This window comes from Acinetobacter sp. UBA991 (assembly GCF_002292065.1).
Taxonomy (GTDB): domain Bacteria; phylum Pseudomonadota; class Gammaproteobacteria; order Pseudomonadales; family Moraxellaceae; genus Acinetobacter; species Acinetobacter higginsii.
Genome location: NZ_DBBF01000013.1, coordinates 57,672 through 115,342, shown reverse-complemented (window position 1 = coordinate 115,342; position 57,671 = coordinate 57,672). Strand labels below are relative to the sequence as shown.

19 protein-coding genes and 1 pseudogene (2 of these 20 cut by a window edge) are annotated in these 57,671 nt (G+C 37.8%); 10 read left to right on the top strand and 10 right to left on the bottom strand.

Annotated elements, in window-relative coordinates; all coding sequences use genetic code 11:
- A protein-coding gene (locus B2727_RS05245) for an LLM class flavin-dependent oxidoreductase (protein ID WP_033133517.1) crosses the window boundary here: on the bottom strand, positions 1–131 show its start. The gene continues 958 nt to the left of window position 1, outside the view; 131 of the gene's 1,089 nt are visible here — the first part of the coding sequence; it begins with the start codon at positions 129–131; the stop codon falls past the left edge of the window.
- 312 nt (positions 132–443) lie between these two features.
- On the opposite strand from B2727_RS05245, the gene B2727_RS05240 reads away from it, so the two are divergent.
- Entirely contained in the window at positions 444–1,520 is a 1,077-nt protein-coding gene (locus tag B2727_RS05240) for a sigma-54 interaction domain-containing protein (protein ID WP_004655042.1), read from the top strand.
- A 36-nt stretch (positions 1,521–1,556) separates the two neighbouring features.
- Here B2727_RS05240 and tatC read toward each other — a convergent pair whose 3' ends face one another.
- From tatC to B2727_RS05205, 7 genes are all read right to left on the bottom strand, one after another.
- On the bottom strand, positions 1,557–2,306 hold the full coding sequence (gene tatC / locus B2727_RS05235) for a twin-arginine translocase subunit TatC (protein ID WP_033133518.1): 750 nt from the start codon (positions 2,304–2,306) through the stop codon (positions 1,557–1,559).
- Positions 2,303–2,719 (bottom strand): Sec-independent protein translocase protein TatB, encoded by a 417-nt coding sequence (gene tatB / locus B2727_RS05230; protein ID WP_033133519.1) that lies wholly within the window; start codon positions 2,717–2,719, stop codon positions 2,303–2,305. The genes tatC and tatB overlap by 4 nt, the downstream gene beginning before the upstream one ends.
- Positions 2,720–2,732: 13 nt before the next feature.
- On the bottom strand, positions 2,733–2,948 hold the full coding sequence (locus B2727_RS05225; RefSeq protein WP_033133520.1) for a Sec-independent protein translocase subunit TatA: 216 nt from the start codon (positions 2,946–2,948) through the stop codon (positions 2,733–2,735).
- Positions 2,949–3,043: 95 nt separating this feature from the next.
- A complete protein-coding gene (locus B2727_RS05220; protein WP_033133521.1) occupies positions 3,044–3,799 on the bottom strand; it encodes an ABC transporter ATP-binding protein in 756 nt (251 codons plus the stop codon).
- Positions 3,800–3,835: 36 nt separating this feature from the next.
- Positions 3,836–4,624, bottom strand: a complete 789-nt coding sequence (locus B2727_RS05215; protein WP_033133522.1) for an ABC transporter permease — start codon at positions 4,622–4,624, stop codon at positions 3,836–3,838.
- Positions 4,624–5,463: an ABC transporter permease gene (locus B2727_RS05210; RefSeq protein WP_033133523.1), complete on the bottom strand. Its 840-nt coding sequence runs from the start codon at positions 5,461–5,463 to the stop codon at positions 4,624–4,626. Before B2727_RS05210 ends, B2727_RS05215 begins: the two co-directional genes overlap by 1 nt.
- A 3-nt stretch (positions 5,464–5,466) precedes the next feature.
- Positions 5,467–6,540: an ABC transporter substrate-binding protein gene (locus tag B2727_RS05205; RefSeq protein ID WP_033133524.1), complete on the bottom strand. Its 1,074-nt coding sequence runs from the start codon at positions 6,538–6,540 to the stop codon at positions 5,467–5,469.
- 313 nt (positions 6,541–6,853) lie between these two features.
- Between B2727_RS05205 and B2727_RS05200 the strand changes: the two genes are divergently transcribed.
- The 4 genes from B2727_RS05200 to B2727_RS05185 all read left to right on the top strand — a co-directional run bounded on the left by B2727_RS05200 (position 6,854) and on the right by B2727_RS05185 (position 10,166).
- Positions 6,854–7,987: an LLM class flavin-dependent oxidoreductase gene (locus tag B2727_RS05200; protein ID WP_033133525.1), complete on the top strand. Its 1,134-nt coding sequence runs from the start codon at positions 6,854–6,856 to the stop codon at positions 7,985–7,987.
- A 190-nt stretch (positions 7,988–8,177) separates the two neighbouring features.
- Entirely contained in the window at positions 8,178–8,993 is an 816-nt protein-coding gene (locus B2727_RS05195) for an energy transducer TonB (RefSeq protein WP_005205334.1), read from the top strand.
- A 31-nt stretch (positions 8,994–9,024) separates the two neighbouring features.
- Positions 9,025–9,762, top strand: coding sequence for a MotA/TolQ/ExbB proton channel family protein (locus B2727_RS05190; RefSeq protein ID WP_004660922.1), 738 nt, complete (start codon positions 9,025–9,027; stop codon positions 9,760–9,762).
- A complete protein-coding gene (locus B2727_RS05185; protein ID WP_004655022.1) occupies positions 9,762–10,166 on the top strand; it encodes an ExbD/TolR family protein in 405 nt (134 codons plus the stop codon). The genes B2727_RS05190 and B2727_RS05185 overlap by 1 nt, the downstream gene beginning before the upstream one ends.
- Positions 10,167–10,272: 106 nt before the next feature.
- Here B2727_RS05185 and B2727_RS05180 read toward each other — a convergent pair whose 3' ends face one another.
- Positions 10,273–11,856 (bottom strand): ABC transporter substrate-binding protein, encoded by a 1,584-nt coding sequence (locus B2727_RS05180; RefSeq protein WP_033133526.1) that lies wholly within the window; start codon positions 11,854–11,856, stop codon positions 10,273–10,275.
- A gap of 275 nt (positions 11,857–12,131) precedes the next feature.
- Here B2727_RS05180 and B2727_RS05175 point away from each other — a divergent pair, with 275 nt between their 5' ends.
- The 4 genes from B2727_RS05175 (at position 12,132) to msuE (ending at position 19,344) form a co-directional block, all read left to right on the top strand.
- The gene (locus B2727_RS05175; protein ID WP_033133527.1) at positions 12,132–14,744 is read left to right on the top strand and encodes a TonB-dependent receptor; all 2,613 of its coding nucleotides are present in this window, start codon (positions 12,132–12,134) and stop codon (positions 14,742–14,744) included.
- Between the two features lie 237 nt (positions 14,745–14,981).
- Positions 14,982–17,315 (top strand): TonB-dependent receptor, encoded by a 2,334-nt coding sequence (locus B2727_RS05170; protein WP_033133528.1) that lies wholly within the window; start codon positions 14,982–14,984, stop codon positions 17,313–17,315.
- Positions 17,316–17,334: 19 nt separating this feature from the next.
- The gene (locus tag B2727_RS05165; protein WP_033133529.1) at positions 17,335–18,528 is read left to right on the top strand and encodes an LLM class flavin-dependent oxidoreductase; all 1,194 of its coding nucleotides are present in this window, start codon (positions 17,335–17,337) and stop codon (positions 18,526–18,528) included.
- Between the two features lie 93 nt (positions 18,529–18,621).
- The gene (gene msuE / locus B2727_RS05160; protein ID WP_033133530.1) at positions 18,622–19,344 is read left to right on the top strand and encodes an FMN reductase; all 723 of its coding nucleotides are present in this window, start codon (positions 18,622–18,624) and stop codon (positions 19,342–19,344) included.
- A 283-nt stretch (positions 19,345–19,627) separates the two neighbouring features.
- Here the strand turns inward: msuE and B2727_RS05155 are convergent.
- A pseudogene (locus B2727_RS05155) lies at positions 19,628–19,884 on the bottom strand (site-specific integrase); the annotation flags it as partial.
- Positions 19,885–20,433: 549 nt separating this feature from the next.
- Here B2727_RS05155 and B2727_RS05150 point away from each other — a divergent pair.
- Positions 20,434–57,671 carry the 5' portion of a tandem-95 repeat protein gene (locus B2727_RS05150; RefSeq protein ID WP_241345364.1) on the top strand. The gene runs 910 nt beyond the window's last position, so the window shows 37,238 of its 38,148 coding nt (coding positions 1–37,238); it begins with the start codon at positions 20,434–20,436; its stop codon lies off the right edge, out of view.

Below are 57,671 nucleotides of genomic sequence, written 5' to 3'. Positions count from 1 at the left end.
TCGAAACCAGCATATTCATGTGCCCGTGCATGATAACGTAGATAGTCGAGGTCTATTTTATGACCAATACGTGTACCTTTGGTTTCTGACCATTGATTAGGAAAAACCATACCAACGAATTCGATGCTCATTATTAAACCTATTTTATGGATTTTTAACCAATGAGCAAAATAAATGCCAAGTTTAAACTGATATAAAATAAGCGATTAGGGAATGGTATTTTAATCAGGTGTCTAAATTTGATCAGAAGCATTCGTATTCTGCTTAAAAAACAACATTTCATAAATTGAGAATTATATTCTTAATAAAGTTATAAGGTTGATTTTTAGAGTGATGAATATTTAAATCATGGATTGAATATCTGTAATTATTATTTATCAGTTTTGTAATTGAATTGTACTATTCTATTTTAATATCATCCTAATCTATTTAAAGGATTAATTATGAAATCCTATTTGGATAATGATTATAAAGTAATTACTTTGCCAGATAACGGGGTACCTGTAAAACCAATTCGAGCAAAAGCAATTATTTTCTCAGATCAAAACTCTCGTAAATTGTTAAATCAAGTTGAAACTATTGCACCAAGCTCTGCTAGCGTTATCATTCAAGGTGAGTCAGGTACAGGTAAAGAGTTGATTGCACGTGAAATTCATTTGAAAAGTGATCGTAAAAACAAACCTTTTCTTGCTGTGAACTGTGGTGCTCTGGTTGAAACATTAGCTGAGTCTGAGTTATTCGGCTATGAGGCAGGTGCCTTTACCGGAGCAAATAAGACACGTGCTGGTATTTTCGAAACAGCAGATGGTGGTACTTTGTTTTTGGACGAAGTGGGTGAGTTGCCACTATCTCTACAAGTCAAGCTATTACGGGTATTGCAAGAAAAAGAAGTGATGCGCGTAGGTGGCCGTAAACCAATTCCAATCGACGTACGTATTCTGTCTGGTACGCATGTAGATTTGCGTAAGGCTGTGGCAGAAAACAAGTTTAGGCTCGATTTATACTACCGTTTGAATGTCGTGGTACTGAATATTTTGCCATTACGGGAACGTAAAGGCGATATTTTACCTTTAGTCGATTTTTTCTTAAATTCGTATTCTCAGAAGCTGATTACCACCAAGCCAAATATTAGTGATCGGGCAAGAAATGCGCTCCTCAATTATAGTTGGCCAGGGAACATTCGTGAGTTGGAAAACAATATTCATTATGCTTTACTGATGAGCAGTGGTAAAACGATTGATATTGAACATCTGCGTTTTTCAGAAGAAGGTGGATCAGCAGCATTACCTGATAGTGATTTAATTCAGGAGTTTGAAGATATCCTGAAGCGTTTATTTCAGGAATATGATGGGGAAGCTTGGCATATTATTGAAGATAAGATTGTGAATACAGCATTTTCAAGTTGCTGGAATAATCAGGTCAAGACTGCAAAAATGTTAGGCCTTTCGCGCAATGTTTTGCGTAACCTTTTGTCTCGTTATAATTTATTACCCAATAAGAATGAAAATGAAATTGCATAGAAAAAATATTCTATTCTAAGAACATCCATCTTTGACCTATGGATGTTCTTTTTTTATTGTTGTTAATTTAGTGATCCATAAACCTAATTCAAATAACAGCCACATAGGGACAGCAAGAGCAAGCATACTGAACACATCTGGAGGGGTAATGAACATTGCAATAAAAAAGAAGAACACAATGATGTGTTTGCGATGTTGTTCTAATTGTTGAATAGATAGAATTCCAATAAAAATAAGAATATAAGTTAATACTGGGATTTGAAATGCCAGACCAAAAGCAAGAAAAAGCTTTAAACAGAAATCCAGATAGCTATTGATATCCGTCATCGGTAATACATTTTCAGGAGAAGCCAATATAAAGAACTTTAAGGCCAAGGGTAAGATCAGGCCATAAGCAAACAAGAGGCCGAGATAAAATAAAAAAATACTGGAAAGTGCTAGAGCGACACCAAATCTTTTCTCGTTTTGGTAGAGTGCAGGTGCAACAAATTGCCAAAACTGATACAGGATAAAGGGAATACTCACTAGAATTGCCAGATAAATGTTGAGTTTGAACGGAGCTAAAAATGTACCCATGACATCCGTTGCAATCATGGTTGAGTTAACAGGTAACAATGAGATTAAAGGTCGAGCAAGAACATGGTAGTTTTGTTGGGCAAGCGGGAGAAGCACTAAAAAAATGGTAACAACCGCACCAATGCTATAGATCAAACGCTTTCTTAACTCTTTCAGGTGTTCGCTATATTTCATTTCAGTGAGGTTTTCACTGACGAGATGTTCAGTCATGCGGCTTGATCCTCATTGAATTTATTTACTGTTTTAAAATGAGTTAAAAATGGCGTCCTTAACTTGTCATGTGATTGGATATAGACATAATCCGTGGTGTATGTTGCTTTGGTTCTTTGTTCCAAAGAAACAGTGGATTGTACATTTTCAATTTCTTGTTGCATGAGCGTGAGTTGTTGTTTGAGCTGTTCTTCATTTTGTTTTATTTTTTGCAGCTCTTCTTGCATGATTCTTTTTAGTTCAATCAATTCCAGTTCATTTTCTAGATCATTCTGGATTTTATTGAGGTGGTTTTTAATTGCTCTATATTTGAATAGTACCATTCTTAATGTTTGAGGAAGCTTTTCAGGCCCTAAAATGATGAGGGCAATAATGCCAAAAGCAAATAGTTCCCCAAAACTGATATTAAACATGGCAATATATCACTTATAACTTGGTCTGCTTCTCGCTATTTGATTCTAACGAATTAATATCTTTGTATTGTTGATTCTGTATTAATTTTGGATCATCAGGATTAACAGAGTCTTTAAAGTCTTTAATTGCACCACCCAAATATTTTCCTAGGTTTTTTAGCTTTGAAGTGCCAAATAATAAAATAACGATAACGGCAAATAATAGAATATGCCAAATTGATAAACCCATGCTAAAACTCCTGAATAATATATAATAAAGACTATTAATATCACGACATCGTCTGTTTTCTAAATCATATTAATATCGATCAATATTCGATTTAATTATGCGGTATGGTCCAGTAGATGAAGTGCTTGATTACGAAAATTGAATAAGCTTTCACTATCTTTATGTCTTGGATGGGCTAAAGGAATAGGTATAATTTCCTTGATTTTCCCTGGTCGAGCTGACATCACAATCACACGATCTCCAAGATATACGGCTTCTTCAATATCGTGCGTCACAAGAATCATGGTGATTTTTTCATGTTGCCAGATACGTTGCAGTTCAGCCTGTAAATGACTCCGGGTCATGGCATCCAATGCACCAAACGGTTCATCTAAAAGTAAAATATCAGGTTTATTGACTAACCCACGTGCAATGGCAACCCGCTGTGCCATACCACCAGACAATTCGTGAGGGTATGCATTCTCGAATCCAGTAAGTCCAACAATTTCGATATGCTCTTTCACACGTGCATTTTTTTCTGAACGGCTTAACCCTGTTTCTTCCAGCGCCAAATGGATGTTTTCGGAAACGGTGAGCCAAGGCAGTAAGCGATGCTCCTGAAAAATTAAGCCTCGTTTTAAATCTGTCCCTTGGATAGGAATTTTATTGAGTAAAATTTCACCTTGATAGTCTGAGTCTAGTCCTGCAATTAGACGGAGTAGCGTCGATTTTCCACAACCACTGCTGCCGACAATGGAGATAAATTCGCCTTGCTCAATGTCGAGATGAATACCGTCTAAAACAGTTAAGTTGTTCTGATCACGTTGGAATGATTTATTGAGTTTTTTAATCGAGAGTAAAGGAAAAGACATTTTGAAATCCTGATTGTATTTTTAAATTAGAGGCTACTAAGCTCGCCATTGCAGCAGACGTTTTGAAATGAAGTGGATACATGTGGTCATAAAAATACCGCTCATGGTGACGGTCATTGCGCACACCAATAGGATGTCCATTTCAGCATTAATTTCAGCTTTCATCATGAGATTGCCCAAGCCTGCGCCTGCATTGAATAGCAATTCACTTGCTGTGGTGGTGATCCAGGTAAAAGGGACCGCTAAATTTAACCCCGTTAAAATATGTGGCAAGGCTTGTGGCAAGCGGATTCTTTTAAATTCACGCCAAAATGAAAACTGATACATTCGTGCGACTTCACTGTATTTTTCATCATAGTGGCTAAGTCCTTGAAAGGTATTAATGACCAAGGGGAAAAAAGAAGCCAGTGCGATAATAAAGATCTTGGCTTCTTCACCATTGCCAAACCATAAAGCAATTAATGGCGTTAAACCGAGGAGTGGAACTTGTCGGATACTGTTAAACAGTGGCGAAACGAGCGCATTAAAAACTTTTGAATAGGCGAGTAAGGCGCCTAAAATTAGTCCAGCTGTTGAACCAAATAAAAAGCCTAATCCCGCTTTCTTCAGACTACCCCATGTATTCACCCATAATTCACCTGTTTCTAGTAGTTGAAGAGAAGCAGAATAAATATTCTGTAAAGGGACAAAGGCATAGGCATGACTAGAGCCTAGTCCTGAGTTGTATTGCCATAACGCTAGTAATATTGCTGGAAGTACGAGACCTTGTAAAAGGACCACAGGCTGTTGTAATGCACCTTTTAAAGTAAGTGATAGTGACGACATTATTTCCCCCTTGAACTGAGAGCAGGTGATATAAAGCGTTGTTCGACCAAACGTAAAAGTTTATCGAGGCTAAAACCGATCATGCCTGTGATAAATACCCCGACCATCACCACATCTAGACGAAGCATTTGCCGTCCAAGCTCCATCATCTGACCAATACCAGTACCCGCTGCAAGTAATTCAACGGCAACTAAAATCAACCATGCTCGGCCTAATGCAATTCGCAGTCCACTGATCAAGGGGGGTAATGTAGAGGGGATGACGATGTACCTAAGCCACGCTCGCGTTTTAAGTTTGTAGATTTGACCGAGTTCAATATATTGTTTAGGAATATTTTTCACTGCATCTGCTGTTGCCAAAGCAATTGGGAAAAAACAGGCTTTGATAATGAGTAAAATTTTAAACAGTTCACCAATCCCAAAAACGAGAATAAAAATAGGAATAAGAACAAAGATCGGAATCTGGTAAAGCAGATTAAATAAGATATAAGTGTAATTACGGAATGTGGTGATTGAACCATAGGCAATTCCAAAAGCAATGGCACTGAGTGCTGCAATAGAAAATCCAAAAAATAATCGAGCAAGACTATCCTTTAAGTGCAGTTGTAGTTCACCACTTTGCAATAAACTAATAAATGTATTCCAGACCGTTGCGGGTGGCACCAGAATTTGAGTTGGAAAAATTTGTAAAGAGCAAATAAATTGCCAAGTAAGTAAAGCCAATATAGGGGAAATCAGCGAGAGCAGCCCATACAACTGCTCAGCAGAAATTCTCCTCCATAGCGGAGGTCTAACCACAACGATATTCTTTTCAAGGGGAGGATTCACGAGCGTTTTCATCGCTTAGTCTCCCTGTTTCTTCTGCTGATCGTTTGCATGTAAATTTTGAATTGCTTGCTCGGCAAATTTTGGATTTAACAGCTCATCTGCTTTTAAAGGCGTTTGAATCAACTGGTTTTTCACAGCATGATCAATGACTTTGGCATAGTGTTGTTTAAGGAAATCAACTTTGTATTCAGGTGACCAATCCTGTTGCCATGTACTTGCACTATTTTGGCTTTCACGTTGAATCACAGACAAAGGTTGTCCAAACTTGGTTTGACTCTGCTGAAATTCATTTTGGTGTTGGGATATCCAGTTCATTGCCCTAACTGTTGCATCAGCAAGTAATTGAGTGGTCTCTGGATATTGTTCAATATAGTTTTTACGTCCCCATAATTCCGCACGCATTTTCCAGTCAGCAGGCAAGGATTGAGATGACCATATAATTTTACCGAGATGGCGGTCTTGTAAAGTTAGCGCATCACTTAAAGTAAAAAATGCATCCACACTTTTGGCAGATAAAGCTGCTGCACCTGCTTGAGGGTTTAGGTTAATAATTTGAAAGTCTTTGAGGTTTAAACCTTTGCTTTGTATCAGTTGGCCAAAATTGATTTCCCAAGGACGGCCACGATGTAAAGCAATTTTTTTACCTTTTAAGTCCTCAATACTTTTTACCTGTGAATCAGGTGGCACAATCAGATAGACATTATTACCAATCCCCCCAGGCACAACAATTTGTGTTTTTACCCCAGTTGCATTTAGTACGACAGCTGGTAGGTTGCCATAAAAAGCAAAATCAATTTTATTGTTCAGGAAACTTTCATTGACTAAAGTCGCTACAGCAGCAGTTGTTACTGGCTCCCATTTCAACTCAATATGTTGTTGCTTTAAGGCCTTGAGAAAAATAGGGTCTTGAGAGATGAGTTGTGGTACGCCAATAAAGTCCAGACTACCTGATGTTCCATTTGCTACGACAGCAATACGCAACTGTTGCTGAGATGGTTTACTCTCAGATGCTTGTTCGTTTTGTTTTGCATCGCAAGCGACGAGTCCTAAAAGACTAAAACTTAAAAATAAGCTAGGAAGAATACGCATATCATCATAAGAATTAAAAAATATAGAGAAATAGAGCAAGAACTAAGCCAAAATAATTAATATATAAAAATCAATTATTTATTATTTTTTATACTGACTATTGTTTTTGAGTCAGTCATGTATGCTGTGAAACAGACATTTAAATGTATAGAAGTGTTGAAATTTCAACACTATGTTTTGGTATGTTTTTATAAAGTTTAAATAAAACAATAGTATATGTTAAAAAAATATCGAATGAAAAGCGGCATGATTTCTGCTCATGACATAGCTAACGAACACGATGTCGTGAAATTTTTAATTATTGAGAACTATTATGTCAGTTGAGTTTTTATGGAGAATTCCTGTTCATGGGGATGGTCGTCGAGCACATCAGTTACATACCCGTGGTGAATGGAATCAGTTAAATCCAGCAATTAATTCTCCACAACGCGTGGCACCGCAGCATGAAGATCAGTTGTTTGCCTACTATGATTATGTACAACAAGTGGCAAAAGCGGCTGATATTGTTGGTTTTCATGGCGCATTGATTCCCGCTTTTCCTCATACTGAAGAGCCTTGGGTGTTGGCTTCAGCATTAGCAAGGGAAACTAAACGACTTCGACTGTTGATTGCGATTCAGCCGTGGTTTATTCATCCAGCCTATGCCAGTCAAATGGCTGCCAGTTTACAGCGTTTAAGTCAGGGGCGAGTAGAGTGGAATGTCATTTCAGGTGGAGGCGGTGCGCAGCAACGTGCTTACGGTGATTTTATTGAACATGACCAGCGCTATGCACGGACCAACGAGTTTTTGGAGTTTGTAAAAGGTTATTCACATCATGCGCCATTTGACTATGATGGTAAGTTTTTTCATGTTGAGCAGGGTGGGTTGAGATACCCAATGAATCAATATGATGTACCTCGGTTATGGTTGGCTGGTGCGAGTGATGCCGCCTTACAAGTCGCAGGACGTCATGCCGATATTCACTTAACTTGGGGTGAACCTGTTGAGCAGCAGAAAAAAGTCATTGAACAGGCACGAGCATTTTTTGAACAAAACTCGCCTGATCGTAAAGTTAAATTTGGTATGCGTATTGATATATTGGCACGGCCTACACAAGAGCAAGCTTTTCAGGAGCTTAAACAGATGTATGAAACCATTGCTGTTGATGGTCATGCCTTTGAACGAAAAGATACTGAGTCGGTCGGTGCAAAACGTCAGCAGGCTTTGGCGCAGGGCAATCGTTTCGAAGACTTATTTGTAAGTCCGAACGTTTGGGCGGGTATGTCCAATGTACGTGGCGGACCTAACTGTATTTTAGTGGGTAGCTATGAACAGGTTGCAGAGCGTTTGCAAGAATATATTGATATTGGTGTTGGTCATTTCATTTTAGCCAGTAACCCTCATTTGGAAGAAGCCTATCGGGTAGCAGAAGAGGTCTTACCACTGGTTGGATATAAATTAAAATAATAAATTTAGATCCCTTTGATATATCAAAGGGATCTTGTTGTTTGAACAGCATAACACTGTCTGAAAACCAACATATTGAATATCGATTAATTAAAAAATAGTGATTAAAAATATAAAAATCAAATACTTGCTCTTTTGGCATGACTTGTGCAATTTTTTATTCAATATTTTATTTTTCGTTTAAAACCCTATGAGTGAACTAATATTTAACTCGCATAAACGGGCGTTGCTATTTGAACAATATGCACCTGAAGCTAGTTCAAACAACATAGCAGATCCGTTTACACGGCATTCCTTGGAGCTTACGCAACCTTCTCCACCACGCTTGAATAAAGTGTTGATTGCGATTATTGCAGTTGCTTCTGCGCATTTAGGAATTTGGTATATCGCAAAACACTTGCCTACACCTACTTTGGATATTCATAAGCCAGAACCCGTGGTGATTGAAATTGTAAAACCTGAAGAACCACCCAAAGTGATTGAACCTAAAATTCCTCCTGTAACAGAGAAACCTAAAATTCCACCGGTTGTGGAAAAGCCAAAACCAATAGTTAAACAGGTTGAACAACCCAAACCTGTACAGAAAGCGGTGGAGCAACCTAAAGCAGTCACTCAGCCTACGCCACAAAAAGTTGAAGAGGCTGTCGTGACCAAAGAGGTGGCTCCTGCACCTGTTCAGAAAGTGGTTGAACCTGTGAAGTCGGTCGATGACAACTTACCTGTGACGGAAGCGAAAGGATATGCCGGCTATCTGAGTAATCCTGCACCCGAATATCCAGAACAGGCACTCGAACGTGGTTGGGAGGGTTCTGTGATTTTAAGGGTCAAAGTATTAGCAAATGGTAGCCCTGATACGGTCAGTGTCAAGCAAAGTAGTGGCAAAAAACTTTTAGATAGCGCTGCTGTAAGAACAGTAAAGCAATGGAAATTTTCACCCGCTTTAAAAGGTAAAACCCCTGTAGAAGGTTGGGTCGATGTTCCAATTCATTATCAATTACCGAAATAAATTTAATTTTATAGATTAAGAGGATATTCACATGACTGACATTAATTCATTGATCCATGACGGCACTATCTGGTTATTGGTTGCTTTCTCTATTGTGACTTGGGCACTGGTTGTAATCAAAATCGTTCAGACTCAAAGAGCATCAAAACAAGATAAACGTTTCGTAGAGGCGTTTTGGAAAGCAAAAAATTTATCTGACGCCGTAACTAAATCTGAATCGGGGCAAGGACCAGCAGCACGTGTTGCAAATGCGGGGTTTAAAACACTGATAGAAGCAGATGAAAAAACACACCATGACTTGCAAAACAGTTGGAGCCGTCAGGACCTATTGGAACGTCACTTACGCAAACAAATTCTAACTGAACGTCGTCAATTGGAGAAAGGTTCAGCGCTATTGGCGTCTATTGGTAACAATGCACCCTTTATTGGTTTGTTTGGTACAGTATTCGGAATCATTCATGCATTACAGGCGATTGCCCATTCTGGTAATGCAAGTATGGATGTCGTTGCTGGACCGATTGGTGAAGCATTGATTGCAACAGGAATTGGTATCGCTGTTGCTGTACCTGCTGTGCTTGCTTATAACTACTTTGTACGTAAAGTTAAAGCGATTGGTGCAGACTTAGATGATTTTGCAACAGATTTTGTCAGTTTAAATCAAAAGGCTGGTTTTCAATTGCCGACTGCTAAAACCAAAAATACAGCAGAGAGTACGATTCTGAATGATGCTTCAACAAAAGAAGTGAAAGAGAAAGGAGTATTCGCATAATGGCAATTTCTACTTCTCAAGATGATGACGTGGTGAGTGAAATTAACATTACACCGTTGGTGGATGTGATGTTGGTTTTGCTGATTGTCTTTATCGTCACAGCACCTTTGCTGACCAATACGGTGAAAGTCAATTTACCTAAGGCCGCACCGACTCAATCCACTGATCAGAATAAAGCTGTCGTGATTAGTGTTAATCCACAGGGTGAGATTTTTTTGGATAAGGACAAAGTGTCACTTGCAAGTTTTGAACAAGAAATTCAGTCACGCAAGAATAGCAACCCGAAGCTGGCTTTGAACCTGAATGCGGATGAAACTGTTCCTTATGGGACAGTGGCAAAATTATTGGCAAGTATTGAACGAGTCGGCGTAGATAAATTATCGGTGATCACTGTTCCTCAATAATCCCAGCCACATCTTAAATAGCTGCTTCGGCAGCTTTTTTAATTTATTCTGCCAGCAGAATAAAAATCCCCTCATAAAGAGGGGAAGCAAAGTTAAACGGATGTACTCAACCCTTCCATAATTTCTCAAAACGCCACGTTGGAAAAATAGTATGTTCTGGGGCTAAGCCTCCAATATTTTTTGTGGCTGCATCTATGGTATGACTAAATCCCCAGATCAGCATTCCACCACGTTCATGTTGAATTTTCTGTGCTTGGGTCAAATACACTTTTCGCTTTGCTAAATCTGGTTCGGCAAGCGCCTTATAAAACAACTCACTATATTCAGGATCTTTAAAATTGATTTTATTGGTTGTTGAAATCGGTGCATCATTGACAACAGCAGTAGATAAATAGGGTGTACCGACATTGGTTGCGTTACTCGACAATTGCCATTTATTGCGGTCTGGTCCATTAAATGTTGCGGCATCGACTTGTTTGACTCGTATATTCACATTGGCATGTTTTGCTTGTTCTGCAAAGATCAGTGCAGGCTGGGCGCTGCCAGCAGGTGCAACAAGTTCAACATTTAAACCATCTTTAAAACCAGCTTGTGCCAATAATTTTTTTGCTTCCTCGATATTTTGCTGACGTTGGGGTAGGTTAAGAAAAGCAGGGTCCTGTGGTGAGTAGAGATCATTGGCAATACGTCCCTGACCATTTAACCCACGTTGTACAAGCTCCTCTCGATTGGCAATTAAACGAAATGCCTGACGGACTTTAGGATCATTAAAAGGGGCTTGTTGCGTATTAAAGTCAAAACCATTATGGGTATTCGTTTCAGAACGAATGGTTTGAATATGTTTCGCCTGCTCCAGAATTTTAATGTATTCAGGTGAAATGGCATTGGCGATATCAATTTGTCCTGCTAATAAGGCATTTAAACGCGAGACTTGATCTTTAAAATCAATCACCTCAAAACTGTCTGCATAAGGTTGATCCGCTTTAAAATAGTTTTCAAAACGGGTGAAGACAGAACGTTGACCAGGGATAAACTGTTTGACTTTATAAGGACCTGCACCGATTGGGTTATGGATTGGATCAAAGTCGGTAGGTACGATTCCACCAAAATTCACCCAAGTTTCAGGTAGCGCAACGAAACCAGCAATTGAATTGATAAAAGGAATACGAACGGTATATTCATCTAATTTTTGGATGCGATCCCGATCAATCCATTGCACCAGATTTCGAAACGGTGAAGCAAGCTTTGGGTCGGTTAAACGTTTTACTGAGAAAATCACATCATCAGCAGTAATTGTTTTACCGTGATGGAATTCTAGACCTTTACGTAGACGAATGGTCCATTCACTCGCATTATGATTTGGTTCCGCAAATTCAGCCAAGGCAAGACGTGGCAGCATATTTTCATCCCATTCCCATAGCTTGTTATATATGGCAAAACCTCGGGTAATTCCTGCGCTTGAAGTAGACAGATGTGGATCTAAACTGCCTGACTGTTGTCCACCAATTAGACCCAATCGAATCGTTCCACCATGTTTGGGAGTGAGTGAAGATGGGCTCTGTACTTCAGTACCCGTTTGTGGTGATTGATCGCAGCCAGACAAGCTCCCTATTAAAGATACACCACCTACTGCGGTAAGACTTTGTGCTAAAAACTTTCGACGTGACAATAGAATTGATCGAGTTGTCATTATAAATACTCATATTGGATAGTCATCTTTATGGACTTGCAGAATAAATGCCAATAATTTATTTATATTTATCAGTATCTTACTTGATTATGGTTTTTGTTTACTGTCTTTATTTCAACAAATCTGTTGAAAAAATAAACATTTATAAAGCTGATATCTAAATATATAAAAATTAAAAACTATTAAATCAATATCTTGGGTGTTGTTTTGAGGCTTTTTAATGATTGGCATAGGCCTTGCGTAACGTACTGTAAATTTACTTTACTGAGTATGATATGAAGCAGCCTTTTCAATTAAAACCTTTAGTGATTGCCTTAGCCTTTTCGGGGGCATCTTTACCCATACATGTGTTTGCCGAAGAAACCCAAAATACATCGGCAAATACTGAAAGTGATGTGATTACTTTGGCAGATGTCGTGGTGACTGGTGCAAATAAAAAACAAACTGTTGTTCCCAAACGTAAAGTGACTTCAATTTATGGAACGGATAGCTCTGTATTAGACACACCTCGTGTAGTGTCCCAAGTATCGGAACAACAATTTCGTGAGGATGTGATTCGTAGTGCAGATGATCTTGTTAAATATGCGCCAAGTATTACCCGAGGCGGGGGACAAAATGCCAATTTCGCACCGCAGATACGGGGGCAAAATTCAGAGGTCTTTCAAGATAGCCAACGAATTTATAGTACCCGTCATCCGACTAATTTAAATGCATATGAAGCGGCTGATATTGTTGCAGGGCCGACGGGAGTAATTTTTGCACCTACTTCGGGTTCAGGTGGATATATTAATTATCTCACTAAAAAACCTAACTTTAATAAAGCAGAAACAACGATTTCTGGCTCAGTTGGTTCAATCTATGCAGGAAAAGGTACAGAACCTAATTTTTCTGTCAGTATTGATCATACAGCCCCGATCTCTAAAGAACTTGCATTTCGTGTCAGTGCAACAGCCCAAAAAACTGATGATTATTATGACAATGTGAAAAATAATTTTAATGCATTCTATGGTGCATTAGCTTGGCGTCCAGATGATAGTCTACGTGTCGACTGGAATATAAGTTATGACGATTATTATGATTTTAACGTGACACATGGTTGGAATCGGGCAACACAACAATCTGTTGATAACCGTCAGTATTACAAAGGTAGGGCTACGCCAATTATTCAAAATGGTTCAGCTTTCTGGTCACCTGTATTTGAATCTGGAGATGCGAATTCAAAAGTGATTGGTTGGCAGAATCGACAAAAGAATGATAAAAACCAATATATTGCTGTAGGCCCAATTCAAACAACACCTTTACCTAATGCAACAGCAAATCAGGCTGGAACGATTCGAGGTTGGGTCTATGATCCATCTATACCTGGTAATGGATTGGTCAAACTAGACGATAATATTTCTGGTCGAAGTGAAGATAAAAATAGTGCCAAACGATTCAGCACCCAATTAAAATTAGTTAAAGATTTGAATACGCATTGGTCTGTTTCTAATAGTACGCTTTATCAAAACAGCAAAGATTTAGGTGATTCGGTTGGAAGTTTCTTTACTGATCTGGAACATGAGTTATTTGATAATCGCCTAGAATTCCTCGCAGATTATGATTTCGAGTTGTTTGGGCTTAAGGTGAATAATAAAGGCAGTACTGGAGGAGCATTTCGCCGTGAGGAATTTACTTCTTTAGCGGCAAATAATAGTTTTAATATTAACCCTTATGATCTGACCAATGATCCTTCTCAAAAAAATCCAGGGGATTTACTTGGGTTGTTCAATAATAACAGTTCAACAGGAGGTTGGATTGGACAGGCCGGTGTTCCTCAATATTCTCAGTACTTTGGTTATTTAAATCTACCAAGAATGTATCCAGTCGGTCATGGCTTATATGCTGAAAAAGGTGGTTTCCCTCCCAATGGTGGTGGTGCTGTTTATACAGGAACGGGGTCTTGGGATACGTGGAGTGTGTTTACTCAGCAGAACTTTACTTTTAATGATGTGTTTGGCATTAATCTTGGGATTAATCATAGTTCAATTAAAGCCAAACTGGAAAACCCGTTGGTCTTAGTGCCGACTGATGTCCGTTCAGATCGCAATAAGTATAGTTTGCTCAGTTATCAAGCCAGTACATTTATCAAGCCAACAGAAAAAACTACACTGTATTTTACCTATGATAAGAGCACTGCACTCAACACAGGTGTTTTTGGCCCATTTTTAATTTGGGGGGCAGGCAATCAACTGAATCCTTTAGCGTTTGACAGTCAAAGTGAATTAAAGGAATTAGGATTTAAATATGAACCGATCATTGATCAACTATTTCTCACATTAAGCGGATTTGAGCAGAAGCGAGATTTATCACCTGATACAAATGGGAATATGGCACGCTTTGAAGTCAAAGGGATTGAATCTTCACTACGCTGGCAGCTACAAAAAAATATTGCAATAGGTGGTAACTTAACCTATTTGAATGCTGAATATAGCTCAATTATTCCAGCAGGATTTTCTCCCTTTGGCTTCCATGCAGACAATGCGACTGTCTGGGGGGACAGTAATGGGTTAAACCAGCGTAAAGCAGGTCGTTATGATGCGGCGGGTATTCCAAAATACTCTGCCAGTGCATATGTGGATTATCAACATCAGTCAGGTTTTGGTGTAAATCTCTCAGGCTGGTGGACCAGTAACTGGTATACCAATTTAAGCCAGACGGTTAAAGTTCCAAATAACTATAATTTAGATTTGGGATTATATTATCGACAGCCACAATGGACTGTTGGCTTAAATATTCTGAATCTAAGCAATGAACGTAATTTTGTGAATGGTCTAGCTGGCGCAAATAGTGAATTCTTACAACCAATGCGTCCACTCACGGTGCAGGGACAATTTAGTTATAAATTTTAAATACATGAAATATTTTTAATTCTAAATAGCCATACAGTTGTATGGCTATTTTTTCTTTCATTTTTCAAAAAAAACAATGTTGGAATAACAACAACAACATAGGGGAAAATGTTTATCTATCAGCAAAATCTAATCATAAGTTTTACTTTTATTTTTTAAGATATTGAAATTTATAAAATAAATTAAGTAGCATAGAAGTTGCCAATATAAAAATAGATTTATTTAAATGGAGTCACCATGTTTAAGATCACAAAAATTAGGCAGAGTATTTTAACTGCTATGTGGGGAGTAACAGCGAGTGTTTCGACATTGGCTTTGGCAAATGAAGAGATCGATACAGGCATCACAGCTGAGCAACAGGCGCAGGTGGTCAATGCAAAAGATGTCAAAAAGTTAAGTGATGTGATTGTAACAGCACAATATCGAGCACAAAATATTCAAAAAGTTCCAACCGCGATTACGGCTGTTTCTGGTAAAGATTTGGCTGCCAAGGGCTCAACCTTTATTGGTGATGTCTTAACGTATACACCGAATGCAGCAGCGGAAAATCCAGATGGTGATAGTCGACCACGTTGGTATATCCGTGGTTTGGGTACAGGGGACGTTGCTGCATCGACTGTATTTCCTGTTGGAATCTATGCTGATGGTGTCTATTTGAATGCGCCCGTTGCAGGAGCTGGAGATCTATTCGATCTAGAGCGGATCGAGGTTTTACGTGGGCCACAGGGGACGCTCTACGGTAAAAATACTACAGCAGGTGCGGTTAATTATATTTCTAAAAGACCAACTTTCTCAGAAAAACCAAATGGCTATGCAACGATAGGTGTAGGTGATCATAACCTACGTACTTTCGAGGGGGCTGCCAATGGCAAAGTCTCAGACAATATTGCGGTACGGGGCGCTTTTTACTCTGAAGATCGTGATGGCTATGCAAAGAATTTAGCGAATGGCGAAGATTATGGCGATGTTGATAAGAAATCTTTCCGTTTCCAGATTTTAGGTAAAGTGAATGACCAATGGAATGCATTAGTTAACTTACATAGCCAGACCTACAATGGTTTAGGAAACAATGGTTCCTTAAGTATTGGGAAATATTGGGGCGTTTATGAAAGACCAGAAGGGCGTAATACCAATTTAGATTTAGATGAAAGTAATAAAATTCAGCATGATGGTGCTTCATTCACTTTAAATGGAGATTTAGGAGGAGGCCACAGCTTTACCTCAATCACGGCTTTTGACAAGACCACACAAAAGTCAATTTCAGATGGTGATTACACCCCTTATGACGTTGCACGAAGTTATAGCGATAATGAATGGCGTCAATATAGCCAAGAGTTTCGAATTTCATCCGATGCGAACAAACGTTTAAGTTGGATTGCAGGGTTACATTATTTTAACGAAGAATTAGATTCTACGGGTGTGAGTGCACGGGTCCAGAAAACTTTGCCAAATGGTGCTGCTGCACAGACGGCATCAACCCCTGCATTTAGAGACATTACTTATAATCAAGCTACACAAAGTTTTGCCGTATTTGGAAATAGTACCTATAAATTTACGGATAAATTTAAGGTGACTGGTGGATTACGCTGGACCAGTGAAGAAAAAGATATTGATCTCGACCTGACTCAGATTACAACAGGCGACTACACCAAAGGTAGTTGGTGGAAAAAAGATGGGTATAGCAATGCCGTCTATAATCCAACTCCAAATGCGAACGGTTCAACAAGCCGTAAGAAAACATGGAATGAGTTGACCTATGACATTACACCAGAATATGAAATTACACCTGATTTAAATACTTATTTTAGATTTGCACGTGGATTCCGTTCTGGTGGTTTTAATACAGGTTTATCCAGTAGCCTAACCCAACTTGCGGATGTTAACCCTGAATATTTAAACAGTTACGAGCTCGGTTTGAAATCTAGCTTACTGGATGGGGATTTAGTTGCAAATGCCAATATTTTCTATTACGACTATAAAGATATCCAGACCAATTTATTAGTTGCAACAGAGGGGCAAGGGGGCGGTGTTACTTCAGTTTTAGCCAATGGGCCAAAAGCAGAAGTGAAAGGTGCAGAATTAGAGCTGGATTATTTAGCCACTGAAAATTTACGTTTACGTTTTGCAGGGGCTTATTTAGATAGTGAATATACTGACTTCGTTGACAAGAACCCAGTAACCAATGTGGTCAATGCCGACAATACTGGGAACAGTTTAGTCCGCTCACCCAAATATACCATCGGTGTTGGTGGTGAATATACCTTCAATTTAAATGATGGTGCTCGTATCGTTGTAGGTACTGACGCAAGCTATCGTGACCGTGAATATTTCTTGGTGAATCGCCAAGACTATTCGGTTGATCCAATCCTAAGCCAAAAATCTTATACCTTGTGGAATGCCAATATTGGTTATCACAGCGCAAATAATAAATATCAGGTCAATACCTATGTTAAGAATTTGCTGAATGAAGAATATCAGGTACATGGTCGTCCAAATGGCCCAGCAGGACAATATGTTTTAACCTACGGAAACCCACGCCAAGTTGGTGTTTCTCTCACAGCCAAATTCTAACTGTTATACGGAGAACATCATGGGAATTGAATTTTTTACTCGCCTACCTTTGCATGGTGAAGCTGAATTTTTAGCAGGCGATCCTCGTAATCGTGGTGATTGGGCGCGCGTATCTGGCGTGGAAAATACTGGAGCAACATCCAACTATCAAGTGGGTGATGACTTTACTTATATTGACTATTTAGCACAGGTGGCACGCGCAGCAGAAATCAATGGTTTCGCAGGTGCTTTGATGGTCAATGCACCAACAGGAGAGGAACCTTGGACTGTTTGCTCGCTATTAGCCAGAGAAACCAAGCGACTGAATTTTGTGACGGCATTCCAACCTTATCACTTTAGTCCATACAATGCGGTACAGAGTGCTGCAACCTACCAACGTGCAACAGGCAATCGCTTGGTGTGGAATATTATTAATGGGGGATCCGAGGTGATTCAACGTCAGGTTGGAGATGCCACGCCTCATGATGACCGTTATATCCGCGCAACTGAGTTTCTCGATGTTGTAAAAGGTTATTGGTATAACGAATCATTCCATTACCAAGGCAAATATTATTCTGCTGAGGGCGGCGGATTAAAGTATCCACTCAATAAAGCTGAATTACCCATCATTTGTACAGCTGGTTCTTCTGAAGCTGCACGTGAGTTTGGCGCAAAGCACGCAGATTATTATTTAATGCGTGCTGAAAAACCAAGTGAGATTGCCGCATTGATTGCGGATGTACGTAAACGTGCTGCAAAGTATGGTCGTGACAATATTAAATTTGGTTTATCCATTGATACAATTGCTCGACGTAGCGAACAGGAAGCTTTGGCAGAGGCGCAACGCTATTTAGATGAAGCAGCAGAGAAGCAACGTTTGCATGCTTCAGCTGCTCATGCAGGACTCAGATCAGCGCGAGTACTCAGTTTTGAAAAAGAATATGCGGATAAAGATGGCAGCAAAAATGTGAATGATTTCTTCATTCATCCCAATGTTTGGTCTGGCTTTGGCTACATTGGTATCCCTCCAGGTGTTGCTTTGGTGGGTAGCTACCAACAAATTGTTGAACGCATTAAGGAATATAACAGTATTGGAATCGACTTGTTCTTCCTTGCCGGTTATCCGCATTTAGAAGAAGCTTATCGCTTAGGTGAACATGTTCTGCCACATTTTAAAAACCAACGTCAGGCATTACAGCGTATACCAGAAGAATCAAAGTATCGTATTGCCTAGAATCGTTCTCAATCCTATTCAACCAAGACTTTAACTAGAAGTCTTGGTTTGTTCCATATAAGTCAAAGTATTAATTTTTCTAAAGGCCAAGTCATGTCGTATTCAAATGATAAACCACTCAATATTGTCGCAGTTTCAGGTGGTCTTAACAGCCCATCAAAAACTGAAAGTTTGATTCAAACGATTTTGGATGAATTAGCGCAAGCAATAGAAATAAATGTGAGATTTGTAAAACTCAGTGAGATTGGTCCTTTATTGGGTGGTGCAATTTATCGGAGTCAGTTACCCAAACAAGTACAAGATGATTTGGCTGCTATTGAAGCGGCTGATGCCTTGATTGTTGGTACGCCAGTTTATCGTGCTTCTTTTACGGGGCTGTTTAAACACTTATTTGATTTTGTCGAGCAGACCGCTTTAGTGGATGTTCCAGTATTGCTTGCTGCGTCTGGTGGGAGTGATCGCCACGCTTTGGTACTTGAGCATCAACTTCGTCCTTTGTTCAGCTTTTTCCAAGCACAGACTTTACCTATAGGTGTGTATGCAACAGATCGTGACTTTACGTCTGAGTATACAGTCAAAAGTGAAGCATTGAACGACCGTATCTTACTTGCTGTTGCTCGAGCTTTACCAATTTTGCAATGGGCACCAGCGAAAGGATTGCGTGAGCAAAAGGTTAAGGCTAAATCAGAAAAGGCCAATCAGGACTTAAGTATCAATAAACAAGTTGAACAGGATTCTATACTGCCATCTGTTGAAGTACCGGATTTAGATGTTGCTGAGGCAAGACTACATCATAAAAAGACCATCGCTGTGTAGAGTGTTAAACTCAGTTCCATATATCCTAGGTAATAAAATTCAAGAGGGTCCATGTGTTCCCTCTAATTTATTGGGTTCAGAATTTTTAACCCATCAAAAAATGTACAAAAAGCTAATGGGGCAAGATTGGGTAAATTTGAGTTGTATAAAAATAAAATTTAAACAAAACAGAATGTTATTGATTTAGTTCAATTGACGCCATCTCCACCAAAATTCGTTATATAAAAAAGCCACTTTTTAAGTGGCTTTTTTATTGGACAGGCTTTTGACAGGTTCAGTCTGTTTATAATTTTTCTATTTTATTTTTATCGACATACATCCATTTTGCATAGCGTTTCATCATCATCTGCAAACTATGGCCCATCTGATTTGATACAAACACCGGATTCAGGCCATCCATCAACATCATCGTCGCATAAGTATGTCGACATTGTAAGCTGGGCGATGACGAATGCCACAAGCTTTCATTGCTGCAATTATTCTGTTACGTGGCGGTTTCACATTAAAAAATAGTTCGCCAGTCTCAGGGCAGATCATTACTAAACTCTAATTTTTACAAAGCTTAATGAGATCTGTCTTTCATTTAACTTAGACAATAGTGTGATTTTGAAGTGTATTTTTCCATGACTACATACACGATTTTATTCATCTGAAACATGTCGCTAAAAAATTAAAATTAGTTTCTTTAAATGCTATTAGTGCATCACAAGCTAGCTATGTTAAGTAGGATTCCCTAGTTAGACTTGGTCTAAAATAAGAAATATCGTTTTTGTTATTAGGAGAGATAAGTTGAATTTACGAAAATTCAAAAACTAAATTGAAATTTTGGATTAAATAAAAATCTATATAGATTTTGAAAAGTAATTAAGCGAATACATTTAAAAAAGTTAATCTTATTAAAGAATATATCTGTAAAGTTAAGCTTATCTAAATAAAACAAATATCTTTTAATTCAATAAATTAATAATCGAAATTATGAATAATAAATAGAAAAAATAAATTGCTACCACACTCAACAAGCACTAATATCGAAGAAATTTTATCTATTTAACAAAAACACACAAATTAACAACAATTCGGGGTAATGTCATGAGTAATAAAGAGTTCAATGCAAATACACAAGAGCAAATGTGGACAGTTGAGCAACTTGAACCAAAGCTTTTACTGTCAGCAGATTTGATGCCTGGTGTGCATGAAATATCTGGACATATTGAAAAACCTGGTGAACAAAAACAATATGAATTTGTTGTCACAGAGAAAACTAAATTTTTCTTTGATGGGGTCAATGGAGAAAAATTTAATTGGTCGTTAAAAGCTAAAGAGAAAGGGTTAAATTTATCACCAATTTCTTTAGAAGCTGATGCACATAAATTTCTTGAACTTTTACCAGATACCTATCAATTAACTGTCGATGGTGAAGATGATAAGACTGGTAATTATTCTTTTAGGATTTTTGGTGAGAGTGCTGCGCTTAACCTGAACTTGAATGAAGCTACTGACCTAAAACTTACACCATCGACTCAAGCCGTACTATATAAAGTACAACTTGATCAGGGGGATCGTCTTTATTTTGATAGTCAAACATCAGCCGTGACTTGGAGTATGTTTGATTCAAATGCCAAGCTAATTATTGATAAATCAAATCTATCCAAAGGTTTTGAAGCAACTCAATCGGGTACATACTGGTTATCAGTAGAAGGAAATAATTCGAAAAATAATGTAAATAGCTCTTTTACGCTGTATTCAACCAAAGACTCAATAGATGTTTTAAAACTAAATGAAAAGCAAAAGGTTATATTTAATAAACCGTATGAGTCTAAAAAATATACATTTGATTTAAATCAAGATCAATGGATTGCCTATGATCAGCTTAGCCAAGGAATTTCAGATATAGAATGGTTGATTGAAGATAATACTGGACAGATAGTTTTTTCGAATAAACAAACTGAAAATGCTGAAGCAGCCCTTAAATTTTTGAAAGCAGGAAGCTATAATTTAGTATTTAATAGTCTAGCGAATATTCAGGGTGAGATTACTTTTGAGTTGAAAGGTAGCTCAGTTTTAGAAGGGAATATAGATGAAAATAATCCTAATCTAACCGTAGGCATAGACAGTTCGAAATTTATCAAGATAAAAAATAAGGACAATGATAGCTTAGCCTTGATATTTAATAATTTAGTTGAAAACGTTGAATTAAAAAGAGAAGGAGTAATCTCAAAGGAGGTATTTTTTTCAAACACTGGGGTGCAGTATTATAAAGTATATCTAACGAAAGATGATGTTGTTAATGTTGAGAAAAAAAACAATTTATCCTTGTTAAGAATATTTGATGAAAATGGTGTTGAAGTAGCTAAATCAAATGGAAATAATTTTCAATATGTTTCAGAAAAATCTGGATATTACTATTTAGGTGTAAGTTATTCTGGAAATGATAATTATTTATATTTTGAAGAGGCTGAAAATTTAAAAGATAAAAAAGACAATATTATTTTTTCATATGTACCATATTTAAATAATATTAAAGAAGTTGGTGATGCGGGCGGATCGATAGCAACTGCAAAAGAAATAAAACTTCAAGCCTATAATAGTTTAAGAGTTGAAGTTGGAAATAACAATACAAGTTATGCAGATGTTGATTTCTTTAAAATAAACGTAAATTCAGGTGATCAAATCAGTATTTCGACACCGAATGGACCTGCTATAGATGGTTATCTAAAGATATTCGATAAAAATGGAAATTTATTAAAATTAACAGATGATTCTCCATTGACATATGCTTTTAACACGAAAGGAGATTATTACTTAGCTTTTGGTTCATATAGTAATCGTAATTATAATCCATTGGTGGAAAATAGTGCTGGGACAGGAGGGAGTAAAGGAGTAATAGACGTATATATTGATCTTAAAAAAACGATGCCTTTACCAAAAGTATATTTGGTTGATAATCAAGGTAATTTAATATTAGAAGAAAATGTCACTCAGTTAGGACTTATAAAACAGAGAATAAATAAGGAACAAGAATATCTTCTCTGGGTAAGCACGCCAGAAACTAAAAAAAATACGAATTCATATAGTGTTGGACTTACTAAAACAGTGAAGCAAGAAATTGATGTTTTAGGAACAGTTGAGCAAGAATATAATTTTAACAGTATCTTAAAAAAATATGATATTAATTTGAATGTCAAAAAAGCGGGTACATATTTTATAAAAGCAGGTATGAATTCTGGAGATTTTTCTTGGACGCTTAAGGGTATCGGAATTGAAACGATAGAATCTAATATTAATGGAGCTGAAAATGTAGGAGCTTTAAAACCAATCTATTTGGCAGAAGGCATATATCAACTCACGGTTGAAAATTATGATGCTATTGGTAAATTTAATTTAGATTTTATTTCAACAGATACAGTCTTAAATCTGGACTCGGGCTCAGAAATACTAATAAATGAATTGGAACCAAATGAAACGGTTCTCTATAAGATCGAATCAAAGTATTTAGATGAGTATCTATTTAATGTAGATAAAAATAATCCGAGTCTAAAAATTTCTATTTGGGATCAATATGGGAAACTTATTGTTAGTGATGTAAGTAATGATCTAAATTTATATCAAGATTACAAGCAAAGTAGTCTTTATATATCAATAGTAAATAATAGTGTAAGCGATACACTTCATGATATAAAATTTAAATATGTAAGAACAGAGCATACTCAGCCCATTGTTGTTGTCAAACCAATTTATTTAAATCAAGGAATCTTAGAGACAGCTGAGCAACTTCCACGAGACATCAGATATAGCTTTAATGCTGAACATGATGGTCTAGTTACTTTTGAATTTATTAACAACATTTATGAAACAGTAAGAGTAGTTGGGCCAGAAGGTGAAATTTTCTCTGGCTTTTCTGGTGATACTGACAAAATACAAGCTAAATGGCTTGTTTCAGGTCAATACTTTATAGAGTTTAATAATAAGCTTGAAAATACACCATTTAATTTTAAAATTAATGATATAAATCAATATCCACTTTTGGATCAAAATGTATTAAAAAATCTAAGCCTAAATGTAGATAATTCTTTTCAAGTTTATCATTTTAATATGAGTGATGTTTATGATTATTCATTGAAGTTTGATGGTGGTTCTCGGAATTTTAATTTTAAAATATTAAGTTTAGATGGGATTGAAATTGTTCGTGGTGGTGGGGAGACAAATAAAGTTGATCTTTTTAGAAAAGAATTGATTGATGATTATATTTTAATAATTGAAGCTAATAACGAAGTGGATTTGAATTTAAATTTTATTCTAAATTCAAGTAAGAAAACATTGAATCTAAGTGAGGATAATAGTTTTAATTATAGGTTTGATCATTCTTATCAATACAAAGAAGTTGAAGTGGTTGTTGATGAGGCTGGTTTATATTTCTTTAATGCCTCGATTTTTAATGGTGGACATTGGACGCTTATTGATAGTAATGGTGGAAATGAGTTTGTGCCTAATCCTACTATGCCAAGCCGTTTGTCTGAAATGGAAGGGAACGCATTTAATGAAGCTAGATCATTTTATTTAGGTAAAGGGGTTTATAGATTAATTCTTAACGGATTATCTAATAGTGATGCAAGAATTGAAATTGAAATAAAACAGAAAAAAGATATTTTAGAGCTTGGTTTATTTAATGGCGAGCTAGTTATACCTAGTGTTAAGGCTAATAGTGGTGGGTGGTTTAAAATCTCGGATAATTTTTATAAAGACTTTCTTTTTAAGTTAAAACAAGAAACACCTGATTTGAATTTGACTATTTTTGGTGAAGATGGAGCTTTGATAAATAGTGGGTTAAATCCGAATGAAATATTTAGCTTGGATTCGGATTTTAATTATGTTTATGCGGTTGTTAATAATAACTCTTCTGAGGAAAAAACAAATATAATTTTTGAGACAAAAAATAAAAATAGAACTATAGGTTTAAATGAGAATTTGCAGTTTGAATATGATGATATTTTAGATAAATCTAATTTTGGATTTCAAGTAATTGAATCTGGCTGGGTTACTTTTAGATTTAGTTCGAGTGACTTTGAGGGTTTTAGTCTAAGTGAAGGATCTAGGTCTATATTTGATGGCTATGCTGAATACTTTAATTATAATGATGGATTTGGTTTAAAAACATTGTGGTTGGAGCGTGGAGCTTATGCTCTTAAATTTAATAAACCTGAACCTAGATTGTTAAATAAAATTGAATTTGAAGGTGAAGTAAATTGGTTTAAATTTTCTATTATTACCAATGAAAATATTGAAAAAATAGAATTAAATAGTAATGTTGTGCTTGATTTTTCAAATACAGATGCATATAAAATTTATACATTTAGTGTTGATGATTTTAAGAATTATAACTTAAGCCTAATAGAGGGGGGGAATATTCAATATACATTGTATACAAGCAGTGGAATTCAAGTGTTTGATGGTCAGCTCGGTCTTGGTGAAAAAATAGAGAATATTGCTGAATTCAATCGATATTACGATTATAAAAATTATATTTTGGTTTTATGGAGTGAGCAGCAAAAAATTTCTATTCTTCTTGAGGAGGTTGATAGTACTTTACCAGAAATCCCAGTGGTTTCTTCGACTTCAGTTGGAGAATCAGAACTGGTTATTTCAGGTGTGAGTAGTACTACTGAGAATTTTGAAAAAATATCCTTAAATGTTGAACAGGATGGAATGTATTTTATTACCAATCTTAAGGATGACGGAAGATTATATTGGGGGATAGTCGGTGCATCTCTTATTACAAATAATGATTTAGTGAACCAAGTTTACCTTAAGAAAGGTATATATAATCTTATTATTGTAAATCCGGAATTGGTTGAAATTGGCTATGAATTTAAGATATTACCAGTTTTAAAAATTGAAAGTGAAATTAATAAACAAGAAGAAACAGTTGTTGATTCATTGGCTGCGGGTGGAACAATATTCTATAAACTTACACTAGATCAAACAGATGAATTGTTTTTTAGAAATTTGAGTCAATATAATGACTTAAAAGTAAGTTTGTGGATGGAAGATGGTTCATTTATTGATTACTTTGGTGATTCTGTAAATATTTTTGAAATTTATGGAGATGCTAAAAAACAAAAAACGATTATATATTTAACAATTACAAATATTTCAACTGAAAGTATCACAAATTTTAACTTTATTGTTGAAGATAAAACCAAGAAAATCAGTCTAAATGTTGATAATGTTTTTAATATACATGATAGTCAACAATTTTTTACTTTTAAGTTTAATGTCGAAAATTCTGGTTGGTATGGCCTGAATTACAATGGTTTAAATAATTATGCTGCTAATATTTATCAAGTTGTAAATGGAAGTTGGTTGCCTGTAAGCCGCTCTTTATATACTGATATGGATTTTTATAAATTAGAAAGTGGTAATTATGTTATTCAGTTTTATTACAATTATGTGCCAAATTTTGCTATGGAAAGTAGTCCGACTGATTTAGGAGGTGGCCGTAATTTAACAGTTAATATTTCGGATGTTGAAGCGCCGAAAAAAATATCTATAGAAAACCAAAATATAGCAGTAAGCGAACATACACAAGTTTATGAGTTTCTTGTTGATCCAGATTTTAATTATTTTATTGATATTCCAGAGCTAAATGGTAGCGAAGTTAGTAATTTTACTTTTAAATTATTCGATGAATATGGTAGAGAGCTTGTCTATGAAAATTACTATGCTATGTGGAGGCTTCCATTAAATGAATTTGGTAAAAATTATTGGCTAGTTATTGAAAATAATAATCAGACAGAAATTTTATTCAATATTGTGAAGCAACCAAAGCAGATTCATTTGTCAGTCAATGCAAATGAAAATACTGCTTATGAACTTGATTTGTTAAATGATTATCAAGGGCAAAATATTATTTTAAATATAGAAAAGTCAGGAACGTATTTCTTTGAATTGCCAATCGATGAAAATTTGCAATGGGATTTAATCGGTCTTGGCCAACAAAATGGTTTCCCTAATAGAGAGTCTGTACTTTCACGTAGTGAGGAGTTTAACAGTAATAATGCTGTGCTAGCTTTCCATTTATCAGCGGGAACCTATAAACTCGTATTACGACCATCACAAGCGATGCATGTTGCATTTAATATTATTCCGGCAGCACAAGCTGTGAATGTATTAACCAATACGCATACTGTCATTGACCAATTAGCTGCTGGTGAGGTTAGGTTATTCCGTGTATATCAGGACTACTTTGCAGTTTATACTGAAAGCTATAATCAATTCTGGTTAAGCTTAATTTCTGAGAATCTTGGTCTTGAGTTTAATTTCTGGACGCAAAATGGTGAACGACTTTTCCTAGATTATGTTAATGAAAACGAAATTATTAAATTATTAAATACGCAACCTTACTTTTATATTTCAGTAAAAAATATTGGTTCTGAAGTTCAAGAGAATATTGAATTTGTAGTTACCAAAGAAGAGCATATAGAACAAGTTGCTGATGTTGAAATGATTCAATTAGACCAATTTGTTTCAATTGCTGGGAATGCGATAAGTGACCAGCTAACATATGAGTTTTCAACTACAGAAGATGGTTTTATCCGCTTTGATTTCAAACAGTTGGCTTATCAGTACATAAAAATAACAGGTTCAGATGGTTTTATTTTTGAGGGTAGTCCGAGAACGCTAAATAGTTTAACAGGGCAGTCTTTAGAAGCATTCTGGTTGAGAGCAGGTCAGTATAAGCTTGAATTCAAAAATAAAATATTTGGAAAAAATTTAGAGTTTGTCGTTCAAAATCAGTCAAAACTTGCCACTATCGTAACTGATGAAAGTGCACTTGTAACTTTAGCGGCTAAAGGGGGTTATCAATTTTTTAACTTAGCGTTAAACAATCAGAATGATACTGAATATTGGTTACATCATGTCATTACGAATGGACAAAATTTATCAGCTTTACGCTACACGCTTTATAGTCAGGATGGAAAGAAGCTGTCGAATGGAACCCTTTCAACGCTATATCAAGCTTTAATTACACAAGGTTCTAATAATCGATATATTTTATTGATTGAAAATTCTAGTAATGCTCAAATTGAATATCAGCTTAGTTTGCTTAAGAAGAAAAGCTCACAACCACAGGTAATTGAGCTTAATAAAACTGTAAATGACCAGTTTTTGGGACTTGAGCAGCAGAAAAGCTATACTTTTACAATCAATGAGATGACTACACTGAAGTTGGAACAGCTCTCATTAAATAGTTCAAGTAATAATTATAAGCTAGTAAATAGTAAAGGCTTAGAAGTTATTCTTAATAATAATAATTACCTTCTCATTGCAGATACATACTATTTAACTGTAGTGAATGATAGTCAACCAAATGATCGTGCCAACCCATTTAGCTTTAAGACGGTTGCCGTGAACAAATCGATTGACTTGAATTTAAATATATTGACACAGATTTCATATAATCAAGGAATACCAGACAAGTTTTTGAAAATTTATTTGAGTGAAGATCGGCTTTATGATTTGAGTAGAAATAATTATCAGCATGGGGGATTTGTTATATATGATTTACAAGGTAATTATATAAAAACAATTGAGCCAAGTTATTATAATTATGATGTTGGTTTTGAAGTTAACCAAACAGGTAATTATTTGATTCGACCTACTTCTTATTCAGATTATAGTGGAAGTATAAGTTTTACTTTGACAGATAAAGCTAAATATTTAAATCTTGCTGAAAGTGATTTTGTTAGTGGGATTTTAAATACTTATAATAGTCAGCAAAAGTATAAGATAAAAGTTGAAAATCAATCTTTGTACAAAGTTAATGGGAATAATTCGAATATTGTTTTTTCAATTAAGAAAAAAGATGGGGCTGGGAATGTTTATGAAACTCCATTAAATGGAGGAGGCTATTTTTCTTTAGAGTCTGGTGAATATGAAATTACACTCTCTAATACTTCATCAAGTGCTAGTGGGTACTATCTACAGTTTTTAGATTTACTAAAGCCAAATAACAATGAACTTCAACTGAATCAAAAAATTACAGTGAATTCAGCGAATGGTCAAAAAGCAAATATACAAAATTTGGATGGACAAGCAGGTGAAACTTGGCTCATTGATTTAAGAAATACTGGCTCAAATTACCATGATGTTCTTTGGGAGTTATATGACCCATCTGGAAAAAGAGTTATTTCCTCTTCTCAATCTGGTAGTCAAGATAATTCGATTAAATATAATTTAATACAATCAGGTCAATATACTTTGTTGATTTGGGGGTATTCATACAATTCGGCTAGAGCAACGTCCATCTTAGTCACTAAACCTATTGAAGTTAAACAAACGCTTAAGATTGGTGATCAGGTTTCTAGTCAAATTGCCAAAGCAGGTGATGTGCATACATACACACTGAAATTGGATAAAGCGACTGCTTTTATTGTAGATGCTGTATTAGGAAATACTAATTTTAGTATTATTCGTGAAGATGGGACAGTAATTGATACAAATAACTATTCTATACAATATTTAACGGCAGGGAATTATCGTTTTGTATTTAGTGGTAATAGATCTGATACACCTACTTATTCATTTAAGTTAGTTGACTATATTGCAAAGTCATCAGTAGTGAATCATGTTGAAAATATTAGATCTGAATTAAAAGTTGGTGAGAATTTGGCCTTCATTGAATTGAATACAGAGCCAAACCAAAAATATAGTTTAGATTTTACAACCAGTACAGGGCTTTGGTATCAGATTGTAGATGCGTATGGGCGGATTTTAATTTCAGGCAATGATTATAATAACAGTAATACATTTATAGCACCTAACGATCAAGCTTATTTGATCATTAGAAGAGCAAGTGGAAGTGGAAGTGCGGTTAATGCTTTCAACGTACAAGTTGTATCTGTGTTAAATACTGTATCTGTATTACCATTGGGTCAAACGGCAAATGTATCTATGTCAAAACTTGCTGATCGGGCTGAATATACTTTCAGTATGGCAAGCGAGGGGTGGTTGGTTCTAGAGAACATTGCTTCTAGCGACATGGGTATTACACTGGCTTTACGGAATCAAAATAATAGTCAGATTTTTAGTCATAACAACTTAACATTTGCGAATGGGCTTGCAAGAATTTATCTTGCAGCTGGACATTACACACTCAGTGTAAACTCCAACAGTGATCAGGCAGCGACATTACAATTTGATGCTCGTATTGATCACATAGGTGCATATAGCAATGTAGGCCAAACCCTCAATACTGCTCAAGAATTGTTCCTGAAAAATGGTCAAACTGAAATAAACCAGCTCCAACCAGTGACCAATCAGCGTTATCTCTACAGATTTATACTAAATCAGGGAGATAGCTTTAATGCCATACTTTCTGAGGGTCAAGCAGGACAAATCCGTCTGCTAGATTCATCTGGAAACGAAGTCGTTAAAGGAGCAGCAGGTCCCATACAGTATAATGCAACTTTAACAGGTATTTATTATCTTGAACTTAAAAATAGCACCGCTGGTACACAGCATATTACACTGAACCGCAGCAAAGGAAATCTGACTGAAAGCACGGATGTTGGCAATACGTTTGCTACAGCTAAAGAGTTGAGTTTTAAAACGGATACGCAGTTTAAAATTACGACTACTATTGGCGATGGTACTAATGCCACTAAAGACGTTGACTTATATCAAATTATGTTGGTTGCTGGAGAATATTTGAATATCTCCTCATACACCAATAGTAACTTCCTAACACGAATTTTTGATTCTGCTGGTAATGCAGTTTATTCTACTTCGTATGGTGGAGATGGATATTATTATACAGCGATTACAACAGGTGTTTATTATATTGGATTAAGTGGTAATCTAAATAATAGCTATAACCCGTTAACGGGTGAGAATGTTAAGGATGCCTATACAGGAAATAATACTGTTATTTTAAGCCGTCAGTCAGGATTGATTCGTCCAATCACACAATTCTCTGAAGAAATTAATATACCAGAAAGTATGACCTCTACAGAAAATTGGTCTGGTATTATCAATACAGGTTCATCTCAGGAATTTTATTTTGAAGTAAAGTCTGATGGTTTATATTATTTAGATCGTATCCAGTCGACTTATAATTCTTCTTATAGTTACAGTGTTTCTGTTTTGGATGCGCAATCTAGAGTTGTTGGGACTGGTTTTAACGTTGCTTATTATTTAAAAGCTGGTGTATATAAATACATCGTTAATAATGCATCGTATGCAGAAAATTTCCAATTTAAATGGATGAACTTGTCTGCTCAGGCGACAGTGATTCAGCAAGGTCAATCTGTAACTTTAAACTATTCAAAAAATGCAATTGCCAATCGTGTATACAAGTTTTATGCAGAAACTGGTCAAACCATACAGTTCAACAGTCTAGGACAAGTATCAGGTACTGTTCCTCCTTATAGGATTGTGAATGAATTTGGTCAAGCTGTTACTGAAAATAATTTGAGTTCATCACAAGATGGTTCATTGATTAATCTGAAACATAGTGGATATTATTATATTGTTTTTGATGATACATCGAATGGATATAGTTCAGAATATAATCAATACTCTGGTTCAGCTTCTTTCCAAGTGGATAGTATAGATTTAATAAATATTCCTCAGCTACATTTAAATGATAAAAAATCTGGAATTTTAAATGCAGCCAGCCAAGAAGTTATCTATGATCTAAAAATAGATAAAAAATCAACAATACTCTTTGATCTCTTAACTGCGACAGATTCAAACCTTTTATTTACGATTATTGATCGTTCGGGGAATACAGTTTTTTCTGATTATTCAAATAATCTGATCAATAGCAGATTATTATCATTAAATGCAGGTACTTATAGGGTTAAAGTTCAAACTGCTTCATTTAGTCAACAGGTCTATGGTTTTAAACTTTTAGATTTAACTCAGGCACAACAACTTAGCAGTGGACAAATTGTTGAAGACCGTCTTAAACCTGAAGGTGAGCTATCTGCATATCAGATTACAGCAAATGCTGGAGATCGTATATTTATCGATTTTGATGAGTTAATTGCACAAAGTTATAACTATTACAATGGACAATGGAAACAAAACTATACCACCCAGTTGATCGTGATAGATCCATATGGTCGCCAGCAAGTCATTTCAAGAAATGATATCAATAATCTGGGCTCAGAGTTTGTTGTCACCGTTTCAGGTGTGTATACGATTCTATTTGATGAACTCAATCGTGATGATATTGAACTACCATTCCGTATGGCGGTATATGTTCATGCAGCCTCTAATCCAGTCGTCATTGATTTAGAAAACAATGCTTCACGAGTTGATCTATCGATAAACGAGCTAAAAGTACGTAGTACGGATGGTGATATGATCAAATCAGGCAGTCAGCTGGAGATAAGCTGGACTGCAACAAATATCGGAAACAATAATTCTTTTGGAGATTTTACGGATCGAGTTTTGATAAAAAATAAAAGTACAGGGGAAATTATCGCTGAGAGCTTAGTTTTATATTCTGAACAGAGTTCTGGTGCCCTTTTAATTAATCAATCTATTCATCGTACTGTACTTATTAAGTTACCAGAGGGCCGCCTTGGTGTTGGTGATTTTGAAGTTATTGTTGAAGCTGACTTCTATAATCAGCAAAAGGAAACATCTGAATCGCGGAAAAACAACCAAGCTGTCATATCGTTTAGTAGTGAGTTTAGAAATTATCCTAATTTATCGGTAGATCACATTAAATTGACACCTGCACATAATTGGCAGTCTGGTGACTCCGTTACCTTAAATTGGGATGTTAAAAACTCTGGCCTGGCTCCTGCATTTGGTTCATGGATAGAAAGAATTGAAATTATTAATATTACGACTGGCTCAGTTGTTGTAGCCCAAGATATTTTAATGTCAGCGCAAAGTTTAGCTCAGAATAGTGATATCAAGCGTCAATTCAATTTTGTTTGGCCATCGGATATTTATGCGATTGGACAGTTCTTAATAAAAGTTAAAGTCGATGCTTTAAATACGATTCCTGAATTTAGCCAACAAGATGGTTCATTAGAGAATGATAACGAAGCTCGGATTGAAGTGATTGCTGGACCAGATTTAGTGGTTAAAAATTTACGATTTTTGCAATCAAGAATTCAGGCTGGAGATCTTGTCACCGTTGTATGGCAAGATGTTAACCAAGGAAGTGTGGCAACGCCTACAAATTATCAAGATCGACTGACTGTCCGTGCAAAAAATCCAGATGGTAGTGCTGGTAAAGTGATATTAAATTTTGCCGTTGCATTTAATGGGCAGGATGCTTTGCCGATCATGGCTGGTGAGATACGTAATCGTAGTTTCAGCTTCACGATGCCTGAAGGTGTAGATGGTATTGGCCAATTTATTATTGAAGTTACTGCAGATAGTAATATTGCTGGGCAGGGTATTGTCTACGAAGTCAATTCTTTAGGTAATGCTGAAGCAAATAATAGTTTGGCTGCAACATTTAGTTCTACAGCGCAAACCTATGCAGATATTAGGGTCTCTCAAGTTATTGTTCCAACAAATGTGGGTGCAGGAAATACAGCTAAAATTCAATGGACTGTGACAAACAGTGGTGATGAAGCCGCTGAAGGTCAATGGGTTGATCGTATTATTTTAAGCCGGGATGCGATTATTGGGAATGCCGATGATATTATTTTAGCAAACTATAATCGCGTCAAAAATCTGGCTGTTGGCGAAAGCTATCAACAGGACATCTCGCTTACAATTCCACCTCGTCTGCAAGGCAGTTACTATATTGCTGTAGTGACTGATGTTAATCAAAACATCAAAGAACCAGATACCAGAGCAAATAATCAGGTCATTTCTGCCCAGTTTAATATTATAAAAACATATGCTGATCTGAGTCCTGAAATTGTTCAACTCCCGACAGTATTAGGTCGTAATGAATTAGGGCGTGTGAGTTGGAAAGTCTCTAATAATGGTAATTTGACAACAGATATTAATCGTTGGGTCGATACAGTTTATATTTCAACCAAGCCAACATTGGACTCAAGTGCAACGGTATTAGGTTCTGTGACGCGTACGGGTGCTTTGACGGTTGGAGAGTCTTATCAGGCCTATCTTGATTTTTCATTAAATCGAAGCCTTGGACAGTATTATTTGTTTGTTAAAACAGATAGTTATGGTGCTGCTTATGAGCCGGAGCATACGCAAAATAATATTGTTGTTTCTCAGCCGATTGTTTTAGAGGGGGAAAAATTACCCGATCTTCAAATTTCTGATCTTCTGGTTCAATCGCAATGGCAATCAGGTAACCAAGTAAAGCTCACATATACCTTAAATAATACGGGAACAGCAGATTTTACCGGTTTAGTCTATGACCGTGTTCGATTGATTAATAGCAATAACCCTAGCCAGATATATAATTTATCAATCTCTCCTACCTCTTTTAATCGTGATATTGCAAAAGGGGAAAAATTTGTTCAGGAAGTGTGGGTTAACGTACCAAATATTGCCTTAGGACAATGGAAGCTAGAGGTGACTTCTGATGTTCATAATTACGTGCGTGAGTTAGATGCCGTTAGCCATACAGCAAATACTGTAATTGAAATGGTGAGCCCTGATCTTGTCGTTGGTAATTTGAAAACGACAGGAGTTCTGCTAGGTGGCCAGAATATTGATATCTCATGGACAACCTACAATCAAGGGAGTGCAAAAGCTGCTCAGGTGAAGGATATTGTTTACCTATCACTTGATGATGCAATTGATGGTAGTGACATTAAAATTGGTGAAGTACTCCATACCGAAATCGGCAGCTCATCATCTATTTCATCTGTACTGAATTATAAAATCCCACAGAATTTATCTGGGCATTGGCGTCTTATTATTGTTACTGATGCAAGTAATAAAAATGCTGAATATAATGCGGAAGATAATAATCAATATTCACAAAGCCTTGAAATTGCGAAGGCAGAATATGCTGATTTAGTTGTTACAAACATCAGTGTACCAACTCAAACAATTGCTGATCCTGCAACCTTGAAAGTGGAATGGACTGTATCGAATATTGGCACTGGTGCTGGGCTCAATACAACGTGGACAGACACGGTGATTTATTCTAGTGATGATATCCTAGGTAATTCAGATGATATTGTTTTAGCTAAAGTTATCCATGATGGGGCGCTAGAAAAAGACGCAAGTTATACTTCATCTGTTCAATATCGATTTGGTCCAAACTTTACTAAACATGGTTATATCTTTGTTCAAACAGATAGCTTAAAACAGGTTTGGGAAAATGATTTAGAGGCGAACAATACCGCAAAATCTGATCATATCGTTGACGTAATGCCAAAGGCTTACGCTGATTTACAGGTTGATAGTTTGTCAATTGACAATACTCAGCAATTAATCAGTGGTTCAACAACCACGGTAAAATGGTCTGTTTCCAATCAAGGGATTGGCATTACAGATAAAGATACTTGGGTTGACCGTATTTGGTTAAGCAGCCAGGCTGATGGCAAAGGGCAACTCTGGGAGCTGGGTTCAATTCAACATTTGGGCTACTTAGCTGCGAACCAAAGTTATGAACATTCTTTGGCAATTACCCTGCCAAATGGACTGTCTGGTACTTACTATATAAATATGAGTACAAATACAGGGAATAGTGTATTTGAGTTTATATATGGTGAGAATAATCAGAAGTTAGGCTTAACGACCCAAGTCCAACTGGCAGAATATCCTGATCTGATTGTAGAAAATATTACACTTCCAGAAACTGCATATGAGGGGACGGAAGTTGAGTTTAGTTGGAGTGTCCGTAACCAATCGGGTAAAAATGCGACAGGCAACTGGATCGATAGTGTTCGGTTAATTTCTTTAGATGGTAGTAAATCTCCAATCTATTTAGGAAATTATAGTTATACGCAAGGCTTGGAAATCGGCAAAACCTATACTCGAACAGAAAAAGTAGGACTCCCTTCGCGTTTAGAGGGAGCATGGCGTTTAGAGGTTGTGACCAATGCTGATTTAGGTAAAAACACGAACAGTCAAATTTATGAACATGCAGCTGCACGTTTAAATAATCGTTTAATTTCTGATGATATCTTACGGGTGGATTTAAATCCTCGTCCAGATCTACGAGTTACGAAGATAGAGGCACCAGAAAAAATCATTGCTGGTGGCAAAGGCAGTGTCAAATTTACGGTCAGCAATATGGGACCATTGGTCACCAGTAGTCAATGGAAGGACTCTGTTTACTTATCTCTTGATGGTAAGTTGAGTTCTGATGATATGTTGATTGGGCGCTATGATAGCGGATCAGCATTAGCCCCAACTCAAAGCTACACCACCATTACAGATGAATTTACCGTACCATTACGTTATCGCGGTGATGTTTATATTATCGTCGTATCTGATTCTGGCAACAGCATCGATGAATATCCGAATGAAAATAATAATATTCGGGTAGAAAAGCTCTATGTCGAGCCGACACCTTTTGCCGATATTGTGACCAGCGATGTGATTGCACCAGACCAAGCGAGTCATGGTAGTAAAATTACGGTTGATTATAAGGTAAGCAATAAAGGTTCTGCCAAGACGCAGGGTGATCAAAGTAGTATCAATAGCTGGATCGATAGCGTTTGGTTGACGGTTGATAAGCGCCAACCAGATCCTTCTAAAGGGGATAAAAAATTAGGTGATATCCGTCATACCGGGTTACTTGAGGTTGGAGAAGACTATTTAGGGCAAATAACGGTCACAATACCTGAAGGGACATATTCCGGTAAGTATTATATTACGGTCTGGAGTGATACCTATGATGCTATTTTAGAAGATACGCTTGCAACCAATATTAATTTGGATGATCCAACACAGGTTGATAATAACAACTATAAAGCAAGAGCAATTGATATTTTAGGTTTCTCACCACCAGACTTTACTGTGGTTGATATTCAAGCGCCAGTTCAGGCTGTTGCTGGGGGAAGTTATCAATTTAGCTATACGGTGAAGAACCGTGCCGATGAGTTTGAAGGGACTTGGACCGATGAAGTTTGGTTAGCTGATAATGCAGATCTCTCTAAAGCCACTATTCGTTGGAAACTCGGTGAATTTATTCAAACTAGAAAGTTGGGTTACAACGAAACTTACACTGTAGAGCAGGTTATTCCTTTATTGGCTCCATCAGTGACAGGTTTACAGTTAGTTGTTCAGACCAATAGTAAGCAACTGAAAGACACAAACGATAAGGTCAAGCAAGAGAAAGTTAAAGAAAACAATATTGCTGCAGTCGCTTCACGTGTGACAGCAGCAATATCAGATTTAGCTGTAACCAACGTGCTGGTCGATCAGCAAGTATTTTCTGGTGAGTTAGTGAATGTTTCTTGGACTGTCGAAAATAAAGGGGCAGATGTTTGGTCAGGTACACAGTTATGGACTGATTATATCCTCATCAGTGCTTATCCTGAATATCGACCAGAATATGCAACAGTGATAGGTTCTGTTGTTCACTCCAACGCACAGGGTTTAAAAGCTGGGGCAAGCTATACTACAACCGGGAAATTCAATGTGCCTGTTGGTTATGATGGTCAATATTATATCTATGTATTTAGTGACGCTAAGCTGGACTCCAATGGTCGATTATATTTTTTACCCGATAATACTAGTGGCCAATATAATGAAGCTACTTTAGAGTCTTATCAAAAAGCGGTATTTGAAAATAATCTCATACAAAATAATGTAGCTTTGACTTCTCTAGATATTATTTACCGCGAGCCAGATTTAGTCATTCAGGATATCCAAATTTCAAACTCCAATCCGAATTCAGGTGAAACGGTTACGGTTACTTGGGTAGTGAAAAATGAAGGAACTCGGGATACTCGTGTAACAGGTTGGTATGATGGTATTTATCTATCAATTGATCAGACGATTGATATGTCTGACTATCCTGTTGTAGATCGGGGGAGTGAATATGAGTACAGATTTAAGATTAAGCAGACGCTTATTCGTAATGTCGAGGGGAAAATCGATGTCCTAAAAGTTGGACAAAGCTATACGCAATCAGCGACCTTTACCTTGCCAACAGCAATTGGTGGTCATTTTAATATTATTATAAAAGCGGATACTAATTATGTTAAAGATTATGATCAACCTGTATCTTCAAGTATTCGTAAAAGTTTAGATGTTATTGATAAAATACCCTTCTATGATCAAGGGGCTGTCTTAGAATTTAAGGATGAAGGTAATAACGAAAAATCGATTGCTCTAACGATTAACTATGTTAGTCCACCAGATTTACAAGTAAGTACTGTAACTAGCCCAACTAGTGTGATTTCAGGTCAAAAAGTCGATATCTCATATATCGTAAAAAATCTTGGTGGAAAAACGCCATCAGATCAAGGTTCGTGGACAGACTTGATTTATTTATCTTCTGACCGAGTACTTGATTTAAATAAAGATAAACTTTTAGGCTTTGTGAATCATAGTGGCGGCTTAGCGGCAAATGCTGAGTACTCGGCCTCAATTCAAGCCCAGATTTCAACTGAGATGAGTGGGACATATTATGTCTTTGTAGTGACAGATCCTGCTTATTATCGCGATGGAGCAACAGGCAGTGTTTTAGAGTTTGAAAATGATCTCAATAACACTCTTGCTGCTGAACAGCCATTACTCATTATTCAACCTGACCCTGTTGATTTACAAGTCAGCGATATTGTATTGCCAGCGCAAACGAAAACGGGTGAGAAGATTCGCGTTGAGTATATCGTTAAAAATGTCGCAGACTATCAAGCACATGGTCAGTGGTCTGATGCCGTTTATCTATCTCGAAATAATACTTGGGATAATCAGGATATTTTATTGGGCCGTTTCACTCATCAAGGTGGATTGGCAGCGCAGCAACAATATACAGGTTTCATTGAGGCGCTATTACCGACGGTTCAAGATGGTCAATGGTATATTGTTGTCCGTCCCGATATTTATAATGAAGTGTATGAGGGGAGCATTGTTTATACTGAAACAGGTTTAAATATTGCACCGGCAGAAGCAAATAATGAAGCTGCTTCAGCCTCAACATTTACGGTGACGGTACCTAAACTATTACTCAATACCAATACAGATTTGACACTCAGCAGTGGTGATCAGTATCTCTATAAACTTGAGGTTGGTTTAGGTGAAACTTTACGTGTACGTTTAGATTCGAGTGCACTTAGTGGCTCGAATGAAATATACATTCGTTATGAAGGCGTACCGAGTACGGGGCAATATGATTATGCCTATACTTTAGCAAATTCACCTGACCAAGAATTATTGGTACCAACGACGAAAGCGGGTACTTATTATATTCTAGTGAAATCAAGCAATTCTGCCAAAAATACACCAGCAAAAATTATTGCAGAAACCCTACCTTTATCGATTACGAAAGTCACACCAGATCAAGGTGGAACCGGGACGAATGATTATCGCTGGGTCACGATGGACATTTATGGGGCGCAGTTCTCGGCTGGTGCTTTAGTTAAGCTGAGCCGTCCAGGTGTATTTGAAATAGAACCAGAGCGTTGGCAAGTACTTGATGCTACACATATCCGAGCTGTATTTGATCTTCGTCAAGTCCCGCATGGCTTGTATGATATTGTGGTGACGAATCCGAATGGTGATCGAATTGTAGAGCCATATCGTTACTTGGTAGAGCGTGCCATTGAGCCTGATGTGACCATCGGCTTAGGTGGCGCGAGTCAAATTGCCCCAGGTGAAACGGGTAATTATAGTGTTTCTCTGCAAAGTCTCACCAACGTCGATACACCATATGTTCGTTTGGATATTGGTGCGGTGGAGATGGGCTATAATGAATCATTAATTGAAGGTTTAAATCTGCCTTTCATTATTTTTGGTTCAAATGTTGGTGGTCAACCTTCTGGTGCGATCCTTGGTGATCAGGCGAATACCCAACAATATGGCACCACACCAACCGATAAAAATAAACTGAATCAAATTGCTTGGGCGAATTTAGACGGCACATTAAATACCTCAGGTATTAACCTAGCACCAGGCTATGCTTTTGACGTCAATGCTTCAGGGTTCACTGGCTTTACTTTCAATATCAAAACCTATCCGGGTCTGAAAGAATGGATCAATATGGATTTTGAAGGGTTACGTGAACAACTCTACATGATCCATCCTGATTGGAAAGCACAAGGTTTGCTGAACAATGGGGTCTATGATCTCAATAAAATTGCAGCTGGTTTAGCGACTCGCTTCTTGGATCCAGAAGAGCGTTTAACCAAAAATGAGCTTTTAGCCCTAGATTTCCGCTTTAATATTGCCGCTGCTGCCACACCAATTACACGTGCTGAATTTATTCAGGATCAAATCAAACATGCATTAAAAATGCGTGATGCGATTTTAAAAGACACGTCTGCCAATGTGAGTCTGAAAGCATTGGCTGCGGATGAAACACAATGGGTGCAAGGTTGGCTTGCCGCCTTAGAAGAAGGGGGATTATTACGTCCTGAAAATCAGGCACCCGCGATTCGAGAGAGCGTTCAGGTTCTTAGTCTCACCGCAAACTTAGCAACAGGTATTCTGTTGGCCAAAGCGGGCGAAAATTATCAAACCAAAGCAAGTGTCTTGTCATTCTTTGAGCAAATGCAAAAATGGTATGGTGATACCTCGAAATGGGCGGGTGATCCTGCGGCGCTTAAAGCTCAAATTGAGTATTATGAAACACGTACAAGTGAAGATGGTGGTTTTGTATTAAGTCCAGTACCTAAGAATATTAAGCCTGAAGATCTGATTTTAAATAGTGAAAATAATAAACACTTCATCAATTTTAATATTTTTGCAGGTGGTAAATCACAACTGGAATATTTACGCCATTTAGGATTGTTGGATGAAGACTTTAACCCTATTGGGGCGCAGGCACTTGCCTTAACGCAATATCTTCAGCAAATGGCGGCTGTAAATACGGATGCTGTACATGTACAAGGCCCAACCGTGATGCCGCATACCGATGGTAAAAGCTATGTTCCGAGTGAAACTGCATTACCATTCAAGATCAGCTTCCAGAATACAGCTGAACAATCATTGCATCAAATTCGTTTAGTGACAGCAATTGATGAGCAACTGGACCCATATACACTTCGTTTAACGGATATGAAGATTGGGGATATCAATATTCATGTTCCAGAAAATCGGAGCAGTTTTAGCAGTGATTTTGATTTCACTGGCACTCTTGGTTTTATCTTGCGTGTGAGTGCAGGTATTGATGCAGAAAATCGCGTTGTTACTTGGTTGATCCAAGCCATTGATCCAAATACAGGCGAGCTTTCAACCCAGAATCTACACCGTTTATTAAAATTAGATGGAAATAGTAAAGGTTTTGTTGGGTATACCATTCAATCGATTGAAACCGCAAAGTCGAATGAAGAGATTGAGACAAAGGCGCGCATTTACCTCAATAATACCCCACCAGTGGATAGCCAAACCACATTATATGTTTTAGATAATCAACGCCCTGTAACAACGCTACAAGTTGTTTCACAGCAAAGTACAGATGCGAACCAAGTTCATTACCAAGTACAGTGGTCTGCGCAAGACGATAGCAGTGGTATCAAACATGTCACTCTTTATGTTGCTGAAAATGGTGGTGATTTCAAAATCTGGCAAAAGCAACTGGTGCAAGCAAAAGGTGAGTTGCTGTTTATTGGAAAGGCGGGTGTTCAATATGAATTCTTGGCAGTGGCAACGGATATTGCAGGAAATCAAGAGGTTGCTAAAGTAACCAACTCAGTTTTACCAGATGATGGTTCTAGACAGCAATTATTGACAGAATTGGGCAGCAATGAATCTCTGCAACAAACAACACAAATACCTCAAGCAACGCCAGATCGAAGTTATTTAAATAACGCTATTTTTGTCGAAGCGCAAAAAGGTTTAACAGGTCAAATTGATAAAAATCAAAGTACCGATTTAAACTCAATTTTATCGCCGTTTAGTCTCAATGCTTTTGCGAGTGGTTTTAATGCGAGTCAGGGCGAAGTCGGTGCAATGGCAATGGTTGAACTGCCAGACCACCGCATTCTCGTGAGTGCAGGTCAATATCGTAATCAACTCTTTATTTATGCAACAGACGGCGGCACACAACAAAAACCACTTTATACCTTTGATCAGCCGATTATGGATATGGCGATCGATTCAAAAGGGCAATTATGGGTGTTGACGGGCCAAGAGCTTTGGTTACTGGATTACTCGACTGGTCAGATTATTGAGCGTATTAAAGGTCCTGCGAATGAGCCATTAACCCATGCTTTAGCTGTTGAGCCAGAAACAGATCGACTCTATGTTTCATCTGGAAATGGGATTGAGATTTTTGATCTTCATGCGCCAGTAGGACAGCAATGGACGCACTTCTCTAATGCCTTGGTCTCTGATTTAAGTTTTGCACCAGATGGCCGCTTATGGGCTGTACGTTGGACAAGTTCGAATATTCTTTCTCATATTGGTAAGACCGATATCATTAGTCTACCGCTGACAGGTAAAACTAAAGGGCGGGCTGAGATTGAATACACTCTCAATGGTTTAATTGATAGTTTGGTGTTTGGACAAAAGGACACCGCATTTGAAGGCTTATTATTTGCTTCTGCCAATAACAGTCAACAATTCACCAGTAGTAGCAAATCACTGCTCAAGCAAGACAATGCTGCTGTTTGGATGATCAGCTTAGCCAAACGTCAGGCTATTCAACTGGCGCAAGGTGGTTCACGCGGCGAGTCCATTATTATCACTCATGATCAGCGAATTTTGGTGGCACAAACCAATCGTATTGACGAGATTGCACTGATTAAAGCACCAACGGTGATTGCTAGCTCAATTCAGGATGGAGCATATTTACCTCTTCCGTTGAGTCATGCAACTTTAAGCTTTGATCAGGCGATGTGGTTGGGCAACAATGGAAATGATAGTACAGATGTTGCGAGTGTATTGAATCCAGCGAACTATCGTATTGTCGGAATTGGTAAAAATATCAATCAAGTTCTGCTGCCTGAATCAGTGCAATGGGATAAAGCAACCAACAGCGTGACATTGACTTTACCAAATATTGCAGCAGGTCAATGGCGACTTGAGGTCTCATCGAACCTACAAAGTGCGAAACAGACTCGTCTTGAGGGGGTCTATACCGCAGCATTTACGACAGTCACCGATTACAGCGCATTTGTTCACATTGAATTTGAAAAAACGCGTGCCGATCGTCTCAATGGTACGGTCAGTTATGATGTGAAACTGACCAATATTGGTCAGGATAGTATCCAAGGCCCATTATTATTGTTGCTTGATCCGGGTCACTACTTTAATGGTGGCATTGTTTCGGCAACACAAGGTCAAGGATTACAGAGTGAATTGTGGTTATTGGATATTAGTGGTTATTTACAAGCCCATGGCGGCAGTTTAAAAGCTGGTGAAAGTTTAACGGGTATTACGGTCTCTGTGGTGAAAGCAGAAGACTTAACCGTGTCTAAAGATGCTGCACGTTTATTAAAATTTGATTTAGCACATCAGATTTATGCACTTCCTTATGATAATCAACCGCCAGTGATTCACTTTGATGAGACGAAGCTTAAGGCTAAAGTGAATGAAAGCTGGGCTTTAGATTTAACCGCGATTGATCAAGATGGTAATCAGTTCTATTGGAGCATTGTTGAGGCACCTCAAGGTGTCAGTATTGATGCAACCACAACGGGACAACCTTCTGATCAAGGTTATCAAGCACATGCGCAACTTCGTTGGACAGCAACAACTCAAGATCGAGTGGATAGTGAGATCTTGTTGAAAGTTGTCGACAGTCGAGGGGGCGTTGCGCTTAAACGTCTCAAGCTTCAGGTGGATGGGGCAAATCATGTCCCTGTTATTGCTGCAATCAGAGATATTGTTTTAACAGAAGGTCAAAGCCTGAGCCAACAATTGTTAGCTACGGATGAAGACAGCGATCGTTTGAGCATGGCGGTACGTAATTTACCAGCGGGTGCTGAATTCGACGTTGCAACTGGGAGGTTGACATGGACACCTGCGTTTGACCAAGCGGGTTATTATGAAAATGTTGAGTTGGTCGTTTCAGATGCCAAACATGAAAGTCGTTACCAGTTTAATATTACGGTCAAGCAAGGATATGAAAAACCAGTGCTCTTGCCTGTGGCAGCACAGCAATTACGGGAAGGTGAACGTTTTAGTTTACAACTGGCAGGTAATCTACCTCATGGACTGATGCAGTATTCTGGACAGGAAATCAAACTAAGCTATAGTGCAGAGTGGCTACCAAGTGGCGCTATCCTGAATAAAGAAACCGGATGGTTAGAATGGACCCCAGGTTATGCTCAGGCGGGTAACTATGAGATCCCAATTCGTTTAGTGGCAACTTATACCCCAACTAATGGGGGCATTCCTGTACGTACTGTTGTAACTCAAACACTCACATTGGTGGTAAACAATGCCAATGCTGCGCCACAGTTCGAATCTAGCCCGACATGGACGGTATTGGAGGGGGCAAGTCTCCGTTTAAGTGTTTTTGCATTTGACCCAGATAACCCTGGCTTTGAACCCGCGTTTAAATCACACCCTCAAAGCCAGGCTGTTCAGATGTCTGATGTGCCTGCCTCGGTCACATATCAAGTGACAGGTTTACCTGAAGGTGCGACATTTGATCCTGAAACCTTGGAAATTTATTGGAATCCGACCTATCAACAGGCGGGTATTTATAAGGTGAAGGTCATTGCAACAGATGATGGCAATGGAACAGGTCAAGTACTGTCGACAGAGCGTACCTTTAGCATTAATGTGCTCAATGCAAACCGTACTCCAGAGATCGGTGCACTTGAAAGTGTAATTGTGGATAAAGGTGCTGTCATTGAGATTCCTGTCTCGGCAACGGATAAAGACGGTAATCCAATTGAACTACAAATTGAAGGCTTACCAAACTTTGCAACCTATACCCAAGTCCAGTCTGGTAGTCATGTTAAAGGGGTGATTCGTTTTGCACCTCAAGCCGGACATCGTGGTGATTACACCATTACCGTAACCGCAAAAGACAATGGTGATGGTGATATTAATCAAGTTCAGATTGAGCGTAAGAGTTTTGTTGTGACGGTAAGAAGTTATAGCGAAGCACCTAGCCTCAGTGTGCCTACACGAAATGTCGCTGTGGTGGGGCAACAAATTCGTATTCCAGTCGCAGTAATTGATTTAGATCAAGATACCTTGAATTATATCGTGCAGGGTCTACCTGCAGGTGCTCAACTTCTGCAAAGTACCACTTATGGTTATGCTGAAATTGTTTGGACTCCAACTGCGAGCCAAATTGGCCAATATGATTTAAGTGTCCAAGTTTCTGATCAGGGCTTACCACCTAAAGATTTAGGCTATGCCGTGCCTGAAGGCTTTGTTGCTGTACCGAATGTAGTAGCACAGGATATTCGTATTGTCGTACGTGCAAACAATCTTGCACCAGAATTGCTTGATGTTCAGGTACAACAAGGTGGTAGCGTAGAACAGCAAGCTGATCAAATTATTCTGAAGGCCCAAGAAGGTCAGCAGTTGACATGGACGATGACGGTCAAGGATGCAGACTTAGATCAATTGTATTGGTCCTTTAGTGCCTTACCTCGAGGGGTCAATGTTACAACGCAAGCACTAGGGAATGGTCAAAGCCAGCTTGTATTTAAGTGGTTGCCATCCATGTTTGCTGCACAAAGCAGTTTAGGGACAACGCAATTAGGTCAATATAACTTTAGTGTTCGCGTGACGGATGGGAGTGCGCAGCTCAATCGTAATATTCAAATCCAAGTTGCCAATGTGAATCAACAGCCTGTATTTACCAGCGTACCATTACAACTGGTATATGAAGGTGAAACCCTTTCATTTAATTTATTGGCCCAAGATGGCGATAATGATGCGTTACGTTATCAGTTAGTACATGATGCGAATACACCAGCGGGCATCTATGTCGATGCAACCACAGGCTATGTTGAATGGACACCTGCACAAGACACGGTAAATAATGCTTTAAGCGATCAGAAAGCGTTTGATCTTACTTTTATGGTGAGCGATGGTCAGCTTTCAGTACTTAAAACGGTTCAAGTCCGTGTATTGGATATTAATAAAGCACCTACCATTCAGAGCAGTAATCGAACACTATTGGTCGGCCAAGCGTTCCAATTAGATGTGCTGAAAGCTGCTCAAAATAGCCTAAGCGACAAACGTAATATCTATGTTTCAGATGTAGATGGTACAGTACAAACCCAAGCGCTTACGGTCAGTTTTGAACAGTTACCGCAAGGTGCTTACTACGATGCGACTTCAGGGCGTTTGTCATGGACACCAAGTGCGGGTCAAGTTGGAAAATTTGTATTCTATGCACGTATTTCAGATGGTTATGATACGGTCCGCCAAGCAATAACCTTCAATGTTGTTGCAGAGCAGAAAGCATATCAACCCGACTTACATATCGAGACGACCCCAGCTATTCCTGTTGTTGCAGGACAAATTGTGACAGCAACGGTACGAGCAGATAGCTTCAGTGCCATTGCGAATACTGTGATTGAAGTACGTGGTAGTGCATTAGGTACGGATCAATGGCAGGCAGTCACTTTAGATTCGACCGGTCGTATTAAACTGACTGGACAGCAACCAGGATTGATTGAAATTCGGGCGACAACTATTGATATTGATGGATTTAGTCAGCAACGAACTGAAACAATCCGAGTCAAAGATCCATCGGATAACGTCGCGCCTGTTTTAACATGGCAAGGCCAGCTGAGTGGTGCTGCAATCACTACAGCACCGATTGTGATTGAAAGCACGACTGAGCTGATGGCGTTTATCAAAGAACAGCAGTTGATGGGCTATAAGCTAGAAATAGCGCGTAACAGCACTGGGACATTACAATGGCAGAGCCTACAAGAGATTGCACTTAAAGCAGTACAAACTAATCAAAACCTCAATATTTTTGCTTTAAATCCAGCATTACTTGCGAATGGTGTTTATCAGTTACGTTTGACAGCGTGGGACCTTGTTGGTCGTGTTGAAGAACTTTATGCCAATATTGAAATTAGCAGCAGTGCAAAACAATTGAATCAAGCCAGTCATGTGGATGCAACGTTACAGATTGGGTCACAAACACTTGATTTAGTTCGTTCAATTACCGCAGGTGTACAGGGCGATTTCTCTAACTGGAGCAGTGCATTATTTGATACTCAGTTGACACATAATCAACGGTTGACCAATAGTGTGGGCGGCGTTGCAGCATGGCAAACTGGAGCAAAAGTCTGGCTGCAAATTCCTCAGGCAATGACAGGTGCCCATGCAATACAAACGCAATATCTAAGCTTTAGCTTGAATTTACAGACCCAATATGTAAATGGGGCAAGTACTGGTATTCGTCAACTCACTCCACAATTTAGTAATGACCAAGGCTGGCGTTTAACCGCACATACAGCATTTGATTTACATACAGATACGCTTGTTCAACAAGGGCAAAGCTTATATAACGAAACGACAGGACTCGCATGGGCACCAAGCTATTTCAGCTTAACTGCACCAAATGGTACGCGTTATGTACTAGATCAAACTGGCAAAGTATTGTCTGTCACATTCACCAATGGTGAACAATGGTTGGTGAGCCAAAACAATATCGTATTGGTCGGTGGTCAAAGCTCACAAAGTATTGAGTTTAAACGTGACAGCCAAGGGCGTGTCAGCCAAGTGATTGGTCTAGATGCGCAAGCGAAGGCGATCAGCTTAGTCTATAAATACAATCAATCGAATCAGCTGGAATTGGTGCGTAACCTGATTACAGGTGAAGTGGTTCAACGCTATAGTTACTCATCTACAGGTGAAGTCCGTCTGGAAAAAACCACAGCTTATTTGGGTGCAAGTGTAGATTGGCTCAACCAAAACCAATCTTTGCCGCAATGGCAGGGTGAGTTGACCAGTCAAACACAGTATTTTGACTTTGCGATTCGTGAGTCAGAATTGGCATCTACCATTAAAGCAATGGGTGCTACTGGTGCTGTGTTAGTGGCAATAGAAACACAAGGTAATGTTCAAGACATTGTTGTTGCAGATACAAACATTGTGTCGCAACAGCGACATGGTGATCGTACCATTACCTTGGTTCGAATCACTTCGGCAGGCTTTAAGCAGTTGGCTGTAAAAGGAACAGGTTCAGTTGCGGTTCGTTTATCTATAGTGGGTGATTTAAATCGTGATGGCTATGTCGATGGCTTAGATAGTGCGTTGTGGCAACAAGCACAAGCAGGACAACAGCAATTTGATTTAAATGGTGATGGCGTTGTCAATAATACCGATTTACAAGTTCTCTATGCCAACTATGGTTGGAAATCAAACCAAGCCCCAGTCAATGTGGTCGAACAGGGCAAACAAGCTTTAAAAACGCATACAGATTTATCGGTGAGCGGTGCATTGGAGCAGATTGCAGTTGATCGTGAGGGTGATACGGTTTACTGGAATATTCTAGGTAATACACATGGTATTGCTCAACTTTCACCAAATGGTAAGAATCTTAGCTTTAAACCAGAAGCAGGCTTCTCAGGTTATGCGACAGTAACACTACAAGCAGATGATGGTTATAGCAAAGGTCAGCCAATTGAACTGAAAATCTATGTGAGTGATGCCAAGTTAGTTTTAATTCATGTCGAACGTTTGGCGGCATTGGCGCTGGGTAATGGAGCAACCTTACAAGTCAAAGGTGACTTTGAAGATGAAAGTGGCGTTATCTTAACGGCTGATTATTTGCAGTTTGTCAGTGATAACCCGAATGTGCTCACTGTAGATGCGCAAGGTAATATCACGACCAAAAAAGCTGGTATCGCAACAATTCATGTATCTGCTCGTGGTATTGAAGGGGTGAATGCAATTTCAGTCAGTTTATATGGTGATGAACCAGAGCTGGATGACAATGGCTTTGAAGTGGATGTTTATCCAAAAGCAGTGACTTTACCACTCAATGGTGAGCGTCAACTTAAAGTGACCGATGTTGATGGGAATAAGGTTTCTGCGGCTTCTGCTGGTACTAAATACTATATCAGCGACAGCAGTATTGCAGAAATTAGTGCTGATGGTCTGATTCATGCAAAAGCAACAGGTATTGCACAAGTTACAGTGATCAATAAAGGCCACCAATATACCTTTAGCCTGATTATTCAACAGCCTGAAATTGGTTCTGCGGTCGTAGATGCCAAGAAAGGTGCTGTGGTTCAGGATGAACAAGGCAATATTTTAATGGTTGCGCCAGGTGCTGTAAAAGAAGGTACTGAAGTTTCGATCAAGGCTAGATCATTGGATGAGTTGGGAATTACTCCTCCAGCTAAGGATTACTTAGCTGCGTTAGCTGCAGTTGAAATTAATGTCGGTGATAGCCAAGCCAACTTACCAATTCAGCTATCACTAAAAGTTGGTAGTGAATATATTAATCCTATGACAGGTAAGGCTGAAATTATACAAGAAGGAATGGAGGTACAGTTCTGGAGAAAAGGAGTCATTACTGATGAAAATGGTATTGAAAAGGAGATTTGGTGGTTAGTCGATAATGGCTACATTATGGCAGATGGAACAGCGAAAACTGCCAGCCCGCCATATACTGGTGTTCAAGTTAGTGGAACATTAGTTGTTACTACAGCAGTTTCATCTATAAATAAACAGAACGGTGAAATGAAAGTAAGAGGTGCTTCTTTTGATTATGGAGTATTCATTAATAACCTCATGAATATCGCTTTTGGTGGGGGGTATTTAGCTCTCATGGGAGCATTTATGTGGGATTATTCAACTAATTTTAATTTTATAAATTATACGCTAGAAGGAAGCTATCATTCCAAGCCAATTATAGAAATGAAAGACAATGAAATTTCTGTTGAAATTCCTAAAAGTAATATTCAGAGAAACACTCCGGAAATAAATAAAATTACTTATAAAATTAATGAGGATAAGGATAAAAATACAATTAAACTTTCAATGGATAAATTAATACCATTGGGTGCTAAAATTGATGATTTTAATTTCAAAGTTTGGATTATTCCAAAAGGTGAAAGTGGTGTTATTTCAACTGAAGAAAATCCAGACAGAGGGTTGATTAATCACATCTATGATATTGGTAGAAATAATATTAATTTGTCTAAATCGGAAATAGAATTAGATGTTAGTAAGAAAATATCTTTATCTCAGCATTATATTTTAGTACAAAGATACTCAATTTATGTTGATGAGAATGGAGTCAGAAAACAATATAGTGTTCCCGTTAATAGTGAGCTTGTATCCTACTACAGTGAAGAAAATATAAAAAATTACTCTGTATTAACTTCAGGGCGAGATTCTATAAAGATTGTCAAACAGACTAATAAAGTCGATGAGCTTGAGGTGGTTAGAAAAATTACTGAAGATGAAAAGGGTCAACCTTTAAATTTTGTCAGTCATTACGATGATCAAATAGCATTTAGTCTTGATGGTTCTACTGCATTTATTGCAGGTGTTAAGGGGTTAATCTATGTAATGGATATGCACTCTCATAATATTGTATATACCATTCAGTTAAAGAATATCAGTAGTGTTCGAAGTCTTATTGCCACCCAATCTTGGTTATATATAGCGGAAGGAAATGATGGTAATTCGTTAGTTCGTGTGAATATAGATACGTATGGTGATGATTATTTAAATACTGAGCAAAAAATTAACGTAAAACTCCCATCTAAGTTTGGATTGTCTGATATGGCTTTAAGCTATGATCGCTATCTTGCTATAGCTGCAACCAATATCCGTGAGGCTCTAGGCTTTAAAACAAATTTTGACCAAGGCAATATTTATATTCTGGATCTAAATAGAATCGATGTTGATGGTAATTATGTAGATGAAGTAGGGCTATCTAAAGATCCATTTGTTGTTGATAGTTCTAAACTTCCATCTTATAAAGGTAGAGGTCCAGATAAGTTAATTACAGGAGTATTACCAGGGGAGTTCCTATTATCAACTACGAATGATCATGGGCGAGGTTTTATGGCAATAAAACTAGATCTTGATGTACGTACTGGCGATATTAAAGATGCAACAACTCTAGCACCGAACTCGCTTCGACCTGAAGTACCTGGAACGAGCTATTCTTATAGAGATTATTTCATGAGGTTAGATATACAGCGAGCAACAGATATGGTGCTAACTGTATACAAAGGTAAATTATATGCCATTGTAGCTGATTATAATTTTGACTTTAATGAATTTGATTGGTTAAACCAAACTAAACCGGTCCAATCAGGAGGTAAGCTTGGAATTATCGAAGATCCTTTTGGTGTTCCTGTATATTTAGGTGCTACAACTCCAATTGTTGGTGGAGCTGTACAAACATTAGCAGTTACTGCACAAGGTCTGTTACAAAGTATTGTTTGGCAATATGATGAATATGTACCAGAAGAAAAAGTCTGGAGATCTTATAAAACGCTATATTCATGGGATTTGAAGGGGCTTCTCGATGCAGCAATTAACCATCGAGATAAAGGCTTAGGAATGGACATTCCGCTTGATCGATCTGGAAAAAAACGAGTATTAAATGAACTAAATCGTTACGAAACACGTTATATAGAAATTCCAGAAGCTATGCCGAAAAAATTTGATTTAGCTGAAAACCAGCAAAGTGTTTTTGAATGGCACAGAAGCTATCAAAATTACTATGATGATCAAATCGGTATTTTCTCTTTAGATGATCTTGAAGATAAAGATGGCGATAAACAGAATGAAGAGGATGATAATATTGAGTTAACTCAAGAAGAGGAGGTTAATTTAATCCGAAATCAAGCTTCTACAATGTATTTCATCGCAGCTGTTCAGAAAGAAATTCTGAAACTAATTCATACGGACTATACAGCTGAAGATGAAAGAATGGTTTTAGCATTAAAGCTGCTAAAAACAATTACTGTTGATGCTGATAAGTTACAAGAGAATACTGAAGAAATTGTTTCTCATACTCGAGAGTTTTTAAATCAGTTAAAGAATACTTTAACTAATGATTTACACACTGCTGCAATATTAATGGAGTTCCTACATCAAAAGGAAAAAGAATTACTCGCTTATATCATTAAGAAATTTAATATTGAGATTCCTAAATCTAAGCTTAAAGTTGTAGATGATTCGGGGAATCCACTAGATTTTTCTAAAATCTCACTTGAGCAAGTTATTGAAGATTTTAAATCGACTAGTGATTCTGATGTTCAAAAGGCTTCAATCGCACTTGGGTTCCCTGCTGGAAAAATTGTTGGTTCTACTGGAACTGGTAAAACATCATTAGGCATTTTTAGACCAACAGAAATGTTGATCAACCAAGCGAAGAATGTATTAAAAGCTAAAGAACTCCAAGATGCTATGAAAAAGGCTGGACAGCAAATAAAATTGGCAAGAGAAATGCTGGTAAAAGCAGGAAAGGCTGTGGATTATAAAGCTGCTCTCCAGATTATCAACAAAGCAAATTATAAGCGGGTCCTAACCGTTGGAGCTGTAACAGGTACAGGTGTCATTGTTGGTGGTCCAATTTTAGATAATAAAGATCTTAAATCACTACAGATTTTATTACTTGCATTAACTGTTGGAACTGTTCTTACAGATGTTACGACTGGGGAACCAGAAGCGAAAAAGAAAGAACCTAATACTATTTCTATAGGTGGTACTTTCTATCTTGAAGAACAAGGATATCAGGCAATTTATAAGGAAAATGGGGAAAAGAAAACTCTCGAAACCATGTTGGAAAGTGCGAAAAAGGAGCTTTTTGGATTTGCCTCAATTGGGGTGACGGATAAAGAAAATATATCGAATCCAAGTACTTCTAAAAAAACAGCGACCTTTCAGGAGGTTAGTTATGATGTAACAATAAGCTTAAAACAGCTTGCTGATCATATGAATACAACTGCTGAGAGTTTATTTAGTATTTTTATTAGCTTGAAACAGTATTTTAATGACTATTTACCTGATGAGCTAAAACAGTTATTAGATCAGTTATTTAAAGATGATGTTAAAGGGAATAAAGTAGCGATAGAAGCTTTGTCTTATACAATAAAAGTTGTGTTTGAAGAGGATCGTTCTGACGCTATTTTAAACCAATATGTTACAAACAATGAGTTTTTAGATGAAAAGAGAAAAAATGAAATAACTGCAAAATATAAGAGTGGTCAAGCGACGTTATTAGCAGGACATTATTTACGTTTTACGAAGTGGGGCGATTTTATTAACCCCTTACAATTTTTCTTGCAACCATTAAAGATTAGTATTAGTACTGTGGCTCTTAGTAATCAAGAACGATTTAATTCAATTTTAACTCATGAATTTAAAGAGATCGTAAATAACTTGGGCTATGTTGTTGATAAGGCCTTTAAGTACTCTTCAATTGTGAAAGGATTAAATGCAAAAGAAGATGATAAAAACCATAGTGACGCGGCTGCTTATGCAGACTCGTATTGGGCTGAGCTTGAAGCTGAAGCGAAGATAAATGGTGATGATGTTTCAAAGATAAATGGTCAATGGTTCTCAGATCTAGCTTCAATCAGTAGAGAAAATGAAAAACTTACAGCTAAAGCTTTATTAATTTCACAAGTTGTAGGTAAAGCATTTGAAAATGACTTAGAGAGTATTTATCAAGGGAGTGGTCGTAAAATATTATCTCAGATTGGTTATACTTTATATGAGAATGGCAGTAATGTTATTCCTTATCAGACGAAGAATGGACAAGAATCTTCGGGGATTTTTGATTTCCTTGAATGGAATAGCACTGAGAAAAAATTTACCATTATCGAAGCGAAATCAACTCGTGATGATCGTATGAAAAATATAATAGATGGTAAGAAAGATGGTAAGGATATTTATGATGCAGTTGCTTTTACAGACAATCAACGTTATTTATATCGGGCTTTATTAGATTCCAGTAGGAATTTACAGCTAAAGCTAAATGTTAACTCAATTGATTTAATTGAAAGATTAATTAAAAGTGATAGTGGCTTGAGTGATATTGAGCGTCAATTAATTTTACAAGATTTATTTATTGATGGAGTTTATTTAAATATAGGGAAATACCTAAGTCGGAAAGAAATTAAACTGGAAGTCAGAGCTTATGATTTAAATAAAGCAGCGGCAGATTCAATTGCAATTGCAGCTGGATTTAGTTCGGATGCAGCAGAAACAGCTGTTCAAATCTATGTCAATAATGCAAATTCACCGCATAAAAGCTATCTCTTAGATGACTACAGCAAAATCAAACTACCTAAAAAGTCAGGGCAAGCAATGTCATTGCTGAGCTTGAATAATGGCGTTGTGGATATTATGCAATGGTCCGAGATTGAGGCTGTATTTGAACAAGCCAAACAATATTGGGTAGATATTGGTATAGATGCATCGTTATTGGAGAATATTCGACTGCAATTAGACCAGAGTCTTAATGATAGTACTATTGCCTATACAACAAAAGATAAGGAGATTTACCTTTCTCAGAATGCAGGGGGATGGGGATGGTTTATTGACCAGACCCCAGGTGAATCTAGTGAATTTAATTTTATTAACTCTTATTATAGTGTGGCAAATCGGGCAGATTTAGGAAAACAAATTGATTTGTTAACTGTACTGATACATGAGTTGGGGCATGTTATAGGTTATGCGGATAATTATAGTCAAAATAACATTATGACAGGTCTGATTCAGCCAGGAGTGCGGATATTACCAAATTTAAATGATCTGAGTCATATGCATGAGTTAGATAATCATTTCAAAGTTGGACATGAATTTGTAATTAGCCGTTTAGTTGTACCAAATTTAAATGCAAGAGAATGGGGTGAGCAACATCTGAATATTCAGGATATGTTTAACAACGTAAGTTCTACATTAACCGGATGGAAGCATCTAGGTGCGGTGCAGATACAAGGCAATGAAGATATTATCCTTACTGAAATTGAGCAGACTCATACCAATCTATCCCAAGCCTTTAAACTCGGGGCACAAGATCGAGTCCTTACATTTACGGTAAAAGATCAGCATCTAACAGACTATAACAATGGTCCAGATGATGCCTTTGAGGTTGCGCTGCTGGATGCAAAAACAGGCGAAGCACTATTTAAAGTGAATGATCTGAGTCAATCAGATGCACTCTTTAACCTGCAAGCCAATGGTCAAAACTATTTGGCACAAGGAATTGAGCGAGTTATTAACAGTGATGGTAGTCAAACATTCTTTATCAACCTAGACCAAGCTTTAGCTGGTAGAGAAGTTCTATTATCTTTTGATTTACTTGGCTTTGGGGCAGCAGATAGTTCAGTCACGCTTAGCAATATCCGTTTAGTTGCTGAAGCATTGGCAATGAATGATCACTACCAGTTTGATGAAGATACAACCCTCACGGGCAATGTGTTGGATAATGATTTACTGATTGGTAAATCAATTGAAAACGTGGTACTCGTGACTGCACCGCAACATGGTGAGCTGGTCTTGCTTGCCAATGGTGAATTTAGCTATGTACCGCATGCCAACTATTTTGGTGCGGATCAATTTAGCTACTACTTTGTCACCCTCGATGGGCAGCAGTCTAAAGTTGCGACTGTACAATTTGATATCAACCCAGTAAATGATGCACCGATTTTTAGCCAACAACCAAATTGGGAAATTATTGCGGGTGAACCACTGGTCTTAGATTTTGATAGCTACGTTAAAGATGTCGAAAGCAATCTAGTGACAGTACAAATCACCCAACAGCCACAATACGGCACAATTAGTTATGATGCTGCGACAGGTCATTATGTCTATTTGGTTGATAAGGATTTTGTGGGTGATGACACATTTACGGTTATACTCAGCGATGGTATAGATTCTTCCCAACCTTATACCTTTAGTATTCATGTTTTGGCATCAAATACGGCACCCGTATTAAATACACAAGATATAGAGATCGATGAAGATCAAGCGGTGATCTTTGATCCATTGGCAAGTGCTTATGATGCCGATGGTGATGTACTTGGCGCGCATATAACGCTACAGCCGCTATATGGACGTTTAGAACAATTGGCGGATGGGCGTTATCAATACGTACCAAATGCCAATTACTTTGGTACAGACAGCTTTAGCTACTATGTCACAGATGGAAAACTGGATTCACAAGTGGTCAGCGTGACGATTCATATCAAAGCTGTGAATGATGCTCCGATGCTACAAGCACAAACGCTGATCACAGACGAAGATACTGCGGTCTTCATTGATTTACTGGCGACAGCACAGGATATAGAAGGCGATGTATTAAATGCCGTAATTGTGACGGAACCTGTCCATGGACAACTGGTACGATTGACGGATGGACGTTATCAATATGTGCCACATGCAAATTATTACGGTACGGATAGCTTTAGCTATTATGTGACTGATCATGCACTAAACTCGCAGGTTGTAACCGTATCGATTACTGTAAATGCAGTAAATGATGCACCGACATTGTTTGCACAACAGATAGTGACGAATGAAGATAGTGCGGTAACGATAGATCTTCTTTCAACAGCTCAAGATGTGGAGCATGATGTCTTAACGCCTGTACTAGTTTCACAACCTCTCAATGGTCAGTTGAAACCATTAGCAAATGGACAATATCAATATGTACCGAATGCCAACTACTTTGGTGCAGACAGCTTTAGTTACTATGTAACGGATGGTGAGCTTAAATCTCAGACGGTTGTGGTTGCTATTACGGTTAACTCTGTAAATGATGCCCCAACTGCAAACGCTCAAACTGTTCAAGGTTTAGAAGACCAAGTCCTGATTTTAAAATGGTCTGATTTTGCTGTGCTCGATACAGATGGCGATGTCTTAAGCATAGAAATTAGTGCTCTCCCTCAAACTGGTTTATTACAACAGTTTATCCATGACCAGTGGGAGTTAGTGAGTGTAGGCACACGTTTCAATCAAGCCGATTCTAATGCTGGGCATATTCGTTTTGTGCCAAGTTTGAATGAGGCCAGTGATCGTGCAATTGCAGGTATTGGTAATCAAAAAGCAATTTATGCACAAGTTGGTTATAAAGCTTTTGATGGGCAGCTTTACAGTGCAATGACCTGGTTGAATATTGAAATCGAGGCTGTTGCAGATCAACCGATTCTAAATATTGGTTCGACTACTAATCAAGAAATTTTGTTCCAGACCAGTTGGGAAACTGCAGCAAACCCAGACCTGACTTCAACCTTGATCGAACAGAATATGTTTGAGGGTTGGACATTACTTAAAGGATTGGATTGCAACCTGTTTGGTACAGATGGTTTTGAAATCTGGGGCAATGGCGACCGCATGGAGAATGCCTATGGTCAGCTTAAAACAGTTCAAGCAAAAGCTGGTAATGGTAATAACTGGTTAGAGCTCAATGATGCAGGCTTGTTCCAAGCTCAAACCTTGGGGATTGCGCGTAATGTACAAACTGAATTCGGGCGTAGCTATAATCTCAGTTTCGATTATGCAGGGCGTTTAGGCTTTAGCGAATGCTTTACCCAAATTGGTATTTATGTTGATGGTAAACGTATTGCGACTTATGCCAATACCAGTCCGAATGATCAGCTGAATTGGCAAAATATCCAATTTAGTTTTGTGGGTACGGGTAAACTGCAAAATATCCAAATTCATATTGATGCGCCATTGACACATTTAAGTGGGCGAGGTGCGATGATTGATAACATTGTACTTTCGACCAATAAGCCACTGAATCGAGGCAAAGAAGACTTGGCAATGCAGTTGTCTAGTATCTCAGCTCAGTTGCAGGACAAAGATGGTTCAGAACAGCTTAAACTTGCGCTTGCAGGCATGCCATTAGGTAGTAAGTTAACTGATGGTTCACACCAGTTTGTGGTGACCGATCAGCATACGGTTGCTGACATCAGCACTTGGAATCTCAACACACTACAGTTCACACCACCTAAAGACTTTAGCGGTGAACTGAAGTTACAAGTGGTGGCAAGCAGTATTGAAAAATCTAATGCAAGTCTTGCGTCAGCGATTCATGAGTTAACGGTATATATCGAAGCTGTTGCAGATGCGCCAAGTTTAGAAACTCATCAATCACAAAATGCTTTAACGAGCCGTGAGATTTTCCATACTGAATGGGGAGGTGTTTATAATGCCATTCTCAATAAAAACCCGTCAGTGGTGTATGGCTGGAGTTTAGATGGTTGGATGACTCAAAAAGATCAGTTACTTAAACTCGATGCTTTTGAAGTATGGCACTCTGGCGATCAAATGAAGAATGCTGCGAATCAAAATATAAGCTTACAAGGCGTGGGTTCAAATGCTTGGATTCGTTTGAA

Bases quoted from the DNA above. Each gene is read 5' to 3' on its own strand.
- B2727_RS05200 (WP_033133525.1), top strand. From the start codon at position 6,854: ATGTCAGTTGAGTTTTTATGGAGAATTCCTGTTCATGGGGATGGTCGT.
- B2727_RS05165 (WP_033133529.1), top strand. From the start codon at position 17,335: ATGGGAATTGAATTTTTTACTCGCCTACCTTTGCATGGTGAAGCTGAA.
- B2727_RS05210 (WP_033133523.1), bottom strand. From the start codon at position 5,463: ATGAAAACGCTCGTGAATCCTCCCCTTGAAAAGAATATCGTTGTGGTT.
- B2727_RS05190 (WP_004660922.1), top strand. From the start codon at position 9,025: ATGACTGACATTAATTCATTGATCCATGACGGCACTATCTGGTTATTG.
- B2727_RS05225 (WP_033133520.1), bottom strand. From the start codon at position 2,948: ATGGGTTTATCAATTTGGCATATTCTATTATTTGCCGTTATCGTTATT.
- B2727_RS05170 (WP_033133528.1), top strand. From the start codon at position 14,982: ATGTTTAAGATCACAAAAATTAGGCAGAGTATTTTAACTGCTATGTGG.
- B2727_RS05240 (WP_004655042.1), top strand. From the start codon at position 444: ATGAAATCCTATTTGGATAATGATTATAAAGTAATTACTTTGCCAGAT.
- B2727_RS05205 (WP_033133524.1), bottom strand. From the start codon at position 6,540: ATGCGTATTCTTCCTAGCTTATTTTTAAGTTTTAGTCTTTTAGGACTC.
- B2727_RS05195 (WP_005205334.1), top strand. From the start codon at position 8,178: ATGAGTGAACTAATATTTAACTCGCATAAACGGGCGTTGCTATTTGAA.
- B2727_RS05215 (WP_033133522.1), bottom strand. From the start codon at position 4,624: ATGTCGTCACTATCACTTACTTTAAAAGGTGCATTACAACAGCCTGTG.
- B2727_RS05180 (WP_033133526.1), bottom strand. From the start codon at position 11,856: ATGACAACTCGATCAATTCTATTGTCACGTCGAAAGTTTTTAGCACAA.
- msuE (WP_033133530.1), top strand. From the start codon at position 18,622: ATGTCGTATTCAAATGATAAACCACTCAATATTGTCGCAGTTTCAGGT.
- tatC (WP_033133518.1), bottom strand. From the start codon at position 2,306: ATGACTGAACATCTCGTCAGTGAAAACCTCACTGAAATGAAATATAGC.
- B2727_RS05175 (WP_033133527.1), top strand. From the start codon at position 12,132: ATGAAGCAGCCTTTTCAATTAAAACCTTTAGTGATTGCCTTAGCCTTT.
- B2727_RS05220 (WP_033133521.1), bottom strand. From the start codon at position 3,799: ATGTCTTTTCCTTTACTCTCGATTAAAAAACTCAATAAATCATTCCAA.
- tatB (WP_033133519.1), bottom strand. From the start codon at position 2,719: ATGTTTAATATCAGTTTTGGGGAACTATTTGCTTTTGGCATTATTGCC.
- B2727_RS05185 (WP_004655022.1), top strand. From the start codon at position 9,762: ATGGCAATTTCTACTTCTCAAGATGATGACGTGGTGAGTGAAATTAAC.